Source organism: Pseudomonas sp. FW305-28, assembly GCF_017351395.1.
Lineage (GTDB): Bacteria > Pseudomonadota > Gammaproteobacteria > Pseudomonadales > Pseudomonadaceae > Aquipseudomonas > Aquipseudomonas fluorescens_AA.
Window position 1 is genome coordinate 1 of sequence record NZ_JACNDD010000056.1, and the last position, 41,075, is coordinate 41,075.

At 63.3% G+C, this 41,075-nt stretch carries 34 protein-coding genes; 6 read left to right on the forward strand and 28 right to left on the reverse strand.

Translation table 11 applies throughout. The features are described from left to right. On the forward strand, positions 1-263 hold a 263-nt coding region (locus J4E53_RS14810), incomplete at its 5' end, for a hypothetical protein (protein ID WP_207268157.1). A gap of 31 nt (positions 264-294) precedes the next feature. Here J4E53_RS14810 and J4E53_RS14815 read toward each other — a convergent pair. Beyond that, positions 295-1,188 (reverse strand): LysR family transcriptional regulator, encoded by an 894-nt coding sequence (locus J4E53_RS14815; RefSeq protein WP_103308977.1) that lies wholly within the window; start codon positions 1,186-1,188, stop codon positions 295-297. Between the two features lie 221 nt (positions 1,189-1,409). Here J4E53_RS14815 and J4E53_RS14820 point away from each other — a divergent pair, with 221 nt between their 5' ends. Beyond that, on the forward strand, positions 1,410-2,585 hold the full coding sequence (locus tag J4E53_RS14820) for an MFS transporter (RefSeq protein WP_259333230.1): 1,176 nt from the start codon (positions 1,410-1,412) through the stop codon (positions 2,583-2,585). A 203-nt stretch (positions 2,586-2,788) separates the two neighbouring features. On the opposite strand, the gene gspM is transcribed toward J4E53_RS14820, so the two are convergent. The 24 genes from gspM to J4E53_RS14940 form a co-directional block, all read right to left on the reverse strand. Then, complete coding sequence (gene gspM / locus J4E53_RS14825; RefSeq protein WP_103308980.1) at positions 2,789-3,244, reverse strand: type II secretion system protein GspM; 456 nt, start codon at positions 3,242-3,244, stop codon at positions 2,789-2,791. After that, positions 3,244-4,347, reverse strand: coding sequence for a type II secretion system protein GspL (gspL, locus tag J4E53_RS14830; RefSeq protein WP_103308982.1), 1,104 nt, complete (start codon positions 4,345-4,347; stop codon positions 3,244-3,246). Before gspL ends, gspM begins: the two co-directional genes overlap by 1 nt. Next, positions 4,347-5,192 (reverse strand): type II secretion system protein GspK, encoded by an 846-nt coding sequence (locus tag J4E53_RS14835; protein WP_103308984.1) that lies wholly within the window; start codon positions 5,190-5,192, stop codon positions 4,347-4,349. The genes gspL and J4E53_RS14835 overlap by 1 nt, the downstream gene beginning before the upstream one ends. Beyond that, positions 5,189-5,722 carry a type II secretion system protein GspJ gene (locus J4E53_RS14840; RefSeq protein WP_103308985.1) on the reverse strand — a complete coding sequence of 178 codons (534 nt, stop codon included), beginning with the start codon at positions 5,720-5,722 and terminating at the stop codon, positions 5,189-5,191. Before J4E53_RS14840 ends, J4E53_RS14835 begins: the two co-directional genes overlap by 4 nt. Further along, the gene (gspI, locus tag J4E53_RS14845) at positions 5,715-6,101 is read right to left on the reverse strand and encodes a type II secretion system minor pseudopilin GspI (RefSeq protein WP_103308987.1); all 387 of its coding nucleotides are present in this window, start codon (positions 6,099-6,101) and stop codon (positions 5,715-5,717) included. The genes J4E53_RS14840 and gspI overlap by 8 nt, the downstream gene beginning before the upstream one ends. Beyond that, positions 6,094-6,561, reverse strand: a complete 468-nt coding sequence (gene gspH, locus J4E53_RS14850) for a type II secretion system minor pseudopilin GspH (RefSeq protein ID WP_103308988.1) — start codon at positions 6,559-6,561, stop codon at positions 6,094-6,096. Before gspH ends, gspI begins: the two co-directional genes overlap by 8 nt. A 2-nt stretch (positions 6,562-6,563) precedes the next feature. Next, complete coding sequence (gene gspG, locus J4E53_RS14855; RefSeq protein WP_060739546.1) at positions 6,564-7,022, reverse strand: type II secretion system major pseudopilin GspG; 459 nt, start codon at positions 7,020-7,022, stop codon at positions 6,564-6,566. 3 nt (positions 7,023-7,025) lie between these two features. Next, positions 7,026-8,234 carry a type II secretion system inner membrane protein GspF gene (gene gspF, locus J4E53_RS14860; RefSeq protein WP_103308990.1) on the reverse strand — a complete coding sequence of 403 codons (1,209 nt, stop codon included), beginning with the start codon at positions 8,232-8,234 and terminating at the stop codon, positions 7,026-7,028. 4 nt (positions 8,235-8,238) lie between these two features. Further along, positions 8,239-9,702 carry a type II secretion system ATPase GspE gene (gene gspE, locus J4E53_RS14865; protein WP_060739548.1) on the reverse strand — a complete coding sequence of 488 codons (1,464 nt, stop codon included), beginning with the start codon at positions 9,700-9,702 and terminating at the stop codon, positions 8,239-8,241. Further along, positions 9,699-11,624, reverse strand: a complete 1,926-nt coding sequence (gene gspD / locus J4E53_RS14870; protein WP_177431713.1) for a type II secretion system secretin GspD — start codon at positions 11,622-11,624, stop codon at positions 9,699-9,701. The genes gspE and gspD overlap by 4 nt, the downstream gene beginning before the upstream one ends. A gap of 8 nt (positions 11,625-11,632) precedes the next feature. Continuing rightward, a complete protein-coding gene (locus J4E53_RS14875; RefSeq protein WP_060739549.1) occupies positions 11,633-12,160 on the reverse strand; it encodes a type II secretion system protein N in 528 nt (175 codons plus the stop codon). Next, positions 12,157-12,699, reverse strand: a complete 543-nt coding sequence (locus J4E53_RS14880; RefSeq protein ID WP_103308993.1) for a cytochrome b — start codon at positions 12,697-12,699, stop codon at positions 12,157-12,159. Before J4E53_RS14880 ends, J4E53_RS14875 begins: the two co-directional genes overlap by 4 nt. A gap of 66 nt (positions 12,700-12,765) precedes the next feature. Then, on the reverse strand, positions 12,766-14,232 hold the full coding sequence (gene gbpA, locus J4E53_RS14885) for an N-acetylglucosamine-binding protein GbpA (RefSeq protein WP_103308994.1): 1,467 nt from the start codon (positions 14,230-14,232) through the stop codon (positions 12,766-12,768). A 355-nt stretch (positions 14,233-14,587) separates the two neighbouring features. After that, on the reverse strand, positions 14,588-15,655 hold the full coding sequence (gene hemE / locus J4E53_RS14890; RefSeq protein ID WP_060739552.1) for a uroporphyrinogen decarboxylase: 1,068 nt from the start codon (positions 15,653-15,655) through the stop codon (positions 14,588-14,590). Positions 15,656-15,908: 253 nt separating this feature from the next. Continuing rightward, positions 15,909-17,327 (reverse strand): FAD-dependent oxidoreductase, encoded by a 1,419-nt coding sequence (locus tag J4E53_RS14895; protein WP_039592434.1) that lies wholly within the window; start codon positions 17,325-17,327, stop codon positions 15,909-15,911. A gap of 33 nt (positions 17,328-17,360) precedes the next feature. After that, on the reverse strand, positions 17,361-21,809 hold the full coding sequence (gene gltB, locus J4E53_RS14900) for a glutamate synthase large subunit (protein WP_060739553.1): 4,449 nt from the start codon (positions 21,807-21,809) through the stop codon (positions 17,361-17,363). Between the two features lie 350 nt (positions 21,810-22,159). Continuing rightward, positions 22,160-23,734, reverse strand: a complete 1,575-nt coding sequence (locus tag J4E53_RS14905; RefSeq protein ID WP_060739554.1) for an AAA family ATPase — start codon at positions 23,732-23,734, stop codon at positions 22,160-22,162. A 10-nt stretch (positions 23,735-23,744) separates the two neighbouring features. Continuing rightward, entirely contained in the window at positions 23,745-24,845 is a 1,101-nt protein-coding gene (gene aroB / locus J4E53_RS14910; RefSeq protein ID WP_060739555.1) for a 3-dehydroquinate synthase, read from the reverse strand. A 179-nt stretch (positions 24,846-25,024) separates the two neighbouring features. Further along, positions 25,025-25,543 (reverse strand): shikimate kinase AroK, encoded by a 519-nt coding sequence (gene aroK, locus J4E53_RS14915; protein ID WP_060739556.1) that lies wholly within the window; start codon positions 25,541-25,543, stop codon positions 25,025-25,027. 4 nt (positions 25,544-25,547) lie between these two features. Continuing rightward, complete coding sequence (gene pilQ / locus J4E53_RS14920) at positions 25,548-27,635, reverse strand: type IV pilus secretin PilQ (protein WP_060739557.1); 2,088 nt, start codon at positions 27,633-27,635, stop codon at positions 25,548-25,550. Beyond that, on the reverse strand, positions 27,632-28,180 hold the full coding sequence (locus J4E53_RS14925) for a pilus assembly protein PilP (RefSeq protein WP_060739558.1): 549 nt from the start codon (positions 28,178-28,180) through the stop codon (positions 27,632-27,634). Before J4E53_RS14925 ends, pilQ begins: the two co-directional genes overlap by 4 nt. Next, complete coding sequence (pilO, locus tag J4E53_RS14930; protein ID WP_060739559.1) at positions 28,177-28,800, reverse strand: type 4a pilus biogenesis protein PilO; 624 nt, start codon at positions 28,798-28,800, stop codon at positions 28,177-28,179. The genes J4E53_RS14925 and pilO overlap by 4 nt, the downstream gene beginning before the upstream one ends. Further along, positions 28,797-29,363, reverse strand: a complete 567-nt coding sequence (locus tag J4E53_RS14935) for a PilN domain-containing protein (protein WP_060739560.1) — start codon at positions 29,361-29,363, stop codon at positions 28,797-28,799. The genes pilO and J4E53_RS14935 overlap by 4 nt, the downstream gene beginning before the upstream one ends. Then, positions 29,363-30,427 (reverse strand): pilus assembly protein PilM, encoded by a 1,065-nt coding sequence (locus J4E53_RS14940; RefSeq protein WP_060739561.1) that lies wholly within the window; start codon positions 30,425-30,427, stop codon positions 29,363-29,365. Before J4E53_RS14940 ends, J4E53_RS14935 begins: the two co-directional genes overlap by 1 nt. Before the next feature lie 208 nt (positions 30,428-30,635). On the opposite strand from J4E53_RS14940, the gene J4E53_RS14945 reads away from it, so the two are divergent. After that, on the forward strand, positions 30,636-33,080 hold the full coding sequence (locus tag J4E53_RS14945; RefSeq protein ID WP_371919219.1) for a penicillin-binding protein 1A: 2,445 nt from the start codon (positions 30,636-30,638) through the stop codon (positions 33,078-33,080). A 247-nt stretch (positions 33,081-33,327) separates the two neighbouring features. On the opposite strand, the gene J4E53_RS14950 is transcribed toward J4E53_RS14945, so the two are convergent. From J4E53_RS14950 to rpmE, 3 genes are all read right to left on the reverse strand, one after another. Beyond that, a complete protein-coding gene (locus J4E53_RS14950; RefSeq protein WP_053117649.1) occupies positions 33,328-34,596 on the reverse strand; it encodes a malic enzyme-like NAD(P)-binding protein in 1,269 nt (422 codons plus the stop codon). Between the two features lie 185 nt (positions 34,597-34,781). Then, positions 34,782-35,564, reverse strand: coding sequence for a thermonuclease family protein (locus tag J4E53_RS14955; RefSeq protein WP_103308999.1), 783 nt, complete (start codon positions 35,562-35,564; stop codon positions 34,782-34,784). Positions 35,565-35,605: 41 nt separating this feature from the next. Next, positions 35,606-35,830: a 50S ribosomal protein L31 gene (gene rpmE, locus J4E53_RS14960; protein ID WP_014336159.1), complete on the reverse strand. Its 225-nt coding sequence runs from the start codon at positions 35,828-35,830 to the stop codon at positions 35,606-35,608. A 289-nt stretch (positions 35,831-36,119) separates the two neighbouring features. Here rpmE and J4E53_RS14965 point away from each other — a divergent pair, with 289 nt between their 5' ends. The 3 genes from J4E53_RS14965 to J4E53_RS14975 all read left to right on the forward strand — a co-directional run bounded on the left by J4E53_RS14965 (position 36,120) and on the right by J4E53_RS14975 (position 41,035). Continuing rightward, positions 36,120-38,339, forward strand: a complete 2,220-nt coding sequence (locus tag J4E53_RS14965) for a primosomal protein N' (protein ID WP_103309001.1) — start codon at positions 36,120-36,122, stop codon at positions 38,337-38,339. 262 nt (positions 38,340-38,601) lie between these two features. Continuing rightward, positions 38,602-40,338 carry an arginine--tRNA ligase gene (gene argS, locus J4E53_RS14970; RefSeq protein WP_060739565.1) on the forward strand — a complete coding sequence of 579 codons (1,737 nt, stop codon included), beginning with the start codon at positions 38,602-38,604 and terminating at the stop codon, positions 40,336-40,338. A 1-nt stretch (position 40,339) separates the two neighbouring features. Next, a complete protein-coding gene (locus tag J4E53_RS14975) occupies positions 40,340-41,035 on the forward strand; it encodes an SPOR domain-containing protein (RefSeq protein WP_003196959.1) in 696 nt (231 codons plus the stop codon). Positions 41,036-41,075 lie beyond the last annotated feature (40 nt).

Here is a 41,075-nt window from a genome sequence, read left to right on the forward strand (position 1 = left end):
CATTGGCCGAAACACAGATGGCATACGCCAGCTTTCCCAAGGAGGCTGAAGCCAAGGTCGGGGAAATCCTGGCAGATATCCGCGCCGGCAGGATAACCACCAAGCGAATCTATCGGTACTACTGGTACACCATGGCCCAACTGTCCCCCGGCGGTGGCAAAGGCGCATGGCGCGCCGCGTTCGAACGCAAGGGCGACACGTGGACACTCCAGGGCTTTTATGATTACCACGGCAATAAGCCCGCGACGGTCTGGGAAGGCTAGGTCGATCGAATCGAGGTCGAGTGGCTGGGGATCAACAGCCAGTGCCTTGCGTCAATAAATCCACAAACGCCTTCGCCATCGGCGAACGCTGGTCCTTGCGCTGCACCAGCCACACGGCCGAGACCGCCGCCGGGTCGAGCAGCGGTCGATAGACCACGCCATCGATGCGCATGCGTTGGTAGGACGCCGGCAATACCGAGACCCCTAGCCCTGCCGCGACCAGGCCGATGATGGTCATGGCCTCACCGGCTTCCTGGGCGAAGTGCGGGCTGAAGCCGGCGTCGCGGGCCAGGCTCAGCAATTGCGCGTAGAGGCCGCTGCCGTAGCTGCGCGGGAAAAACACGAACGGTTCCTGAGCCAACGCCGAGAGGAACAGGCCCTTTTCATCGCCCTGGGCCAGGGGATGCTTGGCGCTGAGCACGGCCACCAGGGGTTCGCGGCTGAGTTCGATTTCCCTCAGGGCGTCGGGCAGCGGCAAGGGCCGCATGATGCCGACCTCGATCGCCTCATCCAGCAGTGCGTCGGCCACTTGGGTGCTGCTCATTTCCCGCAGGTTAAGGTGCACCGCCGGGAAGCGCTGACGGAACGAGAAGATCGCCTGGGGAATGGTCGAGTTGAACGGCGCCGAGGAGGTAAAGCCGATTTTCAGCTCGCCCAATTCCCCCAGTTGGGCACGGCGAGCCACGTCGGCGGCCTTATCGACCTGGACCAACACCCGTCGTGCTTCTTCAAGGAACAGCCGCCCGGCCTCGCTCAGTTCGACTCGACGATTGGTGCGCTCGAACAACCGTGCGCCAATCTCCTGTTCCAGTGCCTGGATCTGCTGGCTCAACGGCGGCTGGGAGATGCCCAGGGCCAGCGCGGCGCGGCCGAAATGCAGCTCTTCGGCAACGGCGATGAAGTAACGCAAGTGACGCAGTTCCATGGGCCATCCAATAGGTCGTCAAACGTCTTAAACAGGTCGAATAATATATTGGATAGAAACATTAGCCAGCTATATGCTTTTTTCATTGCCTGCCTGATCGTGTCCTTGCGAGGTCCACCGTGAAAACTGCTGTCGCTCCATTGGCCCATGAAATCCCGCCGCGTGCGCAGGACGATGTCGTCGCCGAACTCAAGGACATCTACATCGAGAAGGGCACGCCGATGTTCATGCGCACGGTGCTGGCGCTGTTCTGCGGTGGCTTTGCGACCTTTGCCCTGCTGTATTGCGTGCAACCGATGATGCCGCTGTTGTCCAGGGAGTTTTCCATCAACGCGGCGCAGAGCAGCCTGATCCTGTCGGTGGCGACCGGCCTGCTTGCCATCGGCCTGTTGATCACCGGCCCGATTTCCGACCGCATCGGCCGCAAATCGGTGATGGTCACGGCACTGTTCGCCGCGTCAGTGTGCACGATCGCCAGCGCCATGATGCCGACCTGGCAAGGCGTCCTGCTGCTGCGCGCCTTGGTCGGGCTGTCGTTGAGCGGGTTGGCGGCGGTCGCGATGACGTATCTGAGCGAAGAGATTCATCCCAAGCACATCGGCCTGGCGATGGGGCTGTATATCGCTGGCAACGCCATCGGCGGCATGTGCGGGCGCCTGATCACCGGGGTCTTGATCGACTTCGTCAGTTGGCACACCGCGATGCTGGTGATTGGCGGCCTGGCGTTGATCGCGGCGGCGGTGTTCTGGCGAATTCTTCCCGAGTCACGCAACTTCCGTCCCCGTTCGCTGCACCCGCGCAGTCTGCTGGACGGTTTCACCCTGCACTTTCGCGATGCCGGGTTGCCGCTGCTGTTTCTCGAAGCCTTCGTGCTGATGGGCGCGTTCGTGACGCTGTTCAACTACATCGGCTACCGCCTGCTGGCCGAGCCTTATCATCTGGACCAGGCCTTCGTCGGGTTGCTGTCGGTGGTGTACCTGTCGGGCATCTACAGCTCGGCCAAAGTCGGCGCACTGGCGGACAGACTCGGTCGCCGCAAAATGCTCTGGGCGACCATCGCGCTGATGCTGGCCGGCCTCGTGCTGACCATGGCCACCCCGCTGTGGCTGGTGGTCCTGGGCATGTTGGTGTTCACCTTCGGTTTCTTCGGCGCCCATTCGGTCGCCAGCAGTTGGATCGGCCGCCGCGCCCTCAGGGCCAAGGGCCAGGCTTCGTCGCTTTATCTGTTCAGCTACTACGCCGGATCCAGCGTGGCGGGCACGGCCGGCGGCGTGGCCTGGCACCTGGGCGGCTGGAACGGGATCGGCCTGTTCATCGGTGGCTTGCTGGTGATTGCGTTGTGGGTGGCGGTGAAGCTGGCGAAATTGCCGTTGTTGCCGGGGAATGTGCAGGTCTAGCCATCGCTATCCACATTGGAAACAAAGTGGACACTTTGTGGCGAGGGAGCTTGCTCCCGCTGGGTGGCGCAGCCGCCCCAAAACCAGCCACCGCGGTGCAACAGGTAAACCCTGTAAACCCGTTTACGACTGCTGCGCAGCCGAGCGGGAGCAAGCTCCCTCGCCACAAAGGCCACTCGTGCCCTGATCAAAACTGCCGTGTGTCATTGGCGCAAAACCACTCGCGCGCCCAACACACCATTCTCCACTTCCAACGTCAGCGACCGCAGCACCGCGCCCTCTCGTTCCTGTTGATCCAACCAATGAAGCAACGCACTCGCCTCACCACTGACGGCGAGTCGCAACGAGTCGCCGTCGACCTCCATTTGCGCCATGTCCAACCCCGCCGCTGTCGCACTTTCATTGACGCGCACCGACAAGGGCCGCGTGGCGCCAGTCATGTCCCGGGTGGGTTCGGCACGCTGGATCCGGGCGTTCAGCTCGGCCTGTTGCTGATACTGGCGTTCGGCAACTTCCCGTCGTTGCCAGGTCGGTTGCCAAATCGCGGTGTAGGCCAGCGCCACCGACAACGCCCCGGCAAGCCCCAGCAACAGCCCTTGTTCTCGGCGCGACAGGCTTCCCCACGTCTGTTTCAAGACCCGCCAACGATCGACATTCATCAACTGTTCTCCAGTGTGAGGATGGCCTGCACCCGATTGTTCTGTTTGCTCGCGCTGCCCAGGGTGACGGGCAAGCCGTTTTGCTGCCCACGTTCACGCAGTTGTTCAAGCTCGACGAAACTGTTCGCCGTCAGCTGGATCTTCCAGCCTTCGCCTTCACGAAAATCGATACGCTGCACCTCGACGTTGCTGGCGCCAATGACCTGCTCGGTCAGACGGGTCAGGCGCGCGACCTGAGTGTCGTGGCTTTGCCCGCGCCGACTCTGCAATGCCTGGAACTGCACCGCCAGGTCGACAATCCGCTCCTGCCCGGGATACAGCGACCTGAACCGCTGCTCACTTTGGGCATACAAAAGCCGGGTTTCGCGTTCAAGAAAACGTATGCGGGCGTCGCCGAAGGCCCAGGTGAGCACCAACATGCCCAGTGCCACCGCCGAAACACCACGCCATGGCAGCGGTCGACCACGTCGACGGAACTCACCTTGCAACAGGTCGATGGGGCGTCCACCCGCGCTCAGCAGCCATTCATCGATGCCAGGGCAATCGCGCTCTTCGTCCAGCCAGTGAATGTCCTCGGGCAGGCCGGGCTTGAGCGCCGCCAGGGCCCGTGCCGACAACGCCAGCCGTGCCGGCAGCCCTGCGCCCAACAACCAGCGCCCGAACCAACGCACGCCCAATGCCTGGTCCTCGGCAAGCAGGTCGGCATCGACATGCACCGCCCGCGTGTCGATGCCTTGCTCGACGAGCAGCGCCAGCAGCGCCTGGAACCGGGCGCGCTCCGTCACCATCAGCGGATAGCGGTGCTGACGGTCCCGCGGGCCGACGCTGATGTGCAGCGCCTCCAGGTTTTCACTCAGTTGTTCTTCGATGGCGAATGCCAGGGCCTGGGGCCGGGGCTGGCGTCGGGAGGGCCACGGATCGCTGCGCAACCAACTGCACATTTCCATCGGCAACAGCACATCGACGGGCCGGCCGCTCAACTCGCCGGCCGCCTCGTGCAACGGCAGGCGACGACGCTCGCCGCTGGGCGACCACACGCAGCACGGCCAGTTGGCACAAGGTGCGGACAGGCCCTCGGCGGTCAGGTAAAGCCAGGTTTTCATCAAGGAAGCTCACTGGGACTGAAGGGTAAGAAACGTCGCTGACGAACCGTCCAGCGCCCGCTGACAGAATCACGCTCGATATCCGAGGCCAGGCGCAGACGGCTGTCGGCATGGATCACGCTCACGGTGATTCGAAACCAGCGACTGCCCACCCCCAACCCATGGCTGCTGAAGCCCACGCCGGACAGCAACGGGTCGTTGGTAAACGCCTGCACGCTGGGGTATGGCGCGTGGCGACGCTGGTTGACCAACGCCTGGGCGGCCCCAGCCTCCATGCCATCGAGGGTCATCAGCACGCGCTGCGGGGCGGTATTGATGTTCATCCGCGCGTCCTTGGGCAGCAACGCCACCCAGGGCTCCAGGCGCTGTAGCGTCGGGCCATCGATGCCCGGCAACAGGCGCAGTTGACTCAACTCCTGTATCGGTCCGACCTGGGGCAACGACAGCGGCGGCAGATCCAGCGAGGCCAGCAAGCGGGTCCAGCGACCGAGGCTGACCTGATCGATTTGCCCCTGGGCCAGCAGCCCATTGAGATTCAGGCGCCCAGACAAATCCTCGATACCGATGTGCAGCGCGGCGCCGTCCATTTCCATGGCAGGCCCGAGCCGGGCCCAACCCTGGCTCAGGTCAACGGGCCCGGACGGCGTTATCCCACTGCTTTCCAACACCACCCGCGCCCAGTCTTCCCCAGCCAATCCCAATTGCCGCAACTGGACCTGTTGCAGTTGCTGCGCGCTGCTATGCAACAGCAGGCGATGGCTGCGCAACAGCCCACCGACCAGCAGCAATGCCAGGCTCAACACCAGCAGCACGCTGATCAGCGCCACGCCGCGTTGGCGCTTCATGGCAACGCCTCCGGCAACAGCAGCACCCGGCGGACCTGTTCGAAACGCCCCGCAGACACGCTCAACTCCAACGCCAACGGCGCGGTACCGCTCTCGGTTTCACCGCGCCAGCCCCGTTTCCGGTCGAACACGCGCCAGCTCAGGCTGCGGACGTCGTCGAGCAATATCTGCCGCTGCACAAGCGTCATGCCTTCGCCGACACTCTCGCGCCATAACGCGCCGCCCTTGAGCTGATAGCTCACTGTTTGCCGTTCGCTGCGAGGCTGGTCCAGTGGGTTGCGCCAATGGCTGCGCTGCAACTGCAAATGCCCGGGCGCGAGTACGACCGAGTCGGCAACCGCCTGCCACACATCCCGTTCGATCACGCCGACAGCGCGCTGCAAGGCCCTGATGTCGCGCTCATGTTGAGCGACTCCCTGCTGGGTCCGCACGACCCCATCGAACAACCGCCAACTGGCCAGGCCGAGCAAGGCAAAAATGGCGATGGCGATGACCAGCTCCAGCAAGGTGAAACCCGCTTGCCTATTCATGATGGCTGCGGATCCAGCCGATGGTGCGGTGCGCGACGGCCGCGCTGTCGTCGCGGCTGACCTGGATCTCGACCTGCAACAGTCGTCCATCACGGGCCGGGGCGATACGCTGTTGCAAGACCCAAGCGCGGCGATCCAGGTGCCGGTTCAGTCGCTGTTGTCCGGGCGACGTGATGACTTCCAGGCGCAGTTCGCTCAGTTGATTGTCCGCCAGCCAGGCGCCGAACAGACGGTCCTCAAGTGTGACGCTTTGCGTGAGCACGAACTGGCTGGCCGAGAGTACGGCCGCCGCCAGCGTCGCGAAAATCGCCAGGGCGATCATGACTTCCAACAGCGTGAAACCCTGGCAACCGGCGGCCTGCCTGCGCGCGTTACTCATCGATCAGCGGCTCCGCCAGGCCATCGCTCGACACCCGGGCAACCGCTTGCCCTGCGACGTTGATGAACAGCTTGAACGGACTGATCTCGTCACTGCTGAGCATCAGCAACTGGGGTGAGCCGTGAATGGCATCGAGCGATAGGACATGACCGTCCAGCTCCAACCCGAGCGTCAAGCCCTCGGGCAATCGATGCGGCATCGACACGACCGTCCAACCCTGGACGTCGAGTCGCAACGCCTGATAACCGCCGGGCTGCACGTGCACACCATATTCCTGCCCGTCCAGCACCGCCCGCTCGCGCAACTGCTGCACCAGCGCAACGAAGTCCCGGGCTTGCTGGCGGGCTTCACGCGCCGGGCCCGGCCCGGTGGCGAAGCGGACCATGCCCCCCAGGACGCCGATCAAGACGATAACGACCATCAGCTCCAACAAGGTGAAGCCCCGGCAACGGCGCGGCATGTTCACTCGGCCCAATTGCCGATGTCGGCCGCCATCCCTTCACCACCCGACACGCCATCGGCGCCCAGGGAGTAGAGGTCATAGCCGCCATCGAGGGATTTGTGTCCGGGGTTGAGGTACTGGTAGGGCGTGCCCCAAGGGTCGACCGGCAAGCTTTTCAGATAACCCTGGGGATTCCAGTTCCTGGCCGCGGGGGTACCGGACGGGCGTTTGCTCAACGCCTCCAGGCCTTGTTGGGTCGAGGGGTACTGGAAGTTGTCGAGGCGGTACATTTCCAGGGCCGTGGCGATCGCCTGGATATCGGTGCGGGCGGCCGTGACCTTGGCCTGGTCGGGTCGGCTCATGAACTGCGGCACGACGATAGCGCCCAGTACGCCAATGATGACCACCACCACCATGATTTCGATCAGGGTAAAACCGCGTTGTTGCTGGCGTGCGGGTCGCTTGCTTTGGAGTTTCATCGGTCAGTTCACCAATTGGTTGAGGCTAAGGATGGGGAGGAGGATGGCCATGACGATCAGCAGCACGACGCCACCCATCAGCACCAACATGGCCGGTTCGAAAAGGCTCACCACCAACGCGATGCGCGCCGCGAGGCTGGCTTCCTGTTGTTCGGCGGCCCGGGCCAGCATGTTGTCGAGTTCGCCGGCCCGTTCGCCGCTGGCGATCATGTGCAGCATCAGCGGCGGAATATCACCGCCCTGCTCCAGGCCACGGGTCAGGGTCCCGCCCTCACGTACCGAACGTGCAACGTCCGCCATGCGGGCGCGGATCGTCAGGTTGCCGATCACCTGGGCGGCGATGTGCAAGGCCTCCACCAGCGGCACCGCGCTTTTGCTCAGGATCGCCAAGGTGCTGGCGAATCGCGCCGCCTCCATCGCCCGCAGCACCTCGCCCAGCAGCGGCAGCCGCAGCAACAAGCGATGCCAGCGCAGGCGCCACGCCGGTTGGCGCAGGCTCCAGCGCCACAACCCGAACAGCCCGGCCAGGGCACCGAGCAGCACCAGGCCATGGCGGCGCAAGCCGTCGCTCACGGCGATCAGCGCCTGGGTCAGCCAGGGCAACGGCTGACCGCTGTCGATGAAAATCTTCACCACATCCGGCACCACATAACCGAGCAGGAACGCGACAATCGCGACACAGGCCAGCATCAGGATCAGCGGGTACACCAACGCCAGTTGAATACGCTGGCGCGAGGCCTGGCGCGCCTGGGTGTAGCTCGCCAGTTGCTCCAACACCTGGCCCAGGTGACCCGACTGCTCGCCCGCCGCGACCGTGGCGCAGAACAGTTCAGGGAACGCTTGAGGGAAAGCCCTCAGTGCCGTTGCCAGCGCGTGGCCTTCCATCACCCGGCTGCGCACCGCCGCCAGCAGGTGGGCAACGCGGCGTTTCTGGCTCTGTTGCGCCACCGCCCCCAGGGACTCCTCAAGGGGCAGGCCGGCCTGGATCAAGGTGGACAGCTGCAACGTCAGCAACGCCAGATCCGCCGGCCCCAAACGCCCCCCGGCATGGCGTCCGCCCAGGACCCGCTGTTCCTTGGCTTGCGCCAGCTCGCTGGGCAGCAAGCCACGCTCGCGCAACAATTGGCGAGCATGGCGGGGGCTGTCGGCTTCCACGCGGCCCTTGCAGCGTCGGCCCTGGGGGTTTTCGGCCCGATAATCGAAGGTCGGCATGGCGCTAATCCTCCTGGGTAATGCGCAGCAGTTCGTCGACACTGGTCAGGCCTTCCAGCACGCGCTGGCGACCGTCCTGGAACAGGCTCCGGGAGGTCTTGCGGGCCTCGGCGGCTAGCGCCTGCTCGGTGGCGCCCTGGTGAATCAACTGCGACAGGGCGGCGTTGACATGCACCAGCTCATAGATGCCGAAGCGCCCGCGATAGCCTTTCTGGCATCGCTCGCAGCCCTGGGCCTTGAACAACTTGGGCGCGGCATCGGCGTCGAGGCCCAGGCGCCGACACGTGGCGGCGTCGGCCACATAAGGGGCTTTGCAGGAGGGGCACAGACAGCGCAACAAACGCTGGGCGACGATGCCGGCCAGGGACGACGCCAGCAGATACGCATCCACGCCCATGTCCACCAGCCGCGTGACCGCGCCGACGGCGGTGTTGGTGTGCAGGGTCGAGAGCACCAGGTGCCCGGTCAGCGACGCCTGGACGGCGATTTCGGCGGTCTCGCGGTCGCGTATTTCGCCGACCATCACCACGTCCGGGTCCTGGCGCAATATGGCCCGCAAGCCGCGGGCGAAGGTCATGTCGACTTTCGGGTTGACCGGCATCTGGCCGATACCCGGCAGGTGATATTCGATGGGGTCTTCGACCGTGAGGATGTTGCGGCTCTGGTCGTTGATGCTGCTCAGCGCCGCGTACAGGCTGGTGGTCTTCCCCGACCCCGTGGGCCCGGTGACCAACACGATGCCGTGGGGCTTGCCGAGCAACTGGCGCAGGCTCGCCAGGGTGTCGTCGGGCAGGCCCAGGCGTTGCAGATCCAGGCGCCCGGCCTGCTTGTCGAGCAGGCGCAACACCACCCGCTCGCCATGGGCCGAAGGCAGGGTCGAGACCCGCACATCGACCTCGTGCCCGGCCAGGCGCAACGCCATCCGGCCGTCCTGGGGCACGCGTTTTTCGGCGATGTCCAGGCGCGCCATGACCTTGATCCGCGACACCAGCAGGTTCGCCAGTTCCCGGCGCGGGCGCAGCATTTCCTGTAACTGCCCGTCGATGCGCATACGCACCGACAGGTATTGCTCGAATGTTTCCAGGTGCACATCCGAGGCGTGCTCGCGGACCGCCTCGCTGAGCAGCGCATTGATCAGGCGAATGATCGGCGCATCACCCTGCTGCTCCAACAGGTCGGTGGTCTGCGGCATCTGGTCGGCCAGGCTGAGCAGGTCCAGTTCCTCGTCCAGGCCTTGGGCTACCTGCTCGGCAGCGCTTTGGCCCTGGCGATAGACGCTGGCCAGGCGCGCGGCGAACTGCGCCGGCGCCAGGACCTGTACAGGTAGATCCCGCCCACACAGGCGCCGGACTTCAGCCACGGCAGTCAGGGGCGTGTCGCTGCGCATCGCCAGGCTCAAGGTCGGCCCCGCGCCTTCCAGCAGCACGCCCAGGCGCCTGGCGAAACCAAAGGGCAACGGCTCGCTCACAGGCCCTCCGGCTGCGGTGCAAGCAGGTCGACCACCGGCTCCTGCGCAGACGATTCGAACAACTGGCGGGCGTCCCGGGGCAGCAGCAGCGAATTGTTTTTCCGCGAGCCAGGTTTGCTCAACTCCCGGAGCGCGTCGTAGCGTTGCCGGCTCACATCGGCCAGGTCTTCGCTGCTGCGCACGATGGTCGGGCGCAGGAACACCATCAAGTTGCTTTTGGTCTGGGTGTCGCGGTTCCAGCGAAACAACGCGCCCAAGTAGGGAATGCTGCGCAGCAGCGGCACACCGCTTTGCTGGCTGCGGACACTGTCGCGGATCAGGCCGCCGATCACGATGATCTCGCCATCGTCCGCCAGGATCGTGCTCTTCAAGGCGCGCTTGTTGGTGATCAGGTCCGAGGAGTCCACACCGGAGACCGACGGCGCGATGTCCGACACCTCCTGCTCGACTTCAAGGCGCAAGGTCGAGCCTTCGTTGATGTAAGGCTTGACCTTGAGGCTGATACCCACGTCCTTGCGCTCCACAGTGGTGAACGGATTGTCCGCGCCGTTGCCGCTGGTGGCGTAGGAACCCGTCTTGAACGGAACGTTCTGGCCCACGATGATTTCCGCTTCCTGGTTATCCAGGGTCAGCAGGCTGGGGGTGGACAGCAGGTTGCTGTGGGCATTGCTCGCCAGCGCCGAGACCAGTGCACTGAAGCGATCGCCACCGAGGCGCAGGAATGCGCTTTCCTTGGTTTTATCCAGCTTGTTGAAGTCCAGGCCGATGATCGGGATGTCGGTTCCCGGGAAATTGATGCTCCCTGTCGCGCTGCCGCTCTTGAGTCCCCACTGCACCCCCAGCGCTTCGGAGATATCTCCGCTCACCTCGACGATGGCTGCATGAATGAGCACCTGGGCCCGGGGTTGGTCCAACTCCCGGACGATGTTCTCGATGATGCGGACCTGGGCCGGCTCGGCGATCAAGACCAAGGCATTCTGGCTTTCATCGGCCTTGATCCTGAAGGGGCTGGCCCCCGCGGTTTCCCGTTGGCCAGCGAGGGCCGGCGTGGTTTTCCTATCCTGGCCGACACCCTCCAGTACCTCGGCCAACTGTTTGGCATCGCTGTGACGCAGACGGATGACCCGCGCGTTGTCCTGGGAGGCGGCTGCCGGTACGTCCAGGGTCCGGGCCAGGTCGACCAGGCGTTGACGCACCGCGGGCGCGCCGATGATCACCAGCCGATTGCTGCGGGCATCGGCGATCACCACACCCGCCGTATCCCCCTCGCGCTTGCCGCCGGAGGCTTCCACGAGTGGGGCGATGTCCCCGGCCTGGGCGTGCTTCAAGCGCACCACCACGTGATTGCGGTTGCGTCCTGAATCCAACCGTTGCACCACGCCGGCGATGCGCTGGACGTTGGCGGCGGTGTCGGTGACTACCAGGGCGTTGGACGATACCGAAGGACCGACGTAACCATTGGCCGATACCAAGGGGCGGATCAGCCCGGCGACATCGGCGGCGATGCTCGATTGCAGGTCGAGGACCCGGGTGACGAACTGCGACGGTGTAGTGCTGTGTTCGTCGGCGACACCGGCACGCGTCTTGGCATCGCTGACCGGCGTGATCAGGATCCGCTCGCCTTCGTCGATCACGGTGAAGTTATGGGCGTCGAGTACCGAATAGAACAACCGCCGCACCCCTTCGCGGTCCAGCGCCTCACGGGACATGACCGTGATGCGCCCCGACACTCGGGGGTCGAGCACCACGGTCTTGCCCAGGATCGCGGAGAACTCTTCGACCACATCGCGCAGTTCCGCGTTGTTCATCGCCAATTGCCACTGAGCCTCTTCGGCCTGCAGCCAACCGGCGGGCGTCAGCAGGCAAGACGCGGCGAGGCAGAACAGGACACGCGAAACACGGCCCCGGATAAAGCTGTTCATGAATTCGATCACTCTGATTGCCCGGCCACCGGGCGTAGGTATTGCGAGGAATGCGGCGCGGCATGGCCCCCGTCTTCGAGGCTCAGCCGGCGCAGCAGGGGTTTGGCTGCGGGTTGCAGGGCCAAGCGCTCTTCACGTCCGTTACGCCACAACGTCACATGGCTGGCCTCGACCCGGCGCAGCACGCTGCCACCCGGCAAACGCTCGCCCACCTGGTAAATGCGCGGGCCGGCGGCGTCCGCCAGCAAGGCCCGCGACAAACCTTGGCCAGCGACAAAACTGGCTTGCAACGTGATCGGTTCGGCGCTTGGCGCCTGGGCACCTTCAGGCGCCAGGCCGAGCACAGTCGCCACCGCTTGGACATTGGGCAAGTCACGATGCGGCGCCACCGGCGAGTCGCTCACCACCGGTACATCACGGCCCAATGCCTGGCGAAAACGCCATTCCTGCCCGGCCAGCAATGCCCCATAGAGCAGCGGCACGAGCACCAGCGCCAGCGTCGGCAAACGGCTGCCGACCCGCACCGGCAGGCTCAACTTTGCACTCGCGGGAGGGTGACCGCCGGCTTGGCGAAGGACATCCGGCGCACCACCCTACGCCCGGAAAACTCATGCCAGAGCACCGCGCACAGGTGCAACGCGACAAGCATCGAAAGCACCATGCAAGACTGCACGTGGATCGTGTTGGCCAGTTCGATCAACACCGGATCAGCCAATGGCTGAGGAAATCGAACGAAGCCGAAGACACTGATGGCGCTTTTCATCATCAGCACGCCGGTCACCAGCACGACGCCGATCACCAGGTAGATCAGCGCGTGCACCGCCAAGGCCAGCCTCTTGTTCAAGGAAAGCGCCGTCCCCTGGGGCTCCCGTTCGCACACGAACAGCCAGGTCCGCCATACGAAAAACGGAATGAACAGCGTGGTCAGCGACACATTGAATGACCCGACCCATTGTTGGGTCGAAGCGGACACCGGGTTGAACGCCACATAAAAACCGGACGCCAACGCCCACAGGATAATGACCGCCGACAGCCAGTGCAGCAGCACCCGCCGCCTTGAGTAATTGATAGACATCACTGCGTTCTCGTCTGAAGGCCCCAGGCAACCTTGCGAGTCGCCCGGGGCCGTGCCTGTCAGGACTTACAGCTTGTCCCAGGCGCTTTGCCACGACGCACCGACACCTGGCTCGAAACCGTTCGACGTCGGGGTGTATTGCTTGCAGTAGCCGGACGCTGGGAACGGCTTGCATTCGAAGACTTCGTCAGTCGCGCGCTGCAGCACTTTCGTGCCGGCGGTGTACTCGCTGATGCCATTAGGGAATTCGAAGTCGTACTCGATGCCTACGCCCTCGCCGGTCAGGGTGACCGCTTGGGTCTCCTGGCGAGTGGTACGGCCGTCTACGGTAGTCCCCACCAGCGTCAGGGTGTGCGCGCCTGGGGCGCTGCGCACGTCCAGGTTCAGGCCGGTGCTGCCTGCGCCCACGGTCTGGCTCACGACACCCACCTGCTTGTTCTTTTCATCGAACAGAGTGGCTTCAAGATTCATGCTGCGGTTTGTCTGCGCAGTGAACGCCATGCTGACCCGCCCTTTGTCGAGGACGTACTCGGGCTGCAGGGAGGAAATCTCCATATTGGCGCTGGCGTCTTCGCGCATGTCCAGTTGCACTTCGTAGCGCGTCACAGCGCTTTCTTTCTGGGCATACAGACTGTTGGCGCCCTTGGCCGGCGCGATGTTGCCATCCTCGTCCCGAACACCGGCACGAATGAGCGGATAAGCCTTGTTGAGGGCCTCGGCCAGTTTGAACGACCAGTTTTCCGCCTTGCCTTCCTCAGCGTTGTCGATGCTGATTTCCAGGCTGTACTCGGCATTTTCGCCGCTGGCGGAGAATGCCCGGGCCTTGACCTTGTCGCCCACCAGCAACGGGGTCGATGGCGCAATGCTGCCCACCGCCGACCAGCCGCCCGGCAACGCAGCTTCGGCGAGGATGTTCACATCAATCGGGTTGTAGAACGCGTTATCGGTATCGCCCACCGTCCAGACCGCCAGGACGACGTGATGACCTGTCTTGCTGTCGGGAATGACGCAGTTGTGCGGGGCACCTGCTACCGGAACTTGATTACCGCCATCCACCGTACAGAACGGCGTGGTGTCGAACGAGGCACGCTTGAGCACTTCGTTCGGGTTCCAACCGTCGCGGGTAATGAAATACTCATGTTTGGTCGCCGGGTGCGCTGCGGAGTATTGCCATTGGAAGACAATGTTGCGGTCCTTGATTTCAGTCAGGTGCCAGCGCGAAGCCGATTGCGCATCAAGGGCAGAAAACAGGGCACTGCCGCCGCTGGCGATCTTGCCATCGACAGGGCCTTGCAGTGGTCCGCCACCGGCTCCATTCGGGAAACCCTTGAAGGTTTCGCCGGTACTCTGCGGCTCGTATTGCGCGTCGCCGCAGTGCTGGTTGACACCTCTCTGGCACAACAATGCACGAGAAGGCGGTACTTCGACGAAACCGTGGGCCAGCACACTTTGGGATGCCGCCATGGCCGACAACAGAACTAGCGAGGACGCACACCCCGTTAACACATTGCTCTTGTTGAAGTTGTTCTTCATATAAAATTCCAGACTAGTCATCAAAAATGAAAGACGTATCACCGTCCTCTTGAAAGGTGCGCCAGACCGCTCAGCGCCTGCCCTTGCAAGTGCCCGGAACCTTATAGAAAGTTGAATATTTCATGTGTAGGACAAATCTCTCAACTTAGAAGGAATGATCTCTGAATCAATTTCCCCTACATAACTTGAGAAACTTCTTACGAATAGAAATAACTATCGAAAAAAAAGATAAATAAACACAAACAAACACATCAGGCATAACTACCGGCTGGGTTTATGGCGGATCGTTAAACACGCGAGCAATAAAAAGCCTGTCCGGCACAGGTCCGGACAGGCTGGGTGACAGGGGCAGCAATCAGACGTGATATTGCGCCGACAACTCATGCACCGCCCGCAGGAAGGCGCCGGCGTGTTCGGGGTCGACTTCCGGGGTGATGCCATGGCCGAGGTTGAACACATGACCGCTGCCACTGCCGTAGCTGGCCAGGATGCGTCCGACTTCAGCGCGGATGGCTTCAGGCTTGGCGTAGAGCACGGTCGGGTCCATGTTGCCTTGCAGGGCGACCTTGTGACCGACACGTTCGCGGGCGTTGCCAATGTCGCAGGTCCAGTCCAGGCCCAAGGCGTCGGCGCCGGCCTCGGCGATGCTTTCCAGCCACAGGCCGCCGTTCTTGGTGAACAGGATCACCGGGACTGTGCGACCTTCGTGCTCGCGGATCAGGCCGCTGACGATCTTGCGCATGTAGGCCAGGGAAAACTCCTGGTATGCCGCCGCCGACAGGTTGCCGCCCCAGGTATCGAAGATCTGCACCGCTTGCGCGCCGGCCAGGATCTGGCCGTTGAGGTAGGACGTGACCGACTGGGCCAGCTTGTCCAGCAACAGGTGCATGGCTTGGGGGTTGTCGTAGAGCATCGCCTTGGTCTTGCGGAAGTCCTTCGACGAACCGCCTTCGACCATGTAGGTCGCCAGGGTCCAGGGGCTGCCGGAGAAACCGATCAGCGGCACGCGACCATTGAGTTCACGGCGAATGGTGCTGACCGCGTCCATGACGTAGCCCAGGTCCTTCTGCGGATCGGGAATCGGCAGGGCCTCGATGTCGGCCAGGGTGCTGACGACTTTCTTGAAACGCGGGCCTTCGCCGGTCTCGAAGTACAAGCCCTGCCCCATGGCGTCGGGAATGGTGAGGATGTCGGAGAACAGGATCGCCGCGTCCAACTGCGGATAACGGTCCAGCGGCTGCATCGTGACTTCGCAGGCGAACTGGGGGTTCATGCACAGGCTCATGAAGTCACCGGCCTTGGCGCGGCTGGCGCGGTACTCCGGCAGATAGCGACCGGCCTGGCGCATCATCCATACAGGGGTGACGTCCACGGGTTGCTTGAGCAGGGCGCGAAGGAAACGGTCGTTCTTCAGGGCAGTCATGTCGGCATCCGGAAAAAAAGTGCGGGCATTTTCTCAGAGCGCGACGCAAAAGGCACGGCAAGAGCCGTGCCTTTTATCTATCGGGGCAATTTGTCGCGGTGCCATGCAATATTCAGCAACACCACAAAGCAATTGTGGGAGCGAGCTTGCTCGCGATGAGGGCGTCACATTCAACACGCTCGTCGACTGATCCACCGCTATCGCTAGCAAGCTCGCTCCCACATTTTGATCGCATTCCAGCGTTAGGAAGTGATCAGACCCCCAGGTAATCCAGGATCCCTTCCGCCGCATTGCGGCCTTCGAAGATCGCCGTCACCACCAGGTCGGAACCCCGGACCATGTCGCCACCGGCGAAGATCTTCGGGTTGCTGGTCTGGTGCTTGTACTGGCCCTGCTCCGGCGCTACGACACGGCCCTGGCTGTCGGTCTGGATGCTGAACTGCTCGAACCACGGCGCCGGGCTCGGGCGGAAGCCGAAGGCGATGACCACGGCGTCGGCCGGGATGATCTCTTCGGAACCCGGGATCGGCTCGGGGCTGCGACGGCCACGGGCGTCCGGTTCGCCGAGACGGGTCTCGACCACCTTCACGCCTTCGACCTTGTCTTCACCGACAATGGCGATCGGCTGGCGGTTGTAGAGGAATTTCACGCCTTCTTCCTTGGCGTTCTTCACCTCTTTGCGCGAGCCGGGCATGTTCGCTTCGTCGCGACGATAGGCGCAGGTCACCGACTTGGCGCCCTGGCGAATCGACGTGCGGTTGCAGTCCATCGCCGTGTCGCCACCGCCAAGCACCACGACCTTCTTGCCTTTCATGTCGACGAAATCTTCCGGCGACTTTTCAAAGCCCAGGTTGCGGTTGACGTTGGCGATCAGGAAGTCGAGCGCATCGTAGACGCCCGGCAGGTCCTCACCGGCAAAGCCACCCTTCATGTAGGTGTAGGTGCCCATGCCCATGAAGACCGCATCGTATTCCTCGAGCAGTTGCTCCATGGTCACGTCCTTGCCCACCTCGGTGTTCAGGCGGAACTCGATGCCCATGCCGGTGAAGACTTCGCGACGATTGCTCAGCACGGTCTTTTCCAGCTTGAACTCGGGGATGCCAAAGGTCAGCAGGCCACCGATTTCCGGGTTCTTGTCGAACACCACCGGGGTCACGCCACCGCGTACCAGCACGTCGGCACAGCCCAGGCCCGCCGGGCCGGCACCGATGATCGCCACGCGCTTGCCGGTCGGCTTGACCTTGGACATGTCCGGGCGCCAGCCCATGGCGAACGCGGTGTCGGTGATGTACTTCTCCACCGAACCGATGGTCACCGCGCCAAAACCGTCGTTGAGGGTGCAGGCACCTTCACACAGGCGATCCTGCGGGCACACACGGCCGCAGACTTCCGGCAGGGTGTTGGTCTGGTGGGACAGCTCGGCGGCCTGGAGGATGTTGCCCTCGGCCACCAGTTTCAGCCAGTTGGGAATGAAGTTGTGCACCGGGCACTTCCATTCGCAGTACGGGTTACCGCAACCCAGGCAGCGGTGGGCCTGGTCGGCCGACTGCTGGGGTTTGAAAGGCTCGTAGATTTCCACGAACTCTTTCTTGCGTTGACGCAACAGTTTCTTCTTCGGATCCTTGCGCCCGACATCGATGAACTGGAAGTCGTTATTCAGACGTTCAGCCATTGTTAAAACCTCATCAAACTCTTCAGGCGCATATCACTGCGGGTTGGCACGAGTGCTGGAAAGCAACGATTTCAGGTTGGCAGCCTTGGGCTTGACCAGCCAGAAACGGCGCAAGTAGTCATCGAGGTTTTCGGCGAGTTCACGCCCCCACTCGCTGTCGGTTTCCGCGACGTACTCGTTCAGCACGTTTTGCAGGTGGCTGCGATAGGCTTCCATCGCCTCGCCGCTGATCCGCTGGATTTCCACCAGTTCGTGGTTGACCCGGTCAACGAAGGTGTTGTCCTGGTCGAGCACGTAGGCGAAACCGCCGGTCATGCCAGAGCCGAAGTTATAACCGGTCTTGCCCAGCACGCAGACAAAACCACCGGTCATGTACTCGCAGCAGTGATCGCCGGTGCCTTCCACCACAGTGTGGGCCCCGGAGTTACGCACGGCAAAACGCTCGCCCGCGGTGCCGGCGGCGAACAGCTTGCCACCCGTGGCGCCATAAAGGCAGGTGTTGCCGATGATGGCACTGTCCTGGGTCTTGTAGACGCTGCCCTTGGGCGGAACGATGACCAGCTTGCCGCCGGTCATGCCCTTGCCCACGTAGTCGTTGGCATCGCCTTCCAGGTACATGTTCAGGCCACCGGCGTTCCAGACGCCGAAGCTCTGGCCTGCGGTGCCCTTGAAGCGGAAGGTCACCGGCGCCTTGGCCATGCCCTGGTTGCCGTGCTTGCGGGCGATTTCGCCGGAGATCCGCGCGCCGATGGAACGGTCGCAGTTGCAGATATCCAGGTCGAACTCGGCGCCGCTCAGGTCGTTGATCGCCGCAGCGGCCATGTCGACCATCTTCTCGGCCAGCTCGCCCTTGTCGAATGGCGGGTTGCGGTCGACCTGGCAGAACTGTGGCTTGTCCGCCGGGATCAGATCGCTGCCCAGCAATGGAGTCAGGTCCAGGTGCTGCTGCTTCGCGGTCTGGCCCTCGATCACGTCCAGCAGATCGGTACGGCCGATCAGCTCTTCAAGGGAACGCACGCCCAGCTTGGCCAGCCACTCACGAGTCTCTTCGGCCACGTAGGTGAAGAAATTCACCACCATGTCGACGGTACCGATGTAGTGGTCCTTGCGCAGCTTGTCGTTCTGGGTCGCCACGCCGGTGGCGCAGTTGTTCAGGTGGCAGATGCGCAGGTATTTGCAGCCCAGGGCGATCATCGGCGCGGTGCCGAAGCCGAAGCTCTCGGCGCCGAGGATGGCGGCCTTGATCACGTCCAGGCCGGTTTTCAGGCCACCGTCGGTCTGCACGCGGACCTTGCCGCGCAAATCGTTGCCGCGCAGGGTCTGGTGGGTTTCGGCCAGGCCCAGTTCCCACGGCGCACCCGCGTACTTGATCGAGGTCAGCGGCGATGCGCCGGTGCCACCGTCGTAGCCGGAGATGGTGATCAGGTCGGCATAGGCCTTGGCCACGCCGGCCGCAATGGTGCCGACGCCGGCTTCCGCCACCAGCTTCACCGAGACCAGAGCCTTGGGGTTCACCTGCTTGAGGTCGAAGATCAGTTGCGACAAGTCTTCGATCGAGTAGATGTCGTGGTGCGGCGGCGGCGAGATCAGGGTCACGCCGGGGACCGCATAACGCAGCTTGGCGATCAGGCCGTTGACCTTACCGCCGGGCAACTGGCCGCCTTCGCCGGGCTTGGCGCCTTGGGCAACCTTGATCTGCAGTACTTCAGCGTTGACCAGGTATTCCGGCGTCACACCGAAGCGACCGGTGGCCACCTGCTTGATTTTCGAACTCTTGATGGTGCCGTAGCGCGCCGGGTCTTCGCCGCCTTCGCCGGAGTTGGAACGCGCACCGAGGCGGTTCATGGCTTCGGCCAGGGCTTCGTGGGCTTCCGGGGACAAGGCGCCCAGGGAAATACCGGCCGAATCGAAGCGCTTGAGCACCGATTCCAGCGGTTCCACTTCACTGATGTCCAGCGGCGTGTCGAGGGTCTTGACCTTGAGCAGGTCGCGGATCATCGACACCGGACGGTTGTCCACCAGCGAGGTGTATTCCTTGAACTTGCTGTAGTCGCCCTGCTGCACGGCCGCTTGCAAGGTGTTGACCACGTCCGGGTTGTAGGCGTGGTATTCGCCACCGTGGACGAACTTCAGCAGGCCGCCCTGCTGGATCGGCTTGCGCGGGCTCCAGGCTTCGGCGGCCAGGGCTTTCTGCTCGGCTTCGATGTCGACGAAACGCGCACCCTTAATGCGGCTCGGCACGCCACGGAAGCTCAGCTCGCAGACTTCCTCGGACAGGCCGATGGCCTCGAACAGTTGCGCGCCACGGTACGAGGCGATGGTCGAGATGCCCATCTTCGACAGGATCTTGAGCAGGCCCTTGGTGATGCCCTTGCGGTAGTTCTTGAACACCTCGTAGAGGTCGCCCAGTACTTCACCGGTGCGGATCAGGTCGCCCAGCACTTCATAGGCCAGGAACGGATACACCGCCGAGGCACCGAAACCGATCAGCACCGCGAAGTGATGCGGATCGCGGGCGGTGGCGGTTTCCACCAGGATGTTGGAATCGCAGCGCAGGCCTTTTTCGGTCAGGCGATGGTGCACCGCACCGGTGGCCAGCGAGGCGTGGATCGGCAGCTTGCCCGGAGCGATGTGACGGTCGCTGAGGACGATCTGGGTACGCCCGGCGCGCGCGGCTTCTTCAGCCTGATCGGCGACGTTGCGGATCGCCGCTTCCAGGCCGACGCTTTCGTCGTAGTTCAGGTCGATGACCTGGCGCGCGAAGCCCGGACGGTCGAGGTTGGTCAGCGAGCGCCACTTGGCCGGGGAAATGACCGGCGAGCTGAGGATCACGCGCGAGGCATGCTCCGGCGACTCCTGGAAAATATTGCGCTCGGCGCCCAGGCAGATCTCCAGGGACATCACGATCGCTTCACGCAGCGGGTCGATCGGTGGGTTGGTCACCTGGGCGAACTGCTGGCGGAAATAGTCGTACGGCGTGCGCACGCGCTGCGACAGGACGGCCATCGGCGTGTCGTCGCCCATGGAGCCGACCGCCTCGTAGCCCTGCTCGCCCAGCGGACGCAGCACTTGGTCACGTTCTTCGAACGTCACCTGGTACATCTTCATGTACTGCTTGAGCTGGTCGACGTCATAGAAAGCCGAGCCGTGGTCGTTGTCTTCCATGGTCGCCTGGATGCGCAGGGCATTCTTGCGCAGCCATTGCTTGTACGGATGACGGGACTTGAGGCGGTTGTCGATGGCGTCGGTGTCGAGGATCTGGCCGGTTTCGGTGTCCACGGCAAAGATCTGGCCCGGGCCTACGCGGCCCTTGGCGATGACGTCTTCGGGCTGGTAGTTCCAGACGCCGATTTCCGACGCCAGGGTGATGAACCCATTGGTGGTGGTGACCCAGCGCGCCGGACGCAGACCGTTACGGTCCAGCAGGCACACGGCGTAGCGACCGTCGGTCATGACGATACCGGCCGGGCCGTCCCACGGTTCCATGTGCATGGAGTTGTATTCGTAGAAGGCACGCAGGTCCGGGTCCATGGTCTCGACGTTCTGCCACGCCGGCGGCACCAGCATGCGCACGCCGCGGAACAGGTCGATGCCACCGGTCACCATCAGTTCCAGCATGTTGTCCATGCTCGAGGAGTCCGAACCCACGCGGTTGACCAGCGGGCCGAGTTCTTCGAGGTCCGGCATCAGGTCGTTGGCGAACTTGGTGCGACGGGCCACGGCCCAGTTGCGGTTGCCGGTGATGGTGTTGATCTCGCCGTTGTGGGCGAGGAAGCGGAATGGCTGGGCCAGCGGCCATTTCGGCAGGGTGTTGGTGGAGAAGCGCTGGTGGAACACGCAGATCGCGGTTTTCAGGCGCTCGTCGCTCAGGTCCGGATAGAAGGCGGTGAGGTCCGCCGGCATCATCAGGCCTTTGTAGATAATGGTCTTGTGGGAAAAGCTGCAGATGTAGTGATCGGTGTCGGCGGCGTTGGCCACGGACGAACGACGACGGGAACTGAACAGCTTGATCGACATGTCCTGGTCGCTCAGGCCTTCGCCGGCGATGAACACCTGTTCGATCTGCGGCAGGCGCTCGAGCGCCAGGCGGCCAAGGACGCTGGTGTCGATCGGCACTTTGCGCCAGCCAACCAGTTGCAGGCCGGCGGCCAGGATCTCGCGATTCATGTTTTCGCGAGCCGCCTCAGCCTTCACCGGGTCCTGGTTGAAGAACACCATGCCCACGGCGTACTGCTTGGGCAGGGTCACGCCGAACGTTTCCTGGGCTACGGCACGCAGGAACTCGTCGGGCTTTTGAATCAGCAAGCCACAACCGTCGCCGGTCTTGCCGTCGGCGTTGATCCCACCGCGGTGGGTCATGCAGGTCAGGGCCTCAATGGCCGTTTGCAAAAGGGTATGGCTGGGCTCGCCCTGCATATGAGCTATCAGGCCGAAACCGCAGTTATCCTTGAATTCATCTGGTTGGTACAGACCTGCTTTCATAGACACTTTCTCACCAGGCTGCCTCTAATCGAGGCAAATTTCTTTTCAATTCAACCAGTTGCATGCCGCGCCGAACGTACGCCAGCTTTGCGGGGGCAAAAGGGAGGTCATTGTACACACCGACACAGAGGCTCACAAATTTGACGACGAACTGTCGCAAATCCATGTCGCATTTGTGAAAGGTTTAAAGCTATATGCTGTGCTAGTCAAAACTTTTTTGGGTTTGACCGCTACGACTCAAACGCTACTGTGACGCAGACACCACAAGGCGCGCGGCCTGAAAGGTCGCCCGCCCTTGCGGAAATTTTGAGGTTGCCGGGAGAGGCGGCCTGGGTAAGGCCGCCGAATCTTCAGCGAGTTGCTGCCAGTTCCTGTTGGACGCTGGCGACAGTGCGAGGCCAAGGTTTACCAGCCTGAACCTTCGCTGGCAAGGCCTTGATGGCGGAAACAGCCGCATCACGGTTGGCAAAGCTGCCGTAGGTGATGACATACAGCGGCTTGCCGTTGAGCACTTTCTTGAAATAACGGTACTCGCCGCCCTGCTCCTTGACGAAGTTCTGCGCCGCGGCTTCGGAACTGGTGCCGAGGATCTGCACCACGTAGTTGCCCGGCGCCTGGCCGGCGTACCAGCTACCGCCCGCGGCCTTGGCCGGGGCAGCAGCAGGCTTGGCCGCCGGTGCTGCTGGCTTGGCCGCAGGCGCCGGAACCGGTGCAGGCTTGGCGGTGGCCACCTGGGTCGGCGCCGGGGTCGGCTTGGCAGTCGGGGCAGGCGTTGGCGCCGGGCCGGCCGGCACGCCCGCAGGCGGTGCGGTGGTGGTCACGGTCGGCGGCGTGTCGCTGCTGTCGTCGATCGGTGGCGCTGCGCCGTCGTCGCCTTCGGTGATACCGCCGGCCGCTTCGGCCAGCGGGCCGCGCATGACCGGCTGCGACTGGCCGACCAGCGGCAGCGGCATCGGTTGGGTGTTACCGGCGAATTCCACGGCCGGCGCGCCACCGTTGGGTTGCGGCGTACCTTGGCCGAGGGGCAGTTGCGCCTGTTCGTTGGCAGGGGCACCCGTGGCAGGTGCCTTGGTGCGACCCGGCATCAGCCAGGCGGCGGCAACCGCGACCACGACGACGGCGGAAATTGCCAATACGTGTTTCTTCGGCATGTTGAACCCCATACTTGGACGCTTCACCGCTGAGCGGCTGGCAATCATGACTTCGATCAGAGCATCGCGGGCAACCTGGTTGATGTTGCCAGGCCAACCCTCGGAGCTTTCGTGAATCTCAGAGATCTGATCGGCGGTGAAAAGTTCGATACCCCGGCCCGCGCCTTCAAGACGCTGGGCCAGGTATTCACGCGTTTCTTCCTCGGTGTAGGGCGCCAGCTCGATGACGTGGAAGCGCTCTTCCTCGAGGTTCAGCTGGTCCAGGTCGGCGATCAGCGACGACTCGCCGAACAGGAACACGTGGGGCCGGCCCTCCGGCGCACCGGCCGCCAAGGCCAGCAGGGCTTCGAGGGCCGATTCGTCGAGTTGCTCGGCATCGTCCACCAGCAGATAGACTTCCTGCCCGGTCAGCGCCAGTTGCACGATCTGATCGAGGATTGCACCGATTTCGGCCTGGGCGACGTTCAGCGCCTGGGCCACCTGGCGCAACACACCGGCGGCATCGCCGGCGCCACGGGCCGAGACCACCACACTTTGCACAGACTGTTTGTTGGTACTGGCCACCAGGGCCTGGCGCAGCAAGGTCTTGCCGCTGCCCTGGGGACCGGTGACCACCAACAGCAACTGGCTGTAGCGCGCCAGGTGATGCAACTGGCCCAGCACCGGCTTGCGCTGGGCGGGGAAGAACTTGAAGCCCGGGACCCGTGGGGCAAAAGGGTCATGACTCAATTGGAAATGGCCGAGGAAAGCCTCGTCGGCATGCAAACTAGTCATCGGAATCTTATTAACCTTTAAGCTGAGCCAGGGCGCGGTAGTCCGCTCCCAGCGTGGCCTGTAGAACTTCTTTCGGATAATCGTCGGTCACCACCGCTTCGCCCATGTGGCGCAGCAGCACCAGGCGCAGACGACCGTCGATCACTTTTTTGTCGATTGCCATGTGTTCAAGAAAATCCGCCTCGCTCATTTCCTCGGGCGGAACCACCGGCAGCCCGGCGCGCTGGAACAGACGAATACCGCGATCGCGTTCCTGTTCGCTGATCCAGCCCAGGCGCGCGGACATCTCCAGGGCCATGACCGTACCGGCCGCAACCGCTTCACCGTGCAGCCAGACACCATAGCCCATGTGCGTTTCGATGGCATGGCCGAAGGTATGACCCAGGTTGAGCGTGGCGCGCACCCCCGACTCACGCTCATCGGCACCGACCACCGCGGCCTTGGCGGCGCAGGAGCGCTCGATGGCGTAGGTCAGGGCCGCTTGATCCAGCGCACGCAGGCGGTCGACGTGCTCTTCGAGCCAGCCCAGGAACGGTTCGTCGCAGATCAGCCCGTACTTGATGACTTCCGCCAGCCCCGCAGACAGTTCGCGGGCCGGCAGGGTATTGAGGGTGGCGGTGTCGATCAGCACCACGTTGGGCTGATAAAACGCACCGACCATATTCTTGCCCAGCGGATGGTTGATCCCGGTCTTGCCGCCCACCGACGAGTCGACCTGCGACAGCAGCGTGGTGGGGATCTGGATGAAGTCGACGCCGCGCTGATAACAAGCGGCGGCAAAACCGGCCATGTCGCCGATCACGCCACCGCCCAGGGCAACCACCGTGGTGCGGCGATCATGCCGTGCGGTCAGCAGGCCGTCGAAAATGAGTTGCAGGGTTTCCCAGTTCTTGAAGGCTTCGCCGTCGGGCAACACCACGGAAATGACCGAGAAAGCCGACAGGCTGCGGGTCAGACGTTCCAGATACAGAGGCGCGACGGTTTCATTGGAAATGATCGCCACTTGCCGCCCGGCGATATGCGGCGCCAGGAGTTCGGGCTGGTCCAGCAAGCCTTCGCCAATATGAATCGGGTAGCTGCGCTCGCCCAGGTCGACCTTAAGTGTCTGCATGTGTCCCCACAGTGAAGATGGAATCAGGCGTCCTGCCTGCAATTAACGAAAGAGCCCAACGGGGATAAATCCCCTCGCCACAGGTCCCGGTGCTTGCCATGACACCACGGGATGGCCATCCGCCACGCCCCAGGCGGGCCATGACGGGACGTCGAGGATAGCGCATTTCGCCAGGCGCATTAACGGGGCGGCAGTTGCTGCAGGCGATCGAGAATGTCCAGCACCACCATCCGCGGCGGCCGCTCGTCGGTTTCCACCACCAGGTCGGCGATCTCCCGATACAGCGGATCACGCAGCTCCAGCAGGTCCCGCAGGGTCTTGGCGGGGTCGGCGGTGCGCAACAGTGGCCGGTTGCGATCCCGGGCGGTGCGGCCGACCTGCTGTTCGACAGAGGCGTGCAGATAGACCACTCGTCCGCCGGCATGCAGCGCCCGACGATTGGCCTCGCGCATCACCGCGCCGCCACCGGTAGCCAACACCACGCCCTCGAACGCGCACAGCTCGGCGATCATCGCCTGCTCACGGTCACGAAAGCCCGGCTCGCCTTCCTTATCGAAGATCCATGGGATATTGGCACCCGTGCGCAATTCAATTTCCTTGTCGGAATCTTTGAACGGCAGGCGCAGCTCTTTGGCCAGCAAACGGCCGATGGTGCTTTTTCCAGCGCCCATCGGCCCAACAAGAATCAAATTTCGCACAGAATCAACGACTCACAGCAATCGCCTGGTTATTCATGATACGCGGAGTGAGGAACACCAGCAGCTCGGATTTTTTCTCCGAAACCACATCACGCCGGAAAAGGCGGCCAAGATACGGCACATCGCCAAGAAATGGCACCTTATCTACGACCTTGCTCTGAGTATTTGAGAAAACTCCGCCAATCACAATGGTCTCGCCATCATTGACCAGGACCTTGGCGTTGACTTCGTTTTTCTTGATCGGCGGCACGTCCTGCACCTTGTTCAGGTAGTCCGGCTCATCCTTGGTGACCTTGACCTCCATGATGATGCGGTTGTCCGGGGTGATCTGCGGGGTCACCTCCAGCGACAGCGAGGCCTCCTTGAACGACACCGAGGTGGCGCCGCTGGAACTGGCTTCCTGGTAGGGGATTTCCGTGCCCTTGAGGATCTTTGCCGTCTCCTTGTCGGACGTCACCACCTTGGGCTGGGAGACGATTTCGCCGTTGCCGGTTTTTTCCATGGCCGTCAGCTCAAGGTCCAGCAAGACGTTGTCGGTGATGAACGCAATGCCGATCCCCGACGTATTGCCCGAGGCACCCAGGTCGACGAACGGCTGGTTGGTGCCGGTACTGCCCGGCGTGCCGATGGTGGTGGAGGTGCCAGTGGTCACCCCCGAGGAGTTCCAGTTGCCCTTGTTCTGGATCGACCCTCCCCAGCGCACGCCCAGGCTTTTGTCGTAGTCGACGTTGGCTTCGACAATCCGTGCCTCGATCATCACCTGGCGCACCGGAATATCCAGCTGCGCCACGATCCGGCGCAGTTCGTCGAGCCGGTCCTGGGTCTGGTAGGCAATGATGTTGTTGGTTCGCTCATCCACCGTGATCGTGCCGCGCTCGTCGGCTTTGGCCTCGGCACTGGTCACTGACTGGAACAGCTTGGCGATGTCCGCCGCCTTCGCATAGTTGACCTGCAGCAGCTCACGCCGCAGCGGTGCCAGGTCGGCGATCTGCTTCTGCGACTCCAGTTCCTGGCGTTCACGCGCGGCGATTTCATCGGCCGGGGCCACCAGCAGCACGTTACCGACCTTGCGCTTGTCCAAACCCTTGGTCTTGAGCACCAGGTCCAGCGCCTGGTCCCAAGGCACATTCTGCAAGCGCAGGGTAATGCCGCCCTGCACCGTGTCGCTGGCCACCAGGTTCAGGTTGGTGAAATCGGCAATCAGTTGCAGGACCGAACGCACTTCGATGTCCTGGAAGTTGAGCGAGAGCTTCTCGCCGCTGTAGGCCGCGCGGTCAGCATTGCGTTTTTGCAGGTCGTCGACAGTCATGGGCCGGACGCTGACGGTGAGTTTGTTGTCGGTCTGGTAGGTCGAGTAGTCGAAGGTGCCACTGGGCTCGATGCTGATGGTCGCCCGGTCGCTGCCGGCGCTGGCATTGACGAATTGCACCGGGGTGGCGAAGTCCTTGACGTCCAGGCGCACCCGCAATGGTTCGGGCAATTGGGTCCTGGCGAAATTGAGGATGATCTTGCCTTCGCGTTCCTGGATGTCCGGGGCGATGGACGGATCGGACAAATCGATCACCACATTGCCTTCGCCCTGGGTTCCCCGCTGGAAATCCACCCCACGAATCGCCTTGCCCACCGGCCTACCGGCCCTCGCGGGCACCGCGTTGGCCACCGCCGGGCGCGGGGCCTGGGCGACGCTCTTCCCAGCAGTGTTCTTCGCCGCGGCGCCCTTTCCAACCACCACGAACAGGCTATTGCCTTCGACCCGGGTGTCGTACGGCGCCAGCTGGGTCAGACCGATGATCAACCGGGTGCGATCGCCTGCCTCGACCACGGTGGCGCTGCGCGCATTGCCCCCGCCCAGGTCGCGGTGCTTGCTGGCCAGTTGATTGGTCACGCCTGGCAGGTCCAGGGCAATCCGGGCCGGTTGTTCGGTGGTGTAGCCCCGAGGGGGCGGCGGCGGCCCGTCGAAGGTGAGCTTCAACTCGACGCGGTCGCCCGGCAACGCCGCGACATCCAGCGTCTTCAGACTGGCCGCGTGAACCATCGGCGACAACAGCGCTATCCATAGCGAAATACCGAAGGCTGACAAAAACCTGTTCATTGTTGGGGTTCCACTATTGAGTGCTCTTTCAAAGGAATGGTCCGAGGTCGCTCCAGCCAGGCACCCTCGCCATCGGGAACGATTTCGATCACATCGACCTGGGTGGCGCCGATGGCGAAGATTCGCCCGTCGTTGCGCCCCAGATAGTCACCGACCTTGAGCCGATGCACCCCGCCCGCGCCCCGCAGGAGTGCGAAGGAGCCACTGGCGTTGGAGATCGTACCGACCATTTCAAACTGCTCGATGTTGAAGCCTTCCAGGTACTGCTTGACCCGGTTGGGGTCGGGCCGGACGTTGTGCGAGCCGCGCTGCCGGTCGGCCTGGTCCACGCGGACCTGCCGGGAAAAAGGGCTGCGCAGGTTCGCAGCGCTGTAGGTAAAGGTCTCGTAGGGCCTGAACGTCGGCGTCGGCTCGATCTTGCCGGGCGGACGCAGGCGCACTTCGTTCATGTAAGCGTCCAGGTCGCTGAAACCGTTGTCGTCGTTGCAACCCGCCAGCGCGACCAGGCCCGCCAGCAGGCAGAGGCGACACACCAGCGGCCTCATGGCTGCGCCTCCTGCTCGTTGTAGCGGTAGGTCTTGGCCTGGATGCTCATGCGCAGCTTCGTGCCGGCCTCGGGCTCCATCGGGGCGATTTCGAAATCGTGCAGCGTGACGATCCGGGGCAGTCCGGCCACTCCACTGACGAATGTCGCCAGGTCGTGGTAGCCGCCGGTCACGGTGATCTGGATCGGCAGCTCGATGTAGAACGGTTGGGTGACTTCCGGCAGCAGCTTGATTTCCTCGAACTCCAGGCCGCTGCCCAGGCCGGTGCGGGTAATGTCTTCCAGCAGGCCCGGCACCTCGGTATCACTGGGCAATTGCCGCAACAGTACACCGAAAGACGTTTCCATCTGCTTCATCTGCTCGGTGTAGCGTTCCAGGTTCGCGGCCATGTGGGCCTTGCCCGCGAATTGTGCCTTGAGGGTACTTTCTTCCTCGCGCACCTGCTGCAACTGGTTTTCCAGGTCGCTCAAGGCAAAGTTATAGCCCAGCCCCAGCACCAGGGCCACCAGCAGGATGCCCGCCAGCCATTTGATGGGCGCCGGCCAGGAACCGATGTTGTTGGTGTCCAGGTCACTGACGTCGATCTTGCGCAACGCGTCGAGCCATTCCCCCGGCCTCATTGGGCGTCCCCCTCATCGGCCGACCGGGTCTGGCGAACCGTCAGCTGGAAAACGTTGGCCTGGTCGAGCTGACCGGCGGTGGTGGCCTTGACCTCCGTCAGGCTGGGCGCATCGAACAGATCCGACGAGTCCAGGTTGCGCATCAGGTCCGAGACCCGGTTGTTCGATTCCGCGGCCCCTTTGATGAAGAGCGTCCGGTCCTCCATCTTCACTTCGGTGAAATACACCCCGTCCGGCAAAGTCCTCACCAACTGGTCGAAGATGCGCCCGCTGACCGGTCGATTCCCTTGCAAGTCCTGGATAATGCGCATGCGCTCCAGCAATTGCTGGCGACGGGCTTTCAATTCGCTGATCTGCTTGATGCGCTCGTCCAGCACGGCGATCTGCTCGGAGAGGTGGCTATTGCGGGCGACCTGGTGGTCGATGGCACTGTCGATGTAGCGGACGGCGACCAGGACCACGCCGACCGCCCCGACCAGCGCCGCCACCAAGGCCAGCAGAAAGCGCTTGCGCCGCTCTTCGCGCAGCTCTTCGCGCCAGGGAAGCAGGTTGATCCGCGCCATCAGTCGAAACTCCTGAGGGCCAGCCCACAGGCAATCATCAGTGCCGGGGCATCACTGGCCAGGGCACCGGCATTGACCTTGCTGCTCAGGGCCATGTTGGTAAACGGGTTGGCCACCTGGGTCGGCGTGCCCAGGCGCTGCTCGATCAGCCGATCCAGGCCAGCGACCGAAGCCGTGCCCCCGGCCAGCAGAATGTGGTCCACCGCGCTGTACTGGCCCGAGGCGAAGAAGAATTGCAGGGAGCGCGAGACCTGCTGCACCAGGGCCTCGCGAAAAGGTTGCAGCACTTCGCTGAGATAATCGTCCGGCAACCCACCCTGCTTCTTTGCCAGGCCGGCCTGCTCGGGTGTCAGGCCGTAGCGGCGCTGGATCTCCTCGGTCAACTGGCGGCCGCCGAACAATTGTTCGCGGGTATAGATGATGCGCCCGTTGTGCAACACGCTGAGGGTGGTCATGGTGGCGCCGATGTCGATGACCGCCACCGTCAGCCGCTCCTGGGACGCGGCCAATTGCGTGGCAAGCAGGCCAAACGCTCGCTCCAGCGCATAAGCCTCCACATCGACCACCCGGGCCGTCAGCCCGGCGAGCGCCAACGCGGCCTCGCGAACCTCGACGTTTTCCTTGCGACAGGCCGCCAGCAGCACTTCGACGCGCTCGGCGCTGCGCGGCGAAACGCCCACCACCTCGAAATCAATGGCCACCTCATCCAGCGGATAGGGAATGTACTGATCGGCTTCGATCTTGAGCTGGTTCTCCATGTCGTCGTCGGACAGGCCCGCATCCATCTCGATGATCTTGGTGATCACCGCCGAACCCGCCACGGCCACCGCCACGCTGCGCAACGGCGTTTTGGCCTTGGCCAACAGCCGCGACAACGCCTGGCCCACCCCTTCGAGCTCGGCGATGTTCTTCTCGATCACGGCGTTGGCCGGCAACGGTTCGACCGCGTAGGACTCGACGCGGTATCGCTCGCCCTGGCGACTCAACTCGAGCAGCTTCACCGACGTCGAACTGATGTCGATCCCCAGAAGCGCATGGGCTTTTTTATTGAAGAGTCGTAGCACTACCAATTCCCTATGACTATCCGTGAGTTACGGACTCTCTAATATGCATTGCGTTCAATCACGGCCGTCCGACGGACGTCCGGATGGCATTCCCGACGAAAAAAAATGCTTATAATGCCCAGCGTTTTTTTTCGCTTTGTTGCAAGCACGGGTCCTTCCCTGCACCTGGCGCCTTTTTCATTCTTTGCCTGGATATCCAAAAGCCTTGATTCGTCTGCTGAAATTTTTCGGATGGTCCATCGTCGCCGTTTTCTGCGGACTGCTCTTGGGCCTGAGCGGTGCCTTTCTTTACCTTAGTCCGGGATTGCCGTCCGTGGAGGCACTGAGAAGTATTCAGTTGCAGATTCCTTTGCGGGTGTACAGCAGCGACAACAAGCTGATCGCCGAATTTGGCGAAATGCGCCGCACACCGATCCGTTTCGCCGACATTCCCCCTAATTTCATCAATGCGTTACTAAGTGCTGAAGACGATAACTTCGCCAACCACTATGGCGTCGATCCCGGCAGCCTGATGCGCGCCGCCAGCCAGTTGGTCAAGAGCGGGCACATCCAGTCCGGCGGCAGCACCATCACCATGCAGGTGGCCAAGAACTTCTTCCTGACCAGCGAGCGCAGCTTCTCGCGCAAGACCACCGAGATCCTCCTGGCCCTGCAGATCGAACGACAGCTGACCAAGGATGAAATCCTCGAGCTGTACGTGAACAAGATTTACCTGGGCAACCGCGCCTACGGCATCGAGGCGGCGGCACAGGTGTATTACGGCAAGTCGATCCGCGACGTGAGCCTGGCGCAGATGGCGATGATCGCCGGCCTGCCCAAGGCACCGTCGCGCTTCAACCCGCTGGCCAACCCGGCGCGCAGCAAGGAGCGTCGCGACTGGATCCTGGGGCGCATGTACAAGCTCGGCAAGATCAGCGAGGCCGACTACACCGCCGCGATCAATGAGCCGCTGAACGCCAGCTATCACGTCCCGACCCCGGAAGTGAACGCCCCGTACATCGCCGAGATGGCCCGTGCCGAGATGGTCGGGCGCTATGGCAGCGACGCCTACACCGAAGGTTTCCGCGTGACCACCACGGTGCCGAGCAACTTGCAGGAAATGGCCAACACCGCGCTGCACGAGGGCCTGATGACCTACGACCAGCGCCACGGCTACCGTGGCCCTGAATCGCGCCTGCCGGGCAAGACCAAGGAAGCCTGGGCCCTGGAGCTGACCAAGCAGCGCACCATCAGCAGCCTGGAGCCGGCGATCGTCACCTCGGTGGACAAGGACGGCATCAAGGTGTTGACCCGCAACGGCGAGCAGGAAGAACACGTGGCCTGGGACACCATGAAATGGGCCCGTCCGTTCCTCAATACCAACAGCATGGGCGCCGCCCCACGGCAGCCGTCGGACGTTGCCCAGGTCGGTGACCTGATCCGCGTCCAGCGCCAGGCGGACAACACGCTCAAGTTCAGCCAGATCCCGGCGGCCCAGGGCGCCCTGGTGTCCCTCGACCCACAGGACGGCGCCATTCGTTCGTTGGTGGGTGGCTTCGCCTTCGAGCAGAGCAATTACAACCGTGCACTGCAGGCCAAGCGCCAGCCGGGCTCGAGCTTCAAGCCATTCGTCTACAGCGCCGCCCTGGATAACGGCTACACCGCCGCCAGCCTGGTGAACGATGCGCCGATCGTGTTCGTCGATGAGTACCTGGACAAGGTCTGGCGGCCGAAGAACGACACCAATACGTTCCTCGGCCCGATTCGCCTGCGCGAGGCGCTGTACAAATCCCGCAACCTGGTATCGATCCGCCTGTTGCAGGCGCTGGGCGTGGATCGCACCATCGACTACATCAGCAAGTTCGGCTTCAACAAGCAGGACCTGCCGCGCAACCTGTCCCTGGCCCTGGGCACCGCGACCCTGACGCCGATGGAAATCGCCACGGGCTGGAGCACGTTCGCCAACGGCGGCTACAAGATCACCCCGTACATCATCGACAAGATCGAAAGCCGCAACGGCGAGACATTGTTCGTGGCCAACCCGCCACGGGTCCCCACAGGCGAGCAGGCCAGCGATGGCGTCGCCGCACCGTCCACCGACACGTTCACGGTCAATGCGACGCCAGGCGAAGCCACCACGGCCCCAGGCTTGCCGCAAGCGCCCGCCGTCGCGGAACGCATTGTCGATGGCCGCACCACCTTCATTCTCAACAGCATGCTGCAGGACGTGATCAAGCTCGGCACCGGCCGTCGCGCCCTGGCCCTGGGCCGTTCCGACCTGGCGGGCAAGACCGGTACCACGAACGAGTCCAAGGACGCCTGGTTCTCCGGCTACAACGCCGATTACGTGACCACGGTCTGGACCGGTTTCGACCAGCCTGAAAGCCTGGGTCGCCGTGAGTTCGGCGGCACCGTGGCGCTGCCGATCTGGATGACCTACATGGGCGCCGCCCTCAAGGACAAGCCGCCGCACACCCAGCCGGAACCGGAAGGCATCCTCAGCCTGCGGGTCGACCCGGTCAGCGGCCGCGCGGCCACGCCGGGCACCCCGGGTGCGTACTTCGAGCTGTTCAAGAGCGAAGACACTCCGCCCTCCGTCAACGAGCTGGGCAACGGTGTCGCACCGGGCAGCCCGCTGCCAGCGGACGAAGCGGCGCCGATCGATCTGTTCTGACCGGTCTCATCCAAAAGCCCCGCCTTCGAAAGAAGTGCGGGGCTTTTGTTCTCAATGACACCACTACCTGTGGGAGCGAGCTTGCTCGCGATAGCGTCGGATCAGCTTGCATCGATGTTGAATGCCAGGCCGTCATCGCGAGCAAGCTCGCTCCCACAGGGGTCTGTGACGGTCATACAAAAGCGGCGACCAACAAAAAGCCCCGACTCTCAGGAGCCGGGGCTTTTTGTTGAAGCGCTACAACGGCTTAGCCGTTGAACACGTCATCCACGCTCTTGAGCGGGTAGTTCTTCGGGTACGGCAGGGTGGCCACGCCCGTCTCGATGGCGGCCTTGGCCACGGCGTCGGAGATCAGGGTGATCAGGCGGGCGTCCATTGGTTTCGGGATGATGTACTCACGACCGAATTCCAACTTGATGCCGCCGTAGGCGTCGCACACTTCCTGAGGCACCGGCAGCTTGGCCAGTTCGCGCAGGGCGTTGGCGGCCGCGACTTTCATCTCTTCGTTGATGCGCTTGGCGCGAACGTCCAGGGCACCACGGAAGATGAACGGGAAGCCCAGGACGTTGTTGACCTGGTTCGGGTAGTCCGAACGGCCAGTGGCCATGATCACGTCGTTGCGAGTCGCGTGAGCCAGTTCCGGGGAGATTTCCGGGTCCGGGTTCGAGCAGGCGAACACGATCGGGTTCGGCGCCATGCGCAGCAGGTTTTCCGGGCTCAGCAGGTTCGGACCCGACAGGCCGACGAACACGTCGGCACCGTCCAGGGCGTCCGCCAGGGAGCGCTTGTCGGTCGCGTGAGCGAAGACGGCCTTGTACTGGTTCAGGTCGTCACGGCCGGAGTGGATCACGCCGGTACGGTCGACCATGAAGATGTTTTCGATCTTGGCGCCCATGCTCACCAGCAACTTCATGCAGGAGATGGCCGCAGCGCCGGCACCCAGGCAGACGATCTTGGCTTCCGGCAGGGTCTTGCCGGCGATTTCCAGGGCGTTGATCATGCCGGCCGCGGTGACGATGGCGGTGCCGTGCTGGTCATCGTGGAACACCGGGATGTCGCACTGTTCGATCAGGGCGCGCTCGATCTCGAAGCACTCAGGTGCCTTGATGTCTTCCAGGTTGATGCCACCGAAGGTGATGGAGATGCGCTTGACGGTGTCGATAAAGGCTTGCGGGCTCTCGGAATCGACTTCGATGTCGAATACGTCGATACCGGCGAAGCGCTTGAACAGTACGCCCTTGCCTTCCATGACTGGCTTGGAAGCCAATGGGCCGAGGTTACCCAGGCCGAGAATCGCGGTGCCATCGGAAATGACTGCAACCAGGTTGCCTTTACCGGTGTATTTGTAGGCCAGTTCAGGGTCGCGAGCGATTTCGCGGACTGGTTCGGCTACGCCGGGGCTGTAGGCCAGCGACAAGTCGCGAGCAGTAGCGGTGGCCTTGGTGAGCTCGACACTCAGCTTTCCTGGACGAGGATGCGCGTGATATTCGAGAGCGGCAGTTTTCAGATCAGACATGTGGGCATTCCGCTTTTTACTGTGTTGGACAGACGGACCGCCGAGGATACGCGCCTCGCAAAGTCCCTACAAGACTGACCAGTCACTGCTGTCAAGCGCCCTACTCTACGACTTTGGACCAAGAGCCGCGAAACACAAGGGCTACATGCATACAATCCGACCAAATAATGTCTACAATTATTTTCTTACAGGACCGCTTCCAACATGGCCGGATCGGTCAGCGGCAGCATCCATCGCGCCTGGCCAGCCTTGTTGCCACCACGCCGGGCGCGGTCGACGACCCAGCCCCGGGCCTCGATTTTCCGCCCCTTGAGCCGCTCCAGGGCCGAGGCGTCGAAGCGCCTCTGCAAACCCGGCGCAATGTGCAGGACAACCGGCCCCTGCAATTCAATCCAGATGCCACCGCGATTGCGCCGCACACTTTCCACACGCCCGCTCATCAGCACGAAACCTGGGGCATCGATCTGTTCCGCCCGGACGACAGGGGATTTCTTCCAGAGGCCTGCCCCGGCTTGCCGCGCATGACGCTCAGCCACTTGCTGGCAACTGACCAGGTCGACGTTCGGCGCAACCGCCACCAGAAACCCCAGCCCCTCGGCAATCAACCGCTCCTCGAGGTTCTCGCCCCGGGCGCTGTAGACGTGGGCCAGGGTACGACCGTAATCATCACGGTCGTCCTTGCCAGGCAATACGCCCACCCGGCCATCGTTGGCGGCCACCAGGGCTTCGAGTCGCTGGCGCGCCGCCACGGCGAAGGGTTCGTCGGCGCGGCCGCGCTTGCCCAGCTCAGGGCTGTTGAGACCGATCATCCGAATGCGGCGACCATCCTCCAGGTACAAGGTGTCGCCGTCCACCACGCGCTGCACCGCAACCTGGGGCAGGCTGCCCGGCGAAGGACAGGCCCCCTGGGCACCACAGAGCCAAATCGCAGACACAAAAAAGGCGCCCGCAAGGGACGCCTTCTTCATCAATCTGGAGCAGTCGAGACGACCATCCAAAATGATCAGCCTCAGGCTTTTGGAGTAACTTTGCCGAAAGCACCGAAACGATCGGCGAACTTCTGAACGCGGCCGCCGGTATCCAGAGTCTTTTGCTTACCGGTGTAGAACGGGTGGCACTCGTTGCAAACGTCGATCGCCAGGGCTTTGCCGTAGGTCGAACGCGTTTCGAACTTGTTGCCGCAGCTGCAGGTTACGGCAATTGCTGGGTATTCCGGATGGATATCGGTTTTCATGCTGTTTTCCTCAGGCTAGCGTGCCGCCACCCAACACTATTGTTGAATACCGCACGTAATTAGGCCGCGGATTCTACCAGACATCGTCATTCGCGCAAGCTGTCGCTTATACCAACCGTCTGCTAGGCTCGCGCCCTCAAGCACAATCCCTGTGGGAGCGAGCTTGCTCGCGATAGCGATGGGTCAGTTGCGGTGATGTTGGCTGTGCCACCGCTTTCGCGAGCAAGCTCGCTCCCACATTGAATCGCGCTCAGCCTTGCGAACTTGTCCGCTTATCGAGATTCCCCGCGTGCCCAACGCCATCCTGCGCCTCGCCCTGCCTTCACCCCTGCGCCGCCTGTTCGACTACCGCGCCCCCGCCGGGGTCCTGCGCGCCCAGTTGCAGCCGGGCATGCGCCTGCGGGTGCCGTTCGGCCGGCGGGAAATGATCGGCATCCTGGTGGAGGTCACCGATCACAGCGAGGTCCCGGTCGACAAGCTCAAACCAGCCCTGGCCCTGCTCGATGCCACGCCGCCGCTGCCCGCCGCGCTGTTCAAGTTGTGCCTGTGGACGTCCCAGTATTACCAGCACAGCCTCGGCGACACCCTGAGCTGGGCGCTGCCGGTACTGCTGCGCCAGGGCGAGCTGGCCGAGGCGCGCCAGGAGCGGTTCTGGTCGGTGGCCCCGGGGGCCTCGCTGGACGATCCGCGCATCGCCCGCGCGCCGCGCCAGCGCGAGGCCTTGGCGACCCTCGCCCAACACCCCCATGGCGTGGCCCACCAACTGCTGAGCAAACTGATGCTCAGCAAGGACAGCCTCGACCTGTTGCTGGCCAAGGACCTGGTCCAGGTGGAGATCCGCCGGCACGCCCCCGGCGCCCGCCACGAACATTGGCTGGCCCAGCCGGAACTGCCGCTCAACGCCGAACAGCGCGCCGCTTGCGAAGCGATTCGCGCAGGTTTCGACAGTTATCACGCCTTTCTGCTGGCGGGCGTCACCGGCAGCGGCAAGACCGAGGTCTACCTGCAACTGATCCGCCAGACCCTGGAGGCCGGCAAGCAGGCCCTGGTGCTGATTCCGGAAATCAACCTCGGCCCCCAGACCCTGGCGCGTTTCGAGCAACGCTTCAATGCGCGGATCGCCCTGGTGCACTCGGCAGTCAACGACCGCGAACGCCTGGAAGCCTGGCTCGCCGCCCGCGACGGCGAGGCCGATATCATCATCGGCACCCGCTCGGCCCTGTTCACGCCGATGAAAAACCCCGGCCTGATCATCATCGACGAAGAACACGACGGCTCTTATAAACAGCAGGAAGGCCTGCGCTATCACGCCCGCGACCTGGCGCTGGTACGCGCCCGCCAGGAAAACATCCCGATCGTCCTCGGCTCGGCCACGCCCTCGCTGGAAAGCCTGCACAACGCCTACACCGGCCGCTACGGCCTGCTGCGCCTCAACGAACGGGCCGGCGGCGCCAAGCAACCGCGGTTCCTGCGCCTGGACGTGAAAAGTCGTCCACTGGACAGCGGTATTTCCGGGCCGATGCAGCAAGCCATCGGCCAGACCCTCGCCGCCGGGCAACAGGTCCTGGTGTTCCTCAATCGCCGCGGTTTTGCCCCGACCCTGCTGTGCCACGACTGCGGCTGGATGTCTGGCTGCGAACGCTGCGACGCGCGGATGACCGTGCATCAACGCCATGGCGAACTGCGTTGCCACCATTGCGGCCACGTCGAACGCGTGCCAAGGCATTGCCCGCAGTGCGGCAAAGTGGACTTGCGCCCGGTCGGCGCCGGCACCGAACGCGCCGAGGAACGGCTGGGCATCCTGTTTCCGGACTACCCGGTCTTGCGGGTGGATCGCGACAGCACCTCGCGCAAGGACGCGATGAACCAGCTGTTCGCGACGATCCAGAAGGGCCTGCCGTGCATATTGGTGGGCACGCAGATGCTCGCCAAGGGGCATCACTTCCCGCGGGTCACGCTGGTGTCGATCCTCGATGCCGATGGCGGACTGTTCTCCGGCGACTTCCGCGCCAGCGAGCGCATGGCGCAGTTGATCGTCCAGGTCGCCGGCCGGGCCGGGCGGGCCGAGGAACCGGGCAAAGTGATTATCCAGACGCACCTGGCCGATCACCCGCTCTTGATCCAACTGACCGAGCAGGGTTATTTCGCCTTCGCCGAACAGGCCTTGAGTGAACGCCGCAGCGCCGGCCTGCCGCCCTTTGCCCACCTGGCGCTGTTGCGGGCCGAAGCCCACAAGCCCGGGCAGGCCGAAGGCTTCCTCGATGAGGCCTGCAGCGAGGCGGAGCGTTTGCTGGCAGAGCAGAGCCTCACCGGCATCGAACTCCTGGGGCCGGTGCCGGCACCGATGGAGCGCCGGGCCGGGCGCTATCGCGCGCAGCTTTTATTGCAGGCCAACGCCCGGGCCCCGCTGCATCGGCTATTGAGTGCCTGGCTGCTGGCGCTGGAGCAGATGCCCAGCGGACGGGCGGTACGTTGGTCGCTGGATGTGGATCCGGTGGATTTGTATTGAATGGACCACAAACCTGCCCCTGTGGGAGCGAGCTTGCTCGCGATTGCGACGATACAGTCGACACTACCGTCACTGACCCACCGCTATCGCGAGCAAGCTCGCTCCCACAGGGGATCGCGTGCATCCAGGCCAGCAAGAATAGTCACCACACATCCCCAACCGACCCGCTACAGTTGGCAAGCTCGTCCGGGCCACGGATAATGCCCAGTTTTTCCACCAGCGCATCGAAGCGCCGCCGCGCCTGCGGTTGAAAGAGAAGACCATGAAAGACACCATTCGCCAGCTCATCCAGCAAGCCATCGCCCAACTCGTCGCTGAAGGTGTGCTGCCAGAAGGCCTGTCGCCGGCGATTCAGGTCGAGAACACCCGCGACAAGACCCACGGCGACTTCGCCAGCAACATCGCGATGATGCTCGCCAAGCCGGCCGGCATGAAACCTCGCGACCTGGCGGAAAAAATCATCGCCGCGCTGCCGGCCGACGAAAACGTCAGCAAGGCTGACATCGCCGGCCCCGGGTTCATCAATTTCTTCCAGAACACCCAGGCCCTGGCTTCGCGCCTGGATGCGGCCCTGGCCGACGAACGCATTGGCGTGCGCAAGGCCGGCCCGTTGCAGCGCACCGTGGTCGACCTCTCGGCCCCCAACCTCGCCAAGGAAATGCACGTCGGCCACCTGCGCTCGACCATCATCGGCGACGGCGTGGCCCGGGTCCTGGAGTTTCTTGGCGACACCGTGATCCGCCAGAACCACGTTGGCGACTGGGGCACCCAGTTCGGCATGCTGATGGCCTACCTGCAGGAAAATCCGATCACCAGCGACGAACTGTCGGACCTGGAGAACTTCTACCGCGCCGCCAAGCAACGCTTCGACGAGTCGCCCGAGTTCGCCGACCGTGCCCGTGGCCTGGTGGTCAAGCTGCAGGCCGGCGATGCCGAGTGCCTGGCGCTGTGGAGCAAGTTCAAGGACATCTCCCTGTCCCACTGCCAGAAAATCTACGAGCTGCTGAACGTCAAGTTGACCATGGCCGACGTGATGGGTGAAAGCGCCTACAACGACGACCTGGTCAACGTGGTCAACGACCTCAGGGCCAAGGGCATGCTGGTGGAAAGCAACGGCGCCCAGTGCGTGTTCCTCGACCAGTTCAAGACCGCCGACGGCGAGCCACTGCCGGTGATCATCGTCAAGGCCGACGGCGGCTACCTCTACGCCACCACCGACCTGGCGGCCGTGCGCTACCGCAACAGCGTGCTCAAGGCCGATCGAGTGCTGTATTTCGTCGACCAGCGCCAGGCCCTGCACTTCCAGCAAGTGTTCGAAGTGGCGCGCCTGGCCGGCTTCGTGACCCGTCCGATGGAAATGGAGCACATGGGCTTCGGCACCATGAACGGCGCCGACGGCCGCCCGTTCAAGACCCGCGATGGCGGCACGGTGAAGCTGATCGACCTGCTGACCGAAGCCCAGGACCGCGCCTACACCCTGGTCAAGGGCAAGAACCCGGACCTGGCCGAGGACGAGCTGCGCAAGATCGCCAAGGTGGTGGGCATCGACGCGGTGAAATACGCCGACCTGTCCAAGCACCGCACCAGCGACTACAGCTTCAACTTCGACCTGATGCTCAACTTCGAAGGCAACACCGCACCGTACCTGCTGTACGCCTACACCCGCGTGGCGGGGGTGTTCCGCAAGCTCGGCAAGGGCTTTAACGAAGTGGACGGCCAGATTGTGCTCGAGGCCCCTCAGGAACAGGAGCTGGCGGCGAAGCTGGCGCAGTTCGGCGAGGTCCTGAACAACGTCGCCGACAAGGGCACGCCGCACACCCTGTGCGCCTACCTGTACGATGTGGCCGGCCTGTTCTCCAGCTTCTACGAGAACTGCCCGATCCTCAATGCGCAAACCCCGGAGCAAATGCAGAGCCGCCTGCGCCTCGCCGCGCTGACCGGGCGCACGCTCAAGCAAGGCCTGGAACTGCTGGGCCTGGAAACCCTGGAGCGCATGTAAGTTGGCCGCCAAGAAAAAACCTGCACCCAAGCGCGGCGCCAGTCGTTACCAGCCTCCAGCCAAAAAACCGATTCCAGGTTGGTTGTGGATGGCCATCGGCCTGACCGTCGGCGCGTTCATTGTGTTCTTGATGAAGCTGGAGCCGGGCCAGGGTGATGACGTCAAGCGCGTCCGGCAAGAGCAGCAGAAAGCCACCCGCATCGCCGAGGCCAACAAGACCCCGCCGAGCCCGACACAACCGGTGAAGCCGAAGTACGACTTCTACACGTTGCTGCCGGAATCGGAAGTCATCGTGCCGCCCGATGCCGTGCCGGAGAAAACCCTGCCGACGCCGCAAGTACCCACCACACCGGTGACCCCGGCCGAAGCGGCGAAGATCGACACCGCTCGCGCCCAGGCGGCCCTGGCCGGCATCACGCCGCCACCGGCCCCTCCGGTGCAGAAAGCCGCGCCGGTGACGAAGTTCTTCCTGCAGGCCGGCTCGTTCCGCAAGGAAGCCGACGCCGACAAGGTCCGCGCGCAGATCATTCTGCTGGGCCAATCCGTGTCCGTGGAATCCGGGACGGTGAAGGACGAAACCTGGTACCGGGTACTGGTCGGCCCGTTCAGCAACCGCGAGGAACTGACCAAGGCCCAGAAACAACTGGCGGGCAGTGGTTTCAGCAACCTGTTGTTACAACAACGCCAGAGCCGCTGATTCCCACCGAGAACGCCTGTGGCTATGGCTTTTGTGGCGA

Excerpts from the sequence above, each read along its gene's own strand:
- gbpA (WP_103308994.1), bottom strand. The coding sequence starts at position 14,232 with ATGAAGAACAACTTCAACAAGAGCAATGTGTTAACGGGGTGTGCGTCC.
- rpmE (WP_014336159.1), bottom strand. The coding sequence starts at position 35,830 with ATGAAAACCGATATCCATCCGGAATACCCAGCAATTGCCGTAACCTGC.
- J4E53_RS14925 (WP_060739558.1), bottom strand. The coding sequence starts at position 28,180 with ATGAGGCCGCTGGTGTGTCGCCTCTGCCTGCTGGCGGGCCTGGTCGCG.
- J4E53_RS14935 (WP_060739560.1), bottom strand. The coding sequence starts at position 29,363 with ATGGCGCGGATCAACCTGCTTCCCTGGCGCGAAGAGCTGCGCGAAGAG.
- J4E53_RS14835 (WP_103308984.1), bottom strand. The coding sequence starts at position 5,192 with ATGAAGCGCCAACGCGGCGTGGCGCTGATCAGCGTGCTGCTGGTGTTG.
- J4E53_RS14840 (WP_103308985.1), bottom strand. The coding sequence starts at position 5,722 with ATGAATAGGCAAGCGGGTTTCACCTTGCTGGAGCTGGTCATCGCCATC.
- J4E53_RS14895 (WP_039592434.1), bottom strand. The coding sequence starts at position 17,327 with ATGGCTGAACGTCTGAATAACGACTTCCAGTTCATCGATGTCGGGCGC.
- pilO (WP_060739559.1), bottom strand. The coding sequence starts at position 28,800 with ATGAGGCCGGGGGAATGGCTCGACGCGTTGCGCAAGATCGACGTCAGT.
- hemE (WP_060739552.1), bottom strand. The coding sequence starts at position 15,655 with ATGACTGCCCTGAAGAACGACCGTTTCCTTCGCGCCCTGCTCAAGCAA.
- J4E53_RS14815 (WP_103308977.1), bottom strand. The coding sequence starts at position 1,188 with ATGGAACTGCGTCACTTGCGTTACTTCATCGCCGTTGCCGAAGAGCTG.
- gspF (WP_103308990.1), bottom strand. The coding sequence starts at position 8,234 with ATGCCGACCTTCGATTATCGGGCCGAAAACCCCCAGGGCCGACGCTGC.
- aroB (WP_060739555.1), bottom strand. The coding sequence starts at position 24,845 with ATGCAGACACTTAAGGTCGACCTGGGCGAGCGCAGCTACCCGATTCAT.
- gspG (WP_060739546.1), bottom strand. The coding sequence starts at position 7,022 with ATGAAACTCCAAAGCAAGCGACCCGCACGCCAGCAACAACGCGGTTTT.
- argS (WP_060739565.1), top strand. The coding sequence starts at position 38,602 with ATGAAAGACACCATTCGCCAGCTCATCCAGCAAGCCATCGCCCAACTC.
- J4E53_RS14880 (WP_103308993.1), bottom strand. The coding sequence starts at position 12,699 with ATGTCTATCAATTACTCAAGGCGGCGGGTGCTGCTGCACTGGCTGTCG.
- J4E53_RS14905 (WP_060739554.1), bottom strand. The coding sequence starts at position 23,734 with ATGACTAGTTTGCATGCCGACGAGGCTTTCCTCGGCCATTTCCAATTG.
- J4E53_RS14820 (WP_259333230.1), top strand. The coding sequence starts at position 1,410 with ATGTTCATGCGCACGGTGCTGGCGCTGTTCTGCGGTGGCTTTGCGACC.
- gspH (WP_103308988.1), bottom strand. The coding sequence starts at position 6,561 with ATGCCGCGCCGTTGCCGGGGCTTCACCTTGTTGGAGCTGATGGTCGTT.
- J4E53_RS14950 (WP_053117649.1), bottom strand. The coding sequence starts at position 34,596 with ATGTCTGATCTGAAAACTGCCGCTCTCGAATATCACGCGCATCCTCGT.
- gspL (WP_103308982.1), bottom strand. The coding sequence starts at position 4,347 with ATGAAAACCTGGCTTTACCTGACCGCCGAGGGCCTGTCCGCACCTTGT.
- gspI (WP_103308987.1), bottom strand. The coding sequence starts at position 6,101 with ATGAGTAACGCGCGCAGGCAGGCCGCCGGTTGCCAGGGTTTCACGCTG.
- pilQ (WP_060739557.1), bottom strand. The coding sequence starts at position 27,635 with ATGAACAGGTTTTTGTCAGCCTTCGGTATTTCGCTATGGATAGCGCTG.
- J4E53_RS14955 (WP_103308999.1), bottom strand. The coding sequence starts at position 35,564 with ATGAAGAAGGCGTCCCTTGCGGGCGCCTTTTTTGTGTCTGCGATTTGG.
- gspM (WP_103308980.1), bottom strand. The coding sequence starts at position 3,244 with ATGAATGTCGATCGTTGGCGGGTCTTGAAACAGACGTGGGGAAGCCTG.
- gspD (WP_177431713.1), bottom strand. The coding sequence starts at position 11,624 with ATGAACAGCTTTATCCGGGGCCGTGTTTCGCGTGTCCTGTTCTGCCTC.
- gltB (WP_060739553.1), bottom strand. The coding sequence starts at position 21,809 with ATGAAAGCAGGTCTGTACCAACCAGATGAATTCAAGGATAACTGCGGT.